This is a genomic window from Secundilactobacillus kimchicus JCM 15530 (genome assembly GCF_001433995.1).
GTDB classification, from domain to species: domain Bacteria; phylum Bacillota; class Bacilli; order Lactobacillales; family Lactobacillaceae; genus Secundilactobacillus; species Secundilactobacillus kimchicus.
In genome coordinates this window covers 57,672-114,153 of sequence record NZ_AZCX01000006.1, presented here as the reverse complement: position 1 = coordinate 114,153, position 56,482 = coordinate 57,672, and the positions used below count along the sequence as shown (strand labels likewise).

General features: G+C 48.3%; 57 protein-coding genes and 2 pseudogenes. 27 read left to right on the top strand and 32 right to left on the bottom strand.

The genetic code is table 11. The annotated features are described in order from the left end of the window. Positions 1–674: 674 nt before the first annotated feature. Together FC96_RS08945 and FC96_RS08940 are read right to left on the bottom strand one after the other, a co-directional pair. Positions 675–1,523, bottom strand: a complete 849-nt coding sequence (locus FC96_RS08945; protein WP_056942742.1) for an aldo/keto reductase — start codon at positions 1,521–1,523, stop codon at positions 675–677. Between the two features lie 78 nt (positions 1,524–1,601). Continuing rightward, on the bottom strand, positions 1,602–1,841 hold the full coding sequence (locus FC96_RS08940) for a hypothetical protein (protein WP_056942741.1): 240 nt from the start codon (positions 1,839–1,841) through the stop codon (positions 1,602–1,604). 226 nt (positions 1,842–2,067) lie between these two features. Between FC96_RS08940 and FC96_RS08935 the strand changes: the two genes are divergently transcribed. From FC96_RS08935 to FC96_RS08925, 3 genes are all read left to right on the top strand, one after another. After that, positions 2,068–3,072 (top strand): aldose epimerase family protein, encoded by a 1,005-nt coding sequence (locus FC96_RS08935; protein ID WP_056942740.1) that lies wholly within the window; start codon positions 2,068–2,070, stop codon positions 3,070–3,072. A 293-nt stretch (positions 3,073–3,365) separates the two neighbouring features. Beyond that, the gene (gene rlmD / locus FC96_RS08930; protein ID WP_056942739.1) at positions 3,366–4,790 is read left to right on the top strand and encodes a 23S rRNA (uracil(1939)-C(5))-methyltransferase RlmD; all 1,425 of its coding nucleotides are present in this window, start codon (positions 3,366–3,368) and stop codon (positions 4,788–4,790) included. A 49-nt stretch (positions 4,791–4,839) separates the two neighbouring features. Further along, positions 4,840–5,262, top strand: coding sequence for a DUF2628 domain-containing protein (locus tag FC96_RS08925; RefSeq protein ID WP_056942738.1), 423 nt, complete (start codon positions 4,840–4,842; stop codon positions 5,260–5,262). A gap of 87 nt (positions 5,263–5,349) precedes the next feature. Here the strand turns inward: FC96_RS08925 and glpK are convergent, their stop codons facing one another. Both glpK and FC96_RS08915 read right to left on the bottom strand, forming a co-directional pair. Continuing rightward, on the bottom strand, positions 5,350–6,858 hold the full coding sequence (gene glpK / locus FC96_RS08920; protein WP_054661183.1) for a glycerol kinase GlpK: 1,509 nt from the start codon (positions 6,856–6,858) through the stop codon (positions 5,350–5,352). A gap of 380 nt (positions 6,859–7,238) precedes the next feature. Beyond that, the gene (locus tag FC96_RS08915; RefSeq protein ID WP_055679607.1) at positions 7,239–7,493 is read right to left on the bottom strand and encodes a hypothetical protein; all 255 of its coding nucleotides are present in this window, start codon (positions 7,491–7,493) and stop codon (positions 7,239–7,241) included. A 165-nt stretch (positions 7,494–7,658) separates the two neighbouring features. Between FC96_RS08915 and FC96_RS08910 the strand changes: the two genes are divergently transcribed. After that, a complete protein-coding gene (locus tag FC96_RS08910) occupies positions 7,659–8,411 on the top strand; it encodes a gamma-glutamyl-gamma-aminobutyrate hydrolase family protein (protein WP_054661182.1) in 753 nt (250 codons plus the stop codon). Between the two features lie 45 nt (positions 8,412–8,456). Here the strand turns inward: FC96_RS08910 and FC96_RS08905 are convergent, their stop codons facing one another. Continuing rightward, positions 8,457–9,329: an alpha/beta hydrolase fold domain-containing protein gene (locus tag FC96_RS08905; protein WP_056942737.1), complete on the bottom strand. Its 873-nt coding sequence runs from the start codon at positions 9,327–9,329 to the stop codon at positions 8,457–8,459. Positions 9,330–9,332: 3 nt separating this feature from the next. Then, the gene (locus FC96_RS08900) at positions 9,333–9,983 is read right to left on the bottom strand and encodes an NAD(P)H-binding protein (RefSeq protein WP_054661179.1); all 651 of its coding nucleotides are present in this window, start codon (positions 9,981–9,983) and stop codon (positions 9,333–9,335) included. A 149-nt stretch (positions 9,984–10,132) separates the two neighbouring features. Between FC96_RS08900 and FC96_RS08895 the strand changes: the two genes are divergently transcribed. The 3 genes from FC96_RS08895 to FC96_RS08885 all read left to right on the top strand — a co-directional run bounded on the left by FC96_RS08895 (position 10,133) and on the right by FC96_RS08885 (position 12,813). Next, entirely contained in the window at positions 10,133–10,933 is an 801-nt protein-coding gene (locus FC96_RS08895) for a tyrosine-protein phosphatase (protein ID WP_054661178.1), read from the top strand. Positions 10,934–10,994: 61 nt separating this feature from the next. Beyond that, entirely contained in the window at positions 10,995–11,927 is a 933-nt protein-coding gene (locus tag FC96_RS08890) for an alpha/beta hydrolase (RefSeq protein ID WP_056942736.1), read from the top strand. A 463-nt stretch (positions 11,928–12,390) separates the two neighbouring features. After that, on the top strand, positions 12,391–12,813 hold the full coding sequence (locus tag FC96_RS08885; RefSeq protein ID WP_054661177.1) for a helix-turn-helix domain-containing protein: 423 nt from the start codon (positions 12,391–12,393) through the stop codon (positions 12,811–12,813). A gap of 65 nt (positions 12,814–12,878) precedes the next feature. On the opposite strand, the gene purB is transcribed toward FC96_RS08885, so the two are convergent. Next, the gene (gene purB / locus FC96_RS08880; RefSeq protein WP_054661176.1) at positions 12,879–14,180 is read right to left on the bottom strand and encodes an adenylosuccinate lyase; all 1,302 of its coding nucleotides are present in this window, start codon (positions 14,178–14,180) and stop codon (positions 12,879–12,881) included. 281 nt (positions 14,181–14,461) lie between these two features. Here purB and FC96_RS08875 point away from each other — a divergent pair, with 281 nt between their 5' ends. From FC96_RS08875 to FC96_RS08865, 3 genes are all read left to right on the top strand, one after another. Beyond that, on the top strand, positions 14,462–15,772 hold the full coding sequence (locus FC96_RS08875) for an adenylosuccinate synthase (protein ID WP_056942735.1): 1,311 nt from the start codon (positions 14,462–14,464) through the stop codon (positions 15,770–15,772). A 14-nt stretch (positions 15,773–15,786) separates the two neighbouring features. Beyond that, complete coding sequence (locus FC96_RS08870; RefSeq protein ID WP_056942746.1) at positions 15,787–16,773, top strand: GMP reductase; 987 nt, start codon at positions 15,787–15,789, stop codon at positions 16,771–16,773. Positions 16,774–16,853: 80 nt separating this feature from the next. Continuing rightward, on the top strand, positions 16,854–17,348 hold the full coding sequence (locus tag FC96_RS08865) for a hypothetical protein (RefSeq protein WP_056942734.1): 495 nt from the start codon (positions 16,854–16,856) through the stop codon (positions 17,346–17,348). Here the strand turns inward: FC96_RS08865 and nhaC are convergent. Then, on the bottom strand, positions 17,326–18,732 hold the full coding sequence (gene nhaC, locus FC96_RS08860) for a Na+/H+ antiporter NhaC (protein WP_056942733.1): 1,407 nt from the start codon (positions 18,730–18,732) through the stop codon (positions 17,326–17,328). The genes FC96_RS08865 and nhaC overlap by 23 nt on opposite strands. 351 nt (positions 18,733–19,083) lie before the next feature. Here nhaC and FC96_RS08855 point away from each other — a divergent pair, with 351 nt between their 5' ends. After that, entirely contained in the window at positions 19,084–19,473 is a 390-nt protein-coding gene (locus FC96_RS08855) for a hypothetical protein (protein ID WP_056942732.1), read from the top strand. Positions 19,474–19,525: 52 nt separating this feature from the next. Here FC96_RS08855 and FC96_RS08850 read toward each other — a convergent pair whose 3' ends face one another. From FC96_RS08850 to FC96_RS08840, 3 genes are all read right to left on the bottom strand, one after another. Next, positions 19,526–20,467 carry an ADP-ribosyltransferase gene (locus FC96_RS08850; RefSeq protein WP_054661172.1) on the bottom strand — a complete coding sequence of 314 codons (942 nt, stop codon included), beginning with the start codon at positions 20,465–20,467 and terminating at the stop codon, positions 19,526–19,528. Between the two features lie 344 nt (positions 20,468–20,811). Continuing rightward, positions 20,812–23,484 carry an FtsX-like permease family protein gene (locus FC96_RS08845; protein ID WP_056942731.1) on the bottom strand — a complete coding sequence of 891 codons (2,673 nt, stop codon included), beginning with the start codon at positions 23,482–23,484 and terminating at the stop codon, positions 20,812–20,814. A gap of 10 nt (positions 23,485–23,494) precedes the next feature. Next, the gene (locus FC96_RS08840; protein ID WP_054661171.1) at positions 23,495–24,196 is read right to left on the bottom strand and encodes an ABC transporter ATP-binding protein; all 702 of its coding nucleotides are present in this window, start codon (positions 24,194–24,196) and stop codon (positions 23,495–23,497) included. A gap of 206 nt (positions 24,197–24,402) precedes the next feature. Between FC96_RS08840 and FC96_RS08835 the strand changes: the two genes are divergently transcribed. Together FC96_RS08835 and FC96_RS13175 are read left to right on the top strand one after the other, a co-directional pair. Beyond that, complete coding sequence (locus FC96_RS08835) at positions 24,403–25,002, top strand: TetR/AcrR family transcriptional regulator (protein ID WP_056942730.1); 600 nt, start codon at positions 24,403–24,405, stop codon at positions 25,000–25,002. Position 25,003: 1 nt separating this feature from the next. Continuing rightward, a pseudogene (locus tag FC96_RS13175) lies at positions 25,004–25,301 on the top strand (amidase); the annotation flags it as partial. A 257-nt stretch (positions 25,302–25,558) separates the two neighbouring features. Here the strand turns inward: FC96_RS13175 and FC96_RS12775 are convergent. From FC96_RS12775 to FC96_RS08820, 3 genes are all read right to left on the bottom strand, one after another. After that, positions 25,559–25,933 carry an MFS transporter gene (locus FC96_RS12775; protein WP_082593515.1) on the bottom strand — a complete coding sequence of 125 codons (375 nt, stop codon included), beginning with the start codon at positions 25,931–25,933 and terminating at the stop codon, positions 25,559–25,561. Positions 25,934–26,167: 234 nt separating this feature from the next. After that, on the bottom strand, positions 26,168–26,548 hold the full coding sequence (locus FC96_RS08825; RefSeq protein ID WP_055679606.1) for a carboxymuconolactone decarboxylase family protein: 381 nt from the start codon (positions 26,546–26,548) through the stop codon (positions 26,168–26,170). A gap of 58 nt (positions 26,549–26,606) precedes the next feature. Next, a complete protein-coding gene (locus tag FC96_RS08820) occupies positions 26,607–27,002 on the bottom strand; it encodes a MerR family transcriptional regulator (RefSeq protein WP_054661167.1) in 396 nt (131 codons plus the stop codon). A gap of 421 nt (positions 27,003–27,423) precedes the next feature. On the opposite strand from FC96_RS08820, the gene FC96_RS08815 reads away from it, so the two are divergent. The 3 genes from FC96_RS08815 (at position 27,424) to FC96_RS08805 (ending at position 30,604) form a co-directional block, all read left to right on the top strand. After that, positions 27,424–28,893: an amidase gene (locus FC96_RS08815; RefSeq protein ID WP_056942728.1), complete on the top strand. Its 1,470-nt coding sequence runs from the start codon at positions 27,424–27,426 to the stop codon at positions 28,891–28,893. A gap of 176 nt (positions 28,894–29,069) precedes the next feature. Further along, positions 29,070–29,924, top strand: coding sequence for a transporter substrate-binding domain-containing protein (locus FC96_RS08810; protein WP_056942727.1), 855 nt, complete (start codon positions 29,070–29,072; stop codon positions 29,922–29,924). 11 nt (positions 29,925–29,935) lie between these two features. Next, complete coding sequence (locus tag FC96_RS08805; RefSeq protein ID WP_082593512.1) at positions 29,936–30,604, top strand: amino acid ABC transporter permease; 669 nt, start codon at positions 29,936–29,938, stop codon at positions 30,602–30,604. Between the two features lie 51 nt (positions 30,605–30,655). Here FC96_RS08805 and FC96_RS08800 read toward each other — a convergent pair whose 3' ends face one another. From FC96_RS08800 to FC96_RS08790, 3 genes are all read right to left on the bottom strand, one after another. Further along, positions 30,656–31,813 carry a glycerate kinase family protein gene (locus tag FC96_RS08800; RefSeq protein ID WP_054661166.1) on the bottom strand — a complete coding sequence of 386 codons (1,158 nt, stop codon included), beginning with the start codon at positions 31,811–31,813 and terminating at the stop codon, positions 30,656–30,658. Positions 31,814–32,035: 222 nt separating this feature from the next. Beyond that, positions 32,036–33,337, bottom strand: coding sequence for a GntP family permease (locus tag FC96_RS08795; RefSeq protein WP_056942726.1), 1,302 nt, complete (start codon positions 33,335–33,337; stop codon positions 32,036–32,038). Between the two features lie 182 nt (positions 33,338–33,519). Continuing rightward, on the bottom strand, positions 33,520–34,383 hold the full coding sequence (locus tag FC96_RS08790; protein WP_164478856.1) for an aldo/keto reductase: 864 nt from the start codon (positions 34,381–34,383) through the stop codon (positions 33,520–33,522). 249 nt (positions 34,384–34,632) lie between these two features. Here FC96_RS08790 and FC96_RS08785 point away from each other — a divergent pair, with 249 nt between their 5' ends. Next, a complete protein-coding gene (locus FC96_RS08785) occupies positions 34,633–35,322 on the top strand; it encodes a hypothetical protein (RefSeq protein WP_056942724.1) in 690 nt (229 codons plus the stop codon). A 140-nt stretch (positions 35,323–35,462) separates the two neighbouring features. On the opposite strand, the gene FC96_RS08780 is transcribed toward FC96_RS08785, so the two are convergent. Further along, positions 35,463–36,611, bottom strand: a complete 1,149-nt coding sequence (locus tag FC96_RS08780) for an ArgE/DapE family deacylase (protein ID WP_056942723.1) — start codon at positions 36,609–36,611, stop codon at positions 35,463–35,465. 133 nt (positions 36,612–36,744) lie between these two features. Between FC96_RS08780 and FC96_RS08775 the strand changes: the two genes are divergently transcribed. The 3 genes from FC96_RS08775 to FC96_RS08765 all read left to right on the top strand — a co-directional run bounded on the left by FC96_RS08775 (position 36,745) and on the right by FC96_RS08765 (position 39,448). Beyond that, positions 36,745–37,257, top strand: coding sequence for a YbhB/YbcL family Raf kinase inhibitor-like protein (locus FC96_RS08775; RefSeq protein WP_054661164.1), 513 nt, complete (start codon positions 36,745–36,747; stop codon positions 37,255–37,257). 22 nt (positions 37,258–37,279) lie between these two features. Then, positions 37,280–37,777 (top strand): universal stress protein, encoded by a 498-nt coding sequence (locus FC96_RS08770; protein ID WP_370866724.1) that lies wholly within the window; start codon positions 37,280–37,282, stop codon positions 37,775–37,777. A 69-nt stretch (positions 37,778–37,846) separates the two neighbouring features. Next, positions 37,847–39,448: an APC family permease gene (locus tag FC96_RS08765; protein ID WP_056942722.1), complete on the top strand. Its 1,602-nt coding sequence runs from the start codon at positions 37,847–37,849 to the stop codon at positions 39,446–39,448. Between the two features lie 42 nt (positions 39,449–39,490). Here FC96_RS08765 and FC96_RS08760 read toward each other — a convergent pair whose 3' ends face one another. The 9 genes and pseudogenes from FC96_RS08760 to FC96_RS08720 all read right to left on the bottom strand — a co-directional run bounded on the left by FC96_RS08760 (position 39,491) and on the right by FC96_RS08720 (position 46,969). Continuing rightward, entirely contained in the window at positions 39,491–40,234 is a 744-nt protein-coding gene (locus FC96_RS08760) for a glycerophosphodiester phosphodiesterase family protein (protein ID WP_054661163.1), read from the bottom strand. 16 nt (positions 40,235–40,250) lie between these two features. Continuing rightward, entirely contained in the window at positions 40,251–40,694 is a 444-nt protein-coding gene (locus FC96_RS08755) for a universal stress protein (RefSeq protein ID WP_055679604.1), read from the bottom strand. A gap of 248 nt (positions 40,695–40,942) precedes the next feature. Further along, positions 40,943–42,364 (bottom strand): PH domain-containing protein, encoded by a 1,422-nt coding sequence (locus tag FC96_RS08750; RefSeq protein WP_056942721.1) that lies wholly within the window; start codon positions 42,362–42,364, stop codon positions 40,943–40,945. Continuing rightward, the gene (locus tag FC96_RS08745; protein WP_054661161.1) at positions 42,357–42,830 is read right to left on the bottom strand and encodes a PH domain-containing protein; all 474 of its coding nucleotides are present in this window, start codon (positions 42,828–42,830) and stop codon (positions 42,357–42,359) included. The genes FC96_RS08750 and FC96_RS08745 overlap by 8 nt, the downstream gene beginning before the upstream one ends. A 112-nt stretch (positions 42,831–42,942) precedes the next feature. Further along, entirely contained in the window at positions 42,943–43,788 is an 846-nt protein-coding gene (locus FC96_RS08740; protein ID WP_056942720.1) for a transporter substrate-binding domain-containing protein, read from the bottom strand. Between the two features lie 12 nt (positions 43,789–43,800). After that, positions 43,801–44,541, bottom strand: a complete 741-nt coding sequence (locus FC96_RS08735) for an amino acid ABC transporter ATP-binding protein (RefSeq protein ID WP_056942719.1) — start codon at positions 44,539–44,541, stop codon at positions 43,801–43,803. Beyond that, a complete protein-coding gene (locus tag FC96_RS08730; RefSeq protein ID WP_056942718.1) occupies positions 44,534–45,223 on the bottom strand; it encodes an amino acid ABC transporter permease in 690 nt (229 codons plus the stop codon). Before FC96_RS08730 ends, FC96_RS08735 begins: the two co-directional genes overlap by 8 nt. Beyond that, positions 45,204–45,866: an amino acid ABC transporter permease gene (locus FC96_RS08725; protein WP_056942717.1), complete on the bottom strand. Its 663-nt coding sequence runs from the start codon at positions 45,864–45,866 to the stop codon at positions 45,204–45,206. The genes FC96_RS08730 and FC96_RS08725 overlap by 20 nt, the downstream gene beginning before the upstream one ends. Positions 45,867–46,258: 392 nt before the next feature. Then, positions 46,259–46,969: pseudogene (locus FC96_RS08720) on the bottom strand (B3/B4 domain-containing protein). Between the two features lie 101 nt (positions 46,970–47,070). Between FC96_RS08720 and FC96_RS12925 the strand changes: the two are divergent. Continuing rightward, positions 47,071–47,238 carry a hypothetical protein gene (locus tag FC96_RS12925; RefSeq protein WP_156403203.1) on the top strand — a complete coding sequence of 56 codons (168 nt, stop codon included), beginning with the start codon at positions 47,071–47,073 and terminating at the stop codon, positions 47,236–47,238. Here the strand turns inward: FC96_RS12925 and FC96_RS08715 are convergent. Beyond that, positions 47,222–48,406 (bottom strand): MFS transporter, encoded by a 1,185-nt coding sequence (locus tag FC96_RS08715; protein WP_054661159.1) that lies wholly within the window; start codon positions 48,404–48,406, stop codon positions 47,222–47,224. The two genes, FC96_RS12925 and FC96_RS08715, sit on opposite strands and share 17 nt — an antisense overlap. Positions 48,407–48,556: 150 nt before the next feature. Between FC96_RS08715 and FC96_RS08710 the strand changes: the two genes are divergently transcribed. Together FC96_RS08710 and FC96_RS08705 are read left to right on the top strand one after the other, a co-directional pair. Continuing rightward, positions 48,557–49,171, top strand: a complete 615-nt coding sequence (locus FC96_RS08710; RefSeq protein WP_056942716.1) for a hypothetical protein — start codon at positions 48,557–48,559, stop codon at positions 49,169–49,171. A 30-nt stretch (positions 49,172–49,201) separates the two neighbouring features. Next, positions 49,202–49,549, top strand: a complete 348-nt coding sequence (locus FC96_RS08705) for a DsrE family protein (RefSeq protein ID WP_054661157.1) — start codon at positions 49,202–49,204, stop codon at positions 49,547–49,549. Between the two features lie 61 nt (positions 49,550–49,610). Here the strand turns inward: FC96_RS08705 and FC96_RS08700 are convergent, their stop codons facing one another. Beyond that, positions 49,611–50,054 carry a MerR family transcriptional regulator gene (locus FC96_RS08700; protein WP_056942715.1) on the bottom strand — a complete coding sequence of 148 codons (444 nt, stop codon included), beginning with the start codon at positions 50,052–50,054 and terminating at the stop codon, positions 49,611–49,613. 105 nt (positions 50,055–50,159) lie between these two features. Between FC96_RS08700 and FC96_RS08695 the strand changes: the two genes are divergently transcribed. Continuing rightward, positions 50,160–51,191: an NAD-dependent epimerase/dehydratase family protein gene (locus tag FC96_RS08695; protein ID WP_056942714.1), complete on the top strand. Its 1,032-nt coding sequence runs from the start codon at positions 50,160–50,162 to the stop codon at positions 51,189–51,191. A 327-nt stretch (positions 51,192–51,518) separates the two neighbouring features. Beyond that, positions 51,519–52,139 (top strand): LysM peptidoglycan-binding domain-containing protein, encoded by a 621-nt coding sequence (locus FC96_RS08690; RefSeq protein WP_156403202.1) that lies wholly within the window; start codon positions 51,519–51,521, stop codon positions 52,137–52,139. Between the two features lie 103 nt (positions 52,140–52,242). On the opposite strand, the gene FC96_RS08685 is transcribed toward FC96_RS08690, so the two are convergent. Both FC96_RS08685 and brnQ read right to left on the bottom strand, forming a co-directional pair. Beyond that, positions 52,243–52,740, bottom strand: coding sequence for a GNAT family N-acetyltransferase (locus tag FC96_RS08685; RefSeq protein ID WP_082593505.1), 498 nt, complete (start codon positions 52,738–52,740; stop codon positions 52,243–52,245). An 83-nt stretch (positions 52,741–52,823) separates the two neighbouring features. Continuing rightward, complete coding sequence (brnQ, locus tag FC96_RS08680; RefSeq protein WP_056942712.1) at positions 52,824–54,161, bottom strand: branched-chain amino acid transport system II carrier protein; 1,338 nt, start codon at positions 54,159–54,161, stop codon at positions 52,824–52,826. 148 nt (positions 54,162–54,309) lie between these two features. On the opposite strand from brnQ, the gene FC96_RS08675 reads away from it, so the two are divergent. Together FC96_RS08675 and FC96_RS08670 are read left to right on the top strand one after the other, a co-directional pair. Then, the gene (locus tag FC96_RS08675; protein ID WP_056942711.1) at positions 54,310–55,167 is read left to right on the top strand and encodes an SDR family oxidoreductase; all 858 of its coding nucleotides are present in this window, start codon (positions 54,310–54,312) and stop codon (positions 55,165–55,167) included. A 15-nt stretch (positions 55,168–55,182) separates the two neighbouring features. Then, complete coding sequence (locus tag FC96_RS08670) at positions 55,183–55,620, top strand: Rrf2 family transcriptional regulator (protein ID WP_054661155.1); 438 nt, start codon at positions 55,183–55,185, stop codon at positions 55,618–55,620. A 94-nt stretch (positions 55,621–55,714) separates the two neighbouring features. Here the strand turns inward: FC96_RS08670 and FC96_RS08665 are convergent, their stop codons facing one another. Continuing rightward, positions 55,715–56,395: a type 1 glutamine amidotransferase gene (locus tag FC96_RS08665; RefSeq protein WP_056942710.1), complete on the bottom strand. Its 681-nt coding sequence runs from the start codon at positions 56,393–56,395 to the stop codon at positions 55,715–55,717. Positions 56,396–56,482 lie beyond the last annotated feature (87 nt).

Here is a 56,482-nt window from a genome sequence, read left to right as displayed (position 1 = left end):
CATTACATAGTGTTTGTGACCCCACCCAACCAGTTATCGGCTAAAATTTCGGTTTCTCATGACTTGTGGGCCGATTTGACAATGAATTGGATGGCGCTTGGTGTGCTGTGACAACGCAAGGGACGGCCGCAGAAAGTAGCTCAACTGATTGTCAAACCACTGGCTGAATCTCGGCACCAGTAACAGCATCAGCCAAACGAAAGTGCCAAGCAGTTTCTTCATTCCACAACCTAAATCGTCATTCCATTAAAAAGTCGGACACCACCGTCAAGCCCGGGGGTCGGTTGATGGCTCAGTACCGAAATTATTGTTAGTCGGTGGGGTTTCCGACTTACAATAAGGCTCGCATTTGAGACCGGCTTTGACGGGCTCAAATCGATGCCCGGTACGTTCCAGCCAATCAACCGACCCGCGGGCGAAGCATCCCCACTACCCTGAACCACTATCTTAATCCCACTAAAGAACAGCGATTTAAACCCACTCAATGTAAGGCCTGCCAGGCACATAAGGCTCATATTTGAGACCGGCTTTGACGAGCTCAAATCGATGCCCGGTACGTTCCAGCTAATCAACCGACCCGCGAACGAAGCGTCGCTACTACCCTGAACCACTATCCTGGACCAGTAAAAAAACCACCCAAATACTGGGTGGTTTCAATTGGGACATGATTTGAGTTAGAACGTCGTTTGGTCTGGGTCAGTGGCTAAGCCTGCTGCACCGTGATGATCATCAATGGTTTTCATGTCTTCGGGTGAAATCTCAAAGTCGAAGATTTCTGTGTTAGCTTTGATGTAATCGGTGTGAACCGACTTTGGTAGCGGTAAGAAACCGTGTTGTAGGTGCCAACGCAAGACCAGCTGTGGGACCGACTTGCCATACTTTTCAGCAATGGCTTTCAGGTCTTCAAGTTGGAAAATCTTCCCCGTACCAAGCGGGCTGTAGGCTTCCGATAAAATATCGTGGTTATCGTTGTATTCAACAACAGCCGGTTGTAAGTCGGATGGGTTCAAGAAGATTTGGTTGACCATCGGCTTCACCTTGGCGGTCTTTAGTAGCTCATCCAGGTGTTCTGGACGGAAGTTCGAGACCCCGATCGCCTTAGCTTGACCGTTATTGTAGAATTCTTCCATGGCCCGCCATGAGTCAGCGTTAGCTTCAGCCCAGTTGTCACGAAAATCCACGGGGTTCGGCCAGTGAATCAAGTATAGGTCAACGTATTCTAGTCCTAAGCGAGACAGCGAGTCCGCAAACGCCTTCTTGGTTGCTTCGTATCCGTGATCGGCATTCCATAACTTGGTGGTCACAAATAAGTCTTCACGCTTCACACCAGAATCATGGATGGCTTTGCCGACGCTTTCCTCGTTGCCGTATGCAGCGGCCGTATCGATGTGTCGATAACCCGCCTTCAAGGCATCCAAGACGGCTTGATAAGCGACGTCGCCAGACGGTGTTTGCCAAGTCCCAAAGCCGACAACCGGAATCTTAACACCGTTACTTAATGTGTAGGTATCAGTTAAAGCCATAATAAATTGTGCCTCCTCTATTCGTGTTGCTATTAGTGTACCCATTATTGGAGGCGTTGCCAAATATCTGGTTCGAGATTATCCAGTGACAGGTACCAACCAGTCATCCTGCAACAGCTGATGCGTGCCGCGGGTCACCGGCACCCAAATTTTTTCCTTCGCAATGTCTTTTAGAATGCGCCAGAATGATTTGTCGGCGCGCTGTTTTTTATCAGCTTTAATGGTAATGAGTTGATTGTCTTCGGTTTTAGCTGTTAATTCTTCAGCTGAAACTTTGACAAGTTGAACCGCAATAGCTTCCTTTTCGTCTAGTAACATGTGAATCATCCTTTCTCTTGTTACTTAACTACAACGCCAATCTTACACATAAAATGTTGCGAAATTGTTGTTAAAGTGTGAATATTTTCTTGAGAAAGTATAAAATCCCGCAACCTCTTTTAAATTCAGGTATGATTTACTCAGAGAATGTCGTTTTTAAGGTTAATTTCAGAAAAAGTAGCGTATAATTATCAGTAATTAAGCGTTTTCATAGGAGGCTTTTTGAATGCAAATTACATCGGATGTTTTCGGGACTTATCGGGGACAAGACGTTAAACGGTACACCTTGACCAACGAAGCTGGCAATTATATTAGCGTCATGACCCTCGGCGCCACTTGGACCAGCTTCGTGGCTGATGGCCGACCACTACTCGTGCATTTTGACACCTTAGCAGAGTATGTCAACACGCCATTCTACCTGTGCAAGGCCGTTGGCCGGGTCGCTGGCCGGATTGGTGGCGCCAAAGCCAATATCAACGGTAAGACGGTCACCCTTGATGCAAATGAAAATGGCAACACGCTTCACGGTGGGCCTCACGGATTTTCATTTTTAAACTGGGATGCTGATCAGCAAGACTTAGGCCTGGCCGCTAGTGTCACATTTACCCGTCACATTAGCGAAGCCGAAGATCACTTTCCGGGAGACCTCGACGCCAAAATCACCTACACGTTTGATGAAGAAAATAACGTTACGGTCTCCTTTGAAGCGTCATCAACCGCTGACACACTGTTTAACCCAACTAACCACGCGTACTTTAACCTAACGGAAGGCCAGTTCGATCTCAGCCATCAAACACTTCAAATTAATGGCAACGACCGGCTTGTGCTGGACGAACAAACGAAGTTGCCAACTGGTGAACTAGCCGGAGTAGCCGGCACCGGCTACGATTTCCGGACGGCCAATACCGTGACCGAGGCCCTCGCCAAGATCAAGACCGAAAACGGTCACCCCGAGATTGACGACGCCTTCAAGGTGACGCCAAGCAACGCAACCCCGATTGCGGTACTAGGCGATACCGAAAGCCAGCGCCGCGTTGGGATTTACTCTGACCGCAACGCATTAGTGGTTTTCACCGCCAACGTGGACGAAGACGACGGACCGTTCAACGCTCTGGCAACTGAAGCGCAAACCTTGCCAGATGCCATCCACCACGATGGATTTGGCGACACGGTACTACCTGCCGGAAAGCTCCAACATTACAGCATCCGTTATCAATACTACGAAGACTAACATCGCTTTCCAGCAAAACAACTGGAGGCCGGCTTGAACTGTTGTCAAGTCGACCTCCAGTTTTATTGTGATGGACTGTTTGAAAAAAATTTTCTTCGCTGTTATCTAGCCGAAACGTGTTACACAAGGCAGACCGCGGCCATGTAAGAGCATCAGGTAAAAACTCTAAACCCAGAGTTTCTACCTGATGCTCTTACATTCTGCAGTCTAACCGCCCTGTTCCACACTCTTGTCAAAACGTGTTACAATATCTTTCAGCACTAAAAACGTCACCACTTATTAGTAGGAGAATCATGAAACCAACTCAAAAACATCGACAAACAAACACCAACCGGCGACCTCAAGCCGACGTTCAAGTGGAAATTGGCCAACGGTTCCCACTGACCATCAAACGACTTGGCATTAACGGCGAAGGCATCGGTTATTTTAAGCGAAAACTCGTCTTCGTCCCCGGCGCATTACCCGGCGAAGTGGTCGTCGCCACTGTTACCAAAATTAAGCCTCGTTTCTTAGAAGCCACGGTGCACCGAATCAAAAAGCACAGCCCTAACCGCGTCGTTCCCCGGGACAGTTATGCTGGCACGGTCGGTGGCTTCGAACTCGAACACTTAGCCTACCCGATGCAACTTGAATACAAGCGAGACGTCGTCGTTCAATCGCTGGAAAAGTACAAGCCAAAGGGTTACCGGAACTTTGTTCTTAAACCAACGATCGGCATGAACCACCCTTACGAATACCGCAACAAGGCTCAATTCCAAGTTCGCAAGGTGAACGGTCGCGTTGAAGCTGGCCTTTATAAAGCGGGCAGTCACGATTTAGTTGACCTGGAAACCTGTTCGGTACAAATGCCAGAAACGATGACCGTCATGCGATCAGTGGTGGCGATTTTGCAAGACTTAGATATTTCAATCTACGACGAAGCCACCAATACCGGCCTTGTTAAAACGGTTGTTGTCCGGGTCGCAGCCGGGACCGGAGAAGTCCAGCTTGTCTTCATTACGACCCAGGCCGACTTCCCTAAAATGGGCGAAATTTTAAACCGACTAGCCGCTGACTGTCCAAGCGTGGTCTCGGTCATGCAAAACATCAATGCTGATCAGACCTCACTGGTATGGGGCGAAAAAACACAGTTACTGGCGGGTAAACCTCAGATTCGTGAGGTCTTAAACGACTTACAGTTTAACCTATCCGCCCGGGCCTTTCTCCAACTTAATCCGTTCCAAACGGTCAAGCTGTACGATGAAGCGCTAAACGCCCTTGAACTTGGGCAGGATGAAAACGTGGTCGACGCGTACGCGGGAGTCGGGACCATTGGCCTTTCCATCGCTCATGCCGCCAAAGAAGTCCGGGGAATGGACGTTATTGACGACGCCGTGGTCGACGCAAATGAAAACGCCCGTCTCAACGGCATTCATAATGCGCACTACGAAACTGGAAAAGCCGAAAACGTCATTCCCAAGTGGCTTGACGCCGGCTTCACCTTCGACGCTTTGATCGTTGATCCACCGCGAACCGGCCTTGATGACGGTTTAATCAACACCATTTTGACGCACACCCCTAAAAAATTCGTATACATCTCATGTAACCCGTCAACGTTGGCCCGGGATCTGGTCAAATTGACCGATAAGTACCACGTCGACTACATTCAATCGGTTGATATGATGCCGCAAACGGCCCGCTGTGAAGCCGTTGTTAAATTCACTAAGATTGACGCATAGGGTACAATGAACTTATCCTACTGATAGTACGCGCGAAAGAAGGGCAGTTATGCAAAACCCATTTGGCAACAACGATGATAATCAAGGTGGTCCTGGCGGGCTGCCGTTACCACCAAACTACGCAACGGTGGTCGATCCCACCACGGGCGAGATGCGCCTTGGAAAGGTTGGCTTCTCGTTTACTGCGCTTATTTTTACATTTCTAGTACCCGTTTTTCGAAACGATTGGTACAACTTCCTATGTATGATCGGCTTGCAAGCCGGCGTTTTTATGGGCGTCTACTCGCTCCCAAATCTAACGCCGGATAACCTGGCGCGCATCTGGGCCATCGCCGATACGCTCTTCCAGATTCTCTGGGGGTTCATCTACAATATGATGTACTTCAAGCACTTGTTCAACCGCGGGTTCCAGCCAACGGATCAACGCTCACGGGAGATTTTGGTGAATGGACATTATTTGAAGGAAAACTAAAAGAAGCCTTAGTGAAGGCTTCTTTTTTGTGAAAAAATTTTGCTTGTTGAGACTCTTTCTGCTACCTAGTCGAAATGTGCATCATCGCTATACCTTAAACCCCTGCGTCGCCTTCACTGCCACCTGCCAACCGTGGTACAAAGCCTGGCGGCGTTCATCCGGCATGTTGGGCTCAAACCGCCTGCCGGGCGTTCGAATGGCTTTAATTTCATCCAAGTCTTTCCAATAACCGACGGCGAGACCCGCGCAGAAAGCGGCGCCTAACGCCGTTGTCTCTTCTTCGCTCGACCGAACAATCGGCACGTCTAAGATGTCTGCCTGGAATTGCATCAAATACCGGTTTCGTGACGCACCACCATCCGCTAGCACTTCCTTAATTGGCATTCCCGAATCTCGCCGCATCGTTTCGACGATGTCTTTTGTCTGATACGCAATGGATTGGAGCGTGGCCTTAACAAAGTCACTCCGATTAGTCCCCCGCGTGAGGCCAAACACCGCGCCGCGCGCATCCGGGTCCCAGTATGGCGCCCCTAAGCCGTTAAAGGCGGGGACGACGTAAACCTCGTCATCATTAGTGGATTGCATGGCTACCTCACGAGACTGCGGTACGGAGTCAATAATTCGCATACTGTCATGGAGCCAATTCAGCGCCGTTCCAGCAACAAAAATTGACCCTTCTAACGCGTATTTAAGGTGGCCTTGAAAGTCGTATGCAATGGTAGTCAGTAGCTTATTATCAGAGATTTGAGGCGTTTCACCCGTATTCATCATCATGAAGGCGCCATCGCCATAAGTGTTCTTGACGTCGCCAGGTTCAAAGGCCATCTGGCCAATCAAGGCTGCCTGTTGGTCCCCGACTAAGCCGCAAATTGGAACGGAAACCCCGTAGAATTGATAGTTCTTGGTTGTCCCGTACACTTCTGAACAGGAGTGAATCTCCGGTAGCATCCGCCGCGGAATATTCATTAATTTCAAGATGTCATCATCCCAATTCAGGGTGTGGATGTTAAACATCATCGTCCGACTAGCATTGGTGTGATCCGTAATGTGTAGCTGTCCGTCAGAGAGCTTCCAGACCAGCCAACTATCAATCGTCCCCATGAGGAGGTCGCCCTTTTCCGCCCGTTCCTGAGCACCGGTCACGTGGTCCAATAACCAGCGAACCTTAGTTGCCGAAAAGTAGGAGTCAATCACAAGGCCGGTCTTCTCGTGAATCATGTCCTCATAGCCGTCTGCCACCATCTTCTTGGCAATCGGCGCGGTCTGGCGCGACTGCCACCCGATGGCATGGTAAATGGGCTGACCCGTGACCTTATCCCAAATAACAGTGGTTTCCCGTTGACTTGAAATGCCAATGCCATCAATTTGCTCAGGGTGAACGCCAGCGTCAATCAGCGCCGTAGCAATCACCGACTGAACGGAATTCCAGATTTCATTGGCATCCTGCTCAACCCACCCGGTGTGCGGGTAATACTGTGGAAATTCACGCTGACTTTCAATGGCCTTGCGCCCGCTGTGGTCAAATAACATTGCACGCGTCGTGGAAGTTCCCTGGTCGATTGCGAGTATGTAATGCTCCGGCTCCTTCATTGCCATGCTAATTCCTCCCAAGATGATAATAGCCGCCGCAAAAGCGGAAGCGGTTTCAAAAATCTAATGCCATCATAGCATGAATTGACTGTGAGGCGTAGTTTGAGGGGTTATTTTAGGAAAGTTTAGAATTTGAGAGTGTGGAACAGCGCGGTTAACTCCCGGAGTATAAGGGCGATAGCCGGAAGCTCCCGGGCCTGAAGGTTTTGGCTATCGTGCTTATACAGGAGGAAGTTGCGCTGTGGAGCACGTTTAGAGTCCCCACCAACGCCCTCAACCACAGCCCACCGTCAACCCACCAAAAAGCCCAGCCTCAAGAACTCACCGTTCCGCCAGCTAGGCTCATACCGCACCACCACTATCATACCGGGCGGGACGTCAGTTAGTTAGTTTCGTTTAATAACCACTCGAATGTCCGCTGCGGTCGTCGCATTGGTCGGGTGCAACTCTTCCTTGTAATCAAAGTTGGCTTCTTGGAAATAGTGCTTCATTTCGCTGTTCACCGTTTCAAGTGATCGGCGGTCACCATCTTGTTGGGTGACAAGGATTGTGTATTCGCTGGCATCTTCATCGACGTCTTCAAACGTATAGATCAAATCAACTGTATTGAGTATCTCTTGAATGAGTTGTCTTTCAGTCATTGCCATTATTCGTTACCTCTTTTATTATTTAGTTACATACCCAATTTACCCTTTTTTAACGCATTTGTTAACCGCCGTGGCGGGTGCAACACGCGCTAATTGCTTTTTTGCCGGGAATGGGCTATGATTCACTCATTATATTTTAATCGTTAGGGGGGCCTGCATTTGCGACCAAGAATTGCCTTACCAGCCGATACGCTGGCTGAAGCTACCAACATTATTAATGAACGAAATGCCGCTTTCGCCCCACGACCGGCCATTGAAGCAGTCGTTAAGGCCGGCGGGGTTCCTGTCATTTTCCCAAGCGTCGATCCAGTTGACGTTCCAGACTACATGGACCTATTTGACGGTGTCGCCTTTTTAGGTGGTTCTGACGTTGACCCCACCTTTTATGGTGAGGAACCGTACGAAAAGCTAGGTGTTACTTATCGGAAACGCGATTTATTCGAAATTGAATTATTAAAACAAGCCGTTGCTAGTGGTAAAGCAATCCTTGGTATCTGCCGTGGCATGCAACTGATCAACGTTGGATTGGGCGGGACCTTATATCAGGATCTCTCACAAGACCCTCATGCGACGTTAAAACACGATCAGCTGGCACCCGGCAACATGCCATCGCACCACATTTCTGTGGCTGATGACAGCAAGATTATTAGTATCGTGGGCGAACGGCCCTATGTGAACTCACGGCATCACGAGGCCGTTAAAGACGTTGCACCAAATCTACGCGTTGTTGCCCGGGCGGATGACCAAGTTGTCGAAGCCGTGGAATCGATCGGTAGCGATCAAATCATCGGGGTCCAATGGCATCCGGAAAACATGTATAAGCACCATGCCGACTCCAAGGCCATTTTCGCCGATTTTATCGAACGAAGTGCCCGGGTCGCAGAATCGAGTCGCAGTGTCCGACAACCTTAACTGAACTCATTGCCCGCATGACCACCGAGTCGTGCGGGCTTTTACTTACTCAAACAACGCTTGAAGATAGCTAAAGGTTCGCTTGCTCTCCGGCAAATTCAGCCATAACAGATAATCGTGCATCATGTTTTTGAGTGCAAAAACCTCAACGGTCGTTCCCTCGGCCTCGCGAAGCTCAGCAAATAACTGATCGTAATCAGGCACTAGCAGCTCGGTCGTCCCGTAAAACAGCCCAATCCGGCCCAACTGCTGAAGGTCACCAAAAACCGGGCTGACCCACGGATGGTCGAGTGGCAGCTGGCCCGCATACTCTGCAGCGACGTGTTGCATCACCGTCAGTGGTAGCTCCGGATCGTTAACTTCGCGACGCGCAAGCTCAGTATCAGACATCTCCAGATCCGCCCACGGCGACACGAGAACGGTCCCGACCGGCAGTGGCTGTTGCCGATCACGGAGTTGCTGCAAAATGACCAGCGCCAATCCGCCGCCCGCCGAATCGCCCAAAAAAGCGAAGCGATCAGTTGGAAATTGGGCCACCAGCTGATCATAGGCTACCAGTGTCTCGGGGACTGTCGTTTCGACGGTGAATTCCGGCGAAAGCGGAAAATCAATGTAGGTCACCTTGAGCTGAAGCTGATCCGCCAGATACACCATCCAGTCCCGATGGCTGTCAAAGCCGCGAACCCGGTAAGCACCGCCGTGAAACAGCACCACGTGACGGTCCGTTTCCGTTTTAGGAACCAGTGTCACCAAGCGACTATTTGTCAGTTGCTGGACCGACACCCGACTTGAGTCTGGAAATTTATCTGGCGCCAGTTCGTCACCCTGACGACTCGGCCGGGCAAAGCTCGCCGCCACTGATGACTTGAGATGGTCTCTTTTGGCCTTGTGCAAAAGCCAGTCACCACGTAAACTCATTCGCTACACTTCCTTGTCGCGGGCTGTAAACCGCCCATGCTCATGTTCGGGACTTTCGATTTCATCTAGAATGGCGACGGCCATATTACCCGTTGTCAGGTGAGACCGTCCGTCTGCGTCAAACAGCACACTGTCAGTTCCTAAGACATAGCCAGTGGCGTCGCCAGGCACAAACTCCCGGGACGGACTAGCGGCAACCCAGCTGACGTTATCAATCATTTGTAAGAAATCCAATTCGTGTGTCTGATTCAATGGCGTGCCAATCCAACTCTCGTGATCTGGCATTGCAAGCAAATGATCGATCAACTTACGGCCATCCGGCATTTTTAGGCTGGCAGCACCAATGATCACCACTAGCCGAGTGCTACTTTCTCGCAGTCGCGCCACGAGTTGAGTAACTAAGTCCAAATGTAAATAAGGCTTAGGAAAGCCCTGCGGCAAGCCAAAGGCATCCACTACAACGTCGAACGCCGTCAGATCGTCACGGGTTAGGTCAAAGGCGTCTTTTTCCAACGTATTGGCGTCTTCTCCCAGCACCGCTTGAGCCTTTTGCGCTGACCGGACAATGGCCGTTGCTTGATGGCCGCGACTCATGGCTTCCGCGTAAATCTTGGCCCCCGTCTTTCCGTTACCACCGATAATCCCAATTTTCATGTGATCTCCTCCGATCATTTTCGTCTTATCATCAGTATACAGCGCTTGAAACCGGAACCAAAGTCGGACGTCTCAAAACAACAAACTGACATTTGTGACAAACTAGGTTAAAATGAGACAGATACTAACAATTCAGGGGGAAACGACAAATGGAACTAGCGAATCAACGGCTTATCGACGTCACCGGCGGTGTTAACTTTCGCGAACTAGGCGGTTATCCGACTGCTTCTGGCCAAACGGTCAAATGGCACCGGGTGATTCGAACCGCTTCCTTAGCGGCCTTAACCGATGCTGACCAGGCCCACTTGGTTAACTACGGTATCCGTTTAGACGTCGATTTCCGTTCCAACACTGAAGTTGCTGCGGCGCCAGACCGAATTCCGGCTCAGATTACGTACCGTCACCTGCCTGTTTTCAAGGAAGACGAAACCGATAATTCCAAGAGCAACGAACAAATTCGAGACGAACTCGGAATGACCGAACAAACCGGACGCGATGAGATGTTAAAGGTCTACCGGCACATGGTCATGGATGGCCAATCCCAGGCCGCCTATCAAGCCTTTTTCGCCGCCCTTTTAACCACTGGTGAGACCGATGAGGGCTTGCTCTTCCACTGCACGGCCGGAAAAGACCGAACTGGAATGGGGGCCGCCCTCTTTTTAGGAGCGCTAGGGGTCGATCAGGCCACCATCAAACAAGACTATCTCATGACTAATCAATTAACGAAAAGTCAGGTTCAAGCCCGCCTTAATGAAGCGCGTCAAGCCGGGTTAAACGCGGAGATGTTAGACTCCTTGCGGTCGCTGATCACCGTCTCTGGTGACTACTTCGATACTGGTCTTGCCACTATTCGTGAAAACTACGGCGACCTGCAAACTTACCTGAACCAAGCCTTAGCGGTGAGTGACCACGACCTTGCTGACCTGAAGGCCCTCTATCTCGACAATTAACTTCCAAACGATTGCCTTTTTAGGCGGTCGTTTTTTAACACCAGAAAGGACTGACTTACTGTTGAAAAAATCCACGTGGACCCTTGGTGTCCCGCTTGCAGCTGTTGCGGCAGGCACTATCTATCTGAGTAACAAATTGTTCAACATCGCCTTCAAACGTGTCAGCCAGGTCCCGGAAACCTCAGCTGAAAAACAACAATACGCGCAGCAATACTACGATTACGTCGACTGGTTTCGCGCCATTCCTAAGCAAACCTGGTACTTACATCAAGGTGATGCAACTAAACAAATGGTCGCAAGCTACATTCCCAATCCAAAAACGACAACGCAAACTGTCATCATTTCGCATGGCTACAAAGGCAACCGGGAGACCATGGCGAACTTTGCGAAAATGTTTTACGACATGGGCTTCAACGTCTTGCTGCCAGACGACCGGGGCCATGGTGACTCAGCCGGCGAATACATCAGTTTTGGCTGGCTCGACCGGCTAGATTATCTGGACTGGATCGACCAGGTCATTCACGAGGTTGGCGACAGCGCCAAGATTTTATTGTTCGGCGTCAGCATGGGCGGTGCTACGGTTGAAATGCTGTCTGGCGAACACTTACCCACCCAAGTGAAAGCCATTATTGCCGACTGTGGGTATTCCAGTATCAAACAAGAACTCGTGTACTTACTTGATAAGCAGTACCACTTGCCGGAATACCCGATCGAGCCCCTCGTCTCAACCATTAACCGAACCCGGCTTGGTTACTACTTAGGCGATGTTTCTTCAACGGAACAACTCGCTAAAAATACCCGGCCCATTCTTTTTATTCACGGTAGTCAAGACACCTATGTCCCGGTCTCAATGGCTTACGAAAACTACCGGGCAACCAAGGCGCCCAAGCAACTTTGGATCGTCAAAGACGCCACTCATGCTGAGAGTTTTTGGGCGCATCCTCAAAAGTACCAGCAACGAGTCAACCATTTTTTGAAAACGTACTTTTACTAAAAGTTTACAAAACCGTTCATTTTTCTTCATACTTTCATCACAAGTTTTCGGTATATTTAAATCATAGCAAAGGAACTTCTTGCTATACTCCCCCTAAGACAAGTTGCACTTCCTTTTCATGATTGTTAACTTCCTCCCCCTCAGGAAAACAATCAAACCGACAACTTAATCTCCCCCCTAAAGACGAAGTTGTCCCCTCAGTGGTTTCCAAACAATTGGTTTGGGCCACACCTATAGAACACTTCCAAACGCAAAAAAGGCCAAAGCATTCGTGCTCTGGCCTTTTTTGTCAGCTGTAGCGGGCGGGAGTTGCCCAGTACCGATTTACTTTCAATCCCCGCCATATCGCGGTTTGCAACTACTAGTTGCTCCGTGTCAAGTCCCGGAGCGGCAACATGTTCTGGTGTGCAACCGGCGTTGTTGCTACACTTAATTCATCAATTAGTTAGGAGCCTTGGACCCTATGAAAAACAATTTATTTCCAGCAAATTTAAGCCGTATTCGGAAAGAAAGAAACCTTTCTCAAGAAGCATTAGCCCAGCAACTATCGATTTCACGTCAATCCATCTCAAAATGGGAAACTGGTGACTCAGAACCCGATATGAGCAATCTGCAACAACTCGCTAAAATTTTAGATGTTGGTTTAGACGAACTTGTTTTAGGGATAGTTCCCAAAACGACACATCCGTTCTCGGACACAATTGCCAAGTTCACTACCCCGGACGAATCAGATAAAGATTGGCACGAGAACCACCGGTGGCGTCAATGGCAATATTCGCAAGTCAATAACGGTTGGGAATGGTTGGCCAGGTATTATTGGGTACTATTTGGTCTAGTGGGCATGGTTGCTTGGTTTTTATTCCGGTTCTTCGGCAAAACAATGTAATTAAAATAGAGCTGGCCAGCTTTAATCGGTAGACCCCGATTAAAGCTGACCAGCTCTATTACTTTTTATTCCTCCGTCAAACCAACCCGCTTGAAGACCTCATCCACTCGTCGTAAGTGGTAGTGATAGTCAAACGCGTCATCGACCTCCGCCTGCGTCAAATGACCCATAATCGTTTCGTTCTGCTCAACGAGCGGTTTGAATTGAACGCCTTCATCCCAAGCCTGAGCCGTTAAGGGTTGGACTAAATCGTAAGCGGTTTCCCTGGTTAACCCAGCATCAATCAGCTTCAACATGACCCGCTGGCTGTAAATGAGGCCGTAGGTTCGGCTCATGTTGGCTTTCATTCGGTCCGGGAACACCGTTAACCGTTCAACGATGCTGGCAAACCGACGCAGCATATAGTCCAACAGGGCGGTCGTGTCTGGTAGAATAATCCGCTCGGCCGATGAATGAGAAATATCGCGTTCGTGCCATAACGTCACATCTTCGTACGCTGTCTGAACATGGCCTCGAAGCACCCGAGCTAACCCGGTAATGTTTTCGGATCCGATTGGGTTTCGTTTGTGCGGCATCGCAGACGAACCCTTCTGTCCCTTGTTAAAGCGTTCTTCAACTTCGTGAATCTCAGAGCGTTGCAACCCCCGGATTTCGGTCGCAAATTCTTCCAAGCTCGTCCCAATCAGGGCAAGGGTCGCGATATAGTCAGCGTGTAAATCGCGCGGCAGGACTTGACTCGTAATTTCTTGTGCTCGCAGTCCCAGCTTTTGGCAGACAAACTCTTCGACAAAGATTGGCACATTGGCAAACGTGCCCACCGCACCGCTAATCTTGCCCGCTTCAACTTCCGCGGCTGCCCGGTCAAACCGGTCAATGTTGCGCTTCATTTCTGAATACCAACGGGCTAGCTTTAGCCCAAAGGTCGTTGGTTCCGCCTGAACGCCATGGGTGCGGCCAATCATGACGGTGTCTTTATAGGTTAACGCTTGGTTTTTAATCACGGCTTGTAAGTGCAAGAGGTCCTCACGCAATATGGCGTTGGCCTGCTTCAAGCGATATCCCTGGGCCGTATCCACAACGTCCGTGCTGGTCATCCCATAGTGAATCCACTTGCGTTCCTCACCAAGCGATTCTGATACATCCCGGGTAAAGGCCACAACATCATGGTGGGTGACCGCTTCAATTTCAGCAATTCGGTCGGCATCAAACGTTGCCTTAGCCTTAATCGCGGCGACATCTTCTTCGGGAATCTCACCCAGTTTGGCCCAGGCTTCATCCACGGCAATTTCAACTTCTAACCAAGATTGATACTGGTTGTGTAGTGACCACACTTGGGCCATTTCTGGTCGGGTATATCGTTCAAGCATTGAAATCCTCATTTCTTTCAGTAAAATACGAACATTAATTTCAGTTGAGTGTCACAGCTGTTTCATTATTAGAATAGCATATTAACTTGCCATCTGCACGTCAAATATCAATTACTGTTACTTACCGACATAGTTCATCGCTATTATAGGTAAACACGAACGTTGTTTTGAGTCACAGCACTTTTTTTCGGTTTTCTCTTGCATTTGATATCCGAACTTGGTAAACTAATTCTTGCTGGGTTGTTCGTGATTCGGCAATTTTATTTGGATGAGGTGTTTACATGACATCAATTGTTGTTGTTGGAAGTCAATGGGGAGACGAAGGAAAGGGTAAGATTACCGATTTTCTTAGTCATGATGCAGACGTTGTTGCCCGCTATCAAGGCGGCGACAACGCCGGCCACACCATCGTCTTTAAAGGTGAAACCTACAAATTACACTTGATTCCATCCGGGATTTTTTATTCGGACAAACTCAGTGTCATTGGCAACGGCGTCGTTTTGAACCCGAAGTCGTTAGTTGAAGAACTCGACTATCTGCACGAACGCAACGTGCCAACCGACAACCTACGGATTTCCAACCGGGCACACGTGATTTTGCCCTACCATATTTTAATCGATCAATTACAAGAAAAAGCTAAAGAAAACAAGATTGGGACCACCAACAAAGGAATTGGTCCCGCCTACATGGATAAAGCTGAACGAATCGGCATTCGGATGGCTGATTTGTTAGATAAGGCCGTTTTTGAGGAAAAGTTACGCGAAAACCTCGCCGAAAAAAACCGGCTAATTTCAAAAATGTACGATCACGCCCCACTGGCGTTCGATGACATCTTTGAGGCCTACTATAACTATGGTCAGACGTTGAAGCGCTACGTCACCGATACCTCCGTAGTGATTAACGACGCGTTAGATGCTCACAAACACGTGTTATTCGAAGGGGCCCAGGGCGTCATGTTAGACATCGACCACGGCACCTACCCGTTTGTTACATCTTCGAATCCAGTAGCTGGTGGGGTCACTATCGGTTCTGGGGTTGGTCCCAGCCGCATCAATGAAGTGATTGGGGTCTGCAAAGCCTACACATCACGGGTTGGTGACGGCCCATTCCCAACAGAACTCAATAACGAAACTGGCGACTACATCCGCGAAGCCGGCCATGAATACGGCACCGTCACGAAGCGGCCACGTCGGATCGGCTGGTTCGACAGTGTTGTGATGCGACACGCCAAACGCGTTTCGGGACTTACCCACCTTTCCTTGAACTTACTGGACGTATTAACGGGGTTGAAAACCCTAAAAATCGCCACCGCTTATGAATTGAACGGTGAAACGATTTACCACTATCCTGCAAGCATTTCCGAGATTAACGCTTGCAAGCCAGTTTACGAAGAGATGCCCGGCTGGGACGAAGATATCACCGGGATCAAGAAGTTTGAAGACCTGCCAATTAACGCTCAAAATTACGTCAACCGCCTCTCCGAATTAGTCGGCGTTGACATTGCCACCTTCTCGGTCGGTCCCGACCGCGATCAAACCAACGTTTTAATTGACGCTTGGCAGGATACTGACGCAACGACTATCAACGCTTAAGGAGCGACCACATGATGATTCCAGCAGAAGTCTTTGATTACGAAGACATTCAATTAGTGCCGAACAAGTGTATTATCGACAGCCGGTCAGAAGCTGACACCACCGTAAAATTTGGCCCAAGGACCTTTAAGATTCCCGTGGTACCCGCTAACATGGAGACTGTGATTAACGATGAACTGGCCGTTTGGCTCGCTCAAAACGACTATTTTTACGTCATGCACCGGTTTCACCCAGAAACCCGGCAAGCCTTTATCCAAAAGATGCACGCGCAAGGCTTGTTCGCCTCAATCAGTGTTGGGGTTAAAGGTGACGAACACGACTTTGTTGACGAACTTGCAGCCGCTGGTGACGTGCCTGAATACGTGACCATCGACATTGCTCACGGCCACTCGGATTCTGTCATTCGAATGATTAAGCACTTAAAAGAAGCGTTACCAGACAGCTTTGTCATTGCGGGCAACGTCGGCACACCCGAAGCGGTTCGTGAGCTAGAAAACGCTGGTGCCGACGCTACCAAGGTTGGCATCGGCCCCGGTAAGGCTTGCATTACTAAGCTAAAAACCGGTTTTGGTACGGGTGGCTGGCAACTCGCCGCTCTTCGCCTCTGCGCCAAAGCCGCTCAAAAACCAATCATTGCGGACGGCGGGATTCGTTATAACGGTGACATTGCTAAATCCGTCCGTTTTGGCGCCACAATGGTCATGGTTGGATCACTCTTGGCCGGTCACGAACAGTCACCGGGCAATAAGATTACGATTGACGGCAAGGTATACAAACAATATTGGGGCTCCGCCTCTGAGAAGCAAAAAGGCGCTTACCGCAATGTCGAAGGTAAACAGATGTTGGTGCCTTACCGTGGTGAAATCAGTGACACGCTAATGGAAATCCACGAAGACCTCCAGTCTTCCATCTCCTACGCTGGCGGTCGCAAGCTCGCCGATATCAAATATGTTGACTACGTGATCGTTAAAAACTCGGTCATGAATGGTGATAGTTACTAAAAATCACAAGTATTTAAAAACCTCCCAGGTTAAATTTTGCGTTACGATTAACTCAAAATTTACCTTGAGAGGTCTTTATTATGACAACTTTTTACATTCAACGCTTAAATACAGGCCCTCACCGGCAGGCGATCATTGACCTGATGGCCACCGGGAAACTCGTTCAAGGGTTCAGCTATCCTGGGATGACCCTTGACGATTATGATCAGTTTCATGACGCATGGCACCAGCAACTCAAGTGGGATCTGACTGACGATGAAATTCACCGGCATTTTTTGACGTTACAGCTTCTAAAAGCGTATCAACCTGGGGATGTTTTAGTGTTGCCTAAGGTGCCAGACAGCAATCACTTCCGGCTAGTCACCGTCAGCGCCCCGTACTATTTCTCAGAGACGCCAGCCTTTCAAGACTCCAACGAGTTTCGGTCTGTAGTCCCCGTGGATCCGGCAACGATACAGGACTTTGCGATTGCCGACTACCCAATCATCCGAGCAGGCTTCAAAACCCACCGTCGAAACGTCAACCGCATCAAAGACGCCACGTTACTCGACGCTATTGCTGCACTGACGCACTAGGCGCTGGCGTTAGCTTTTTTAACCCAATACCAGTGTACCCGCTGAGGATAGAAAATACCGGCGACAGTAAACTGAAGAAACAAAACGGCAAAAAGGTCAACGTGGGAACCCCCAGTGTCGACGCCGCGAAGGACCCCGCAACGCCCCACGGAATCAGGTAGTTAATGACGGTCCCGCCATCTTCAAGCACCCGGCTTAGCGCAAGGTTGTCTAACCCATGATCATTGAACGGTTGCTTAAAGGCTTTGCCGGGCAAAATGGTTGAGAGGTACTGCTCACCAACAAATAAGTTCACCGAGATTCCCGCTAGGACGCCAGCTGTTACTAACGCCCCGTTGCGATGCAAGTGCTTAATCAAAGGTGCCATCGCAATTTCGATGAGGTTAAACTTCATCAAGAGGCCACCCAGTGCCAACGTTAAAATAATCAGCGAGACCGTTCCCATCATGGAACTGATCCCACCCCGACTTAACAGTGCATCGACCGATTGATTGCCGGTGTGCGACACAAAACCCGACTCCATCATTGCCACTAGATCGGGAATCTTCGTTGTTGGGGCCTGAATAAAAATCATCACAACGGCAATCGCAATGTTGAGTAGCAGGGTCGCTATCGCTGGAATTTTGAAAATAGCGCAAGCAAACATCACGACAATCGGCACTGCTGCCCACCAGCTAATCGTAAAGTGGGCCTGTAAAACGTTCATCGTAACGCCAACTTTGGCCAGCGACCCATTCGCGTTATCTTGGCCCAAGATAGTGTACAAAATGAGCGAAAGCACGAACGCCGGCACCGATGACCACATCAGGTTTCGAATGTGTTTGAACAAATCAGCCCCCGCAATGGCTGAAGCCAAGTTGGTTGAATCCGACAGTGGTGACATTTTATCACCAAAAATGGCGCCCGAGATAACAGCACCCGCTACTAAGGCTGGGTTGAGGTTTAACGTGGTTCCCATCCCAAAGAGCGCAATCCCAACAGTGGAAATGGTGGTAAACGCACTCCCAATCGAAGTCCCGATTAGCGCACAGACCAGAAAAACAGACGGCACAAACCAGCGAACGCTTAATAGCTTGAATCCGGCCATCATCAGTGACGGAATAATGCCGGCCGCTATCCAGACACTAATGAGGACCCCAATCAAGATGAAGATGAAGAGTGGCACAATTCCGGTCGTGACCCCTTCGGTAATGCCGGCGTGAATATCATCCCAGCTAAACCGGCGGCATTTTGCCCACAAAATAACGCCCGCAATTACCAATAAGACGGGAATTTGGGGACTCACCCCATACCCGATGACCCCAACCCCCATAATCACTAACATGAGACCCAATACCAGGATTGACTCACTGAACTTAACGTGTTGAATCGGTCCTTTTTTCATTTCAAATCGCTCCCCTAACAAAAAATCGTCCCTGCTACACTCATGTGCAACAGGGACGATTAGACGTAAAACCGCGGTACCACCCAGCTTAAGACCTATTTAGGGCCTTCGCTCACTAGATGATATCGGTTCTAGTCGTTGTCCGATCGGTGATGGTCAGTAGTTCGAAAGCATTACCCTGATCGGTTCGCAGCACCCACCGACTTCCTGACACCCAGATAACGTTCTACTTCGGTTGACCATCAATTTGTGGGTTTATCGTATCATTTGCGGTAATCATCGTCAACTGTCACGGTTGCTTTTCGCCGCCAAATCGGTAAACTAGGTTTAACAACAAAAAGGACTGATGACATGACGCAGCATCGCAAATGGCAGTTAATTTCAATCTTGGCCTACGTGGCCTTCATTGTCTTAGCCATCGTATTCAAATTTCTAGACCCCGCTAAAATTGGGCTGTCATGGACAATTTTTTGGGTGGTTTTTGGCGCCGGTATCGCCTACTATTTCTACTTTAAAAACGTCTCCTACCAAGAAGTGATCTATTACGCTCGGGCGCTCCACCTGGATCAAGCGGCCCTAGAAGCGCTGGTTCCGGACCGCAAAAAAACGGCCGAGGTGCCCAACCCCGAGCGGCCCAACATGTTTAGTCCGCTGGCTCAAGTCCCGATAGGCGTGCTGAACACCCTAACGGACGAACTCGCTAAGCAGGCTAAGGCGGCAGGAATTGCGAAATTTGACTAGTAAGCCTATCCAATAAAAGCACTGGCAATCGTCAGTGCTTTTATTGGATACGCTACTGCTTTAACGCCAAGGTGACCAGCCAAAACAGCCGGGTTATCTGACGTTTTTGGTGCTTAAGATGGTGGTTGTGCAAGACGCCGAACCACTGTGTCGTTCGGGCCCTGACCTTCTGAAGCTTCGTCACAACCATCGGGGTGCCCGCGTCCATCAAGAATTCTTTTTCCCCTTGATTATCTGAAATCGAATCAATATAGGCCCCATGGTAGCCGGCTGGCACGTTGATTCTCAACAATACCTTACCCGCAAAGAAATGGGCAATCCCTGGTGACACGCTCGTCGATGAAAAAGCTGGGTCCTGATAAGTCGCACCCACACTGACTTTTTGATTGGAAAGTGCGTGCTTCAATCCGCCCCAGGTCGTCCCGCGATACACCGTTATCGGGTGCCGCAACCTGAACTTGTACAGGCTGTCCTGTAGGTCTTGAACCATGTTCATGGTCGCAACATCCGCCCGCGTTCTTGGGTTTCGAAGCGCCGTATTCATATCCTCATAGCCTTCAGACGTATAGTCCGTCACGGCCTGACGTTGGTCAAACGTCAATTCTTTGGCCCAACGGCGGCCGTCACGTGCTAACTGGTTGACCGCCGCCTTCCCTAGCGGATGACCCGTACTTTGATAGGTGACGTCCGCTGGTCGCTCGGCAACCAGAACCTGATCACTATGAGGTAATTTGAACTGCATGCTACTTGGCGACGACTGGGTCACGGTCAACATAGTGTTGGCTGGTACCGTTACCGTTTGGCTAAACTGCGGTAGCCCATCAACCATTGGGTGCGCCAAGAAGGCCTGCTTGGTGATTGTCCCAGTCTTCGTTTTCACGACCATGTTAGTCGTGTGATCGACTAACGCCACAACCGTCGTTTTTGTCTTTGCCTGCGCTGACACTCGGTTTCCCATAACACTCGCACTACCGGATGCAAACAACGCAGCCAATAGCACAAGCCCCCTACTAATTTTACTATCCAACATCATAGTCACCCCGTAATTGCTCATGATATTACAAAGTTATTGTAACGCTATGATGGACCAAAAAAGCAAAGTCAGATAAACTCGGTACAGCCATGGAATTTTGTATGATAGCCCCGTAAAAAATATCAAAGCCGATTATTTCAGCGTCACCCATGGCAGTGCTTGGCACGCATCAGGCAGGTCATTACCTTGAATTGTTCCCTATTCTCCTGCAACCATGACAAACTTCACTGTTCCCAATTACTCAAAAAAAGACGCCAGTGTCTTCTGACACCAACGTCCTTTTCCTACAATTTTTAAGTTTACGATTAATCAACCGATTTCAAAGCCTCTAGCATATCAATCTGACTAATTTTGCGCGCCATCATCGCCATGACAAGAATAGAGAATAGCAATGTTAGACCGCCCGATATGCCAATATTAGTCCAACGTAGCGTCATATCCACCATGGCCGTTGCTGGCGGTAATGTCTGCATAATGTATTGATGAAGCCACGCGCCACCCACATATCCGGTCAAAATGCCGATTAACGTCAGAAACAGCGTTTCTCGATAAACATACATAATCACTTCAAAGGGGTAGAATCCTAAAACTTTGATGGTTGACAGCTCCCGAATCCGTTCTGACACGTTAATATTTGTTAGTGTGAACAGCACGACAAAGGCTAGTGCTGACGCAGCAATCGTAATAATTAGAACTAAATTATTTAGTCCGTGTAAAATATTATTAATCATGGTTTTAACGTCATCGGATTGAATTGTTGTCAGGGCCGCCTTTTGCTGGTTTAGTTGACTTGAAACCCGATCACTATTACTTGATGATCGATCTTTCAGTCTCAACATCACAGCGTTTGTCGCATATGCCTCTCCAAATGCCTTTCGATAATAAGTCGAACTCATATACAGATTGTGACCCGCGTACATTTTTGAAATCCCCGCAATCTTAACTCTGGTTTTATCCCCAGTGACATTCTCAATCGTCAAATAATCGCCTTGGTGGACTCCTGTTAATTTAGCTAATTTTTCAGTTACAATTGCACCATTATTCCCCAGCCTTAATTTGGCTTTAGTAGTTGGGTTCTGTAACGTGACGTAAGTTCCAAACTGAGCTGTGTTTTGCGGCACAATCATTGAAATAGATTGATTGGTATCCGTCCCCTTGGGTCTGGTCGTCATTGATTCATAATACACGTTCGTTTTTGATTTAACGCCATCCAGATGATCAACCACCTTTTTGTAATCTGAAATTGACTGACTAGATGCTTGACTATTATAGACACCAATGAGGTCGTAATGAACAATATTTTGGTATTGAGATGAAACTAGCCCCGTCAATGAATCACGAATTCCAAAACCAGTCACTAATAGGGCCGTACATCCTAAGACACCGATAATTGTCATAAACATTCGGGACTTATAACGCGCCAAATTTCGAACGGTTACCTTGTAATTAAATGAAAAGTGATTCCAAATAAAGGGAAGCCGCTCCAATAAGACCTTTGTCCCCTTCTTCGGCGGTTTGGGCAACATCAATGTAGCAGGGACCTCCCGTAACGAACGCGCAGCAACAACAAGTGCTGGTAACGTCGCTACGAGTATCGAAATAACAACTGATATCGTAATCCATAAGGTCGATGGCGACGTCTCAAAATTCGGAATAATAACGTTAGCGGCGTATGCTTCAAAAATTTTGGTTGGTAAAAACGACGTCCCAAAAATCGAGCCAATTATCGAGCCAATAAGCCCCGCTAAGACGCCATACAACAAAAAGACTTTCATTGCGTCATATTTTGTATACCCAAGTGCTCGCAAGGTTCCAAGCTCAATTCTCTTTTGTTCTGCCATCCGAGACATTGTGGTCAACGTGACCAAAATAGCCACCGCAAAGAAAATAATTGGGAATGAATTAGATAGTGAATCAATTCGATCTGCATCTTCTCCAAATTGGTTATATCCCGCTACAAAGTCATTGCGACTTTGAATTTGGTAGACGACACCACTTCCAGAGGTTAGTTGTCTCTTCGCAGTTGAAATCGTCGTTGCCTCAGTTGCTAATTTTTGCTGTTCAGCTGCTAGCTTTCTTTGCGTTTGCTTAAGTTTAGTGCGCTGCTGCCCAGTACCATTACTAGTTTTTAGTTCAGCTAACTCTCCCTTCAAAGTAGTCATTTGATAAGTTAACCGACTCTGAGCAGTTTTAATCTGGCGACTTTGCACATTTAACCGATTAAGCGTTTTGGTTGTTGCTGACTTAGCCATTGTATTCAGTTTGCTCTGTGCTTGATCAACGTTTTTTTGAACTTGGCTCTCAAACTTTTCTGAGTAGGCGGGTCCTGACGTGTTATCATACGTAATCTCTGCTAAAGTTGGTGTCGCTGATGAGAAAACGTCCTTGTTCACTACGGCAAACGTTGCAATCTGTCCCGTCCCAGCAGTAGTTGAACCCAGCTTGTTTTTTTGTAAATTCACACTAGAATTAACAAATCCAACCACTGTAAAACGAGTGTTTTGGAGGCCAGTTACTGAACTTTTACCGTTATTGTCAACAACCTTAAAAGTATCACCAATCTTGTAATGATGTCTCTCAGAGTTTGAAAGGGCAATTTCGTTATTCTTCTCGGGAAGTCGCCCCTTAACGACAGCATTTGTTGATAACTTTTTCGTCTTGGCCTGAAGCCGAATTGCATCGTGCCCCCCCTTGATCACAGCATCCCTGTATGTCGTAAATTCAACTGTTTTGACATGGCCTAAATTTCGAATAGCTTCTTGATCAGCGTGGCTAATACCCGTATTACTTGTCACCTGTGCATCGGCGAGATGCTGTTGCGCATAATAGTTGTTGGCTGATTGGCGCATATCAAATCCCGTAACCTTTAATCCAACGAGAACGAATGTTCCTAACGCCAGCAAAATAATAATTGATATAAATCGACCTATGGAAAACTTAAATTCACGGTTGATATTGTGATTTAATATTGACTTCATTCTGCCTCACCTACCATTCTATTTGGTCAACAGGTGTCGGCTGCTCGTTTTGGTAATCGGCTCGGACCCGCCCATCGCCAATCTCAATCACGTGATCAGCCATCGGTTTGATCATGCCATTATGAGTCACAATGATGACGTTTTTATTATTATCATGACAGAAGTCTTCCAATAGTTTTAAAACACTTTTACCTGTTTTATAATCCAGCGCTCCTGTTGGCTCATCACATAGGAGTAATTCTGGATTTTTGGCAACGGCCCGCGCTATTGCTACCCGTTGCTGTTCACCGCCTGATAACTGAGCAGGAAAGTTGCTCTCCCGACTACCCAACCCAACGTCTTGCAAAGTTTTCTGGGCATCTAATGCCGTTGGCGCAATTTGCGAAGCTAGTTCAACATTTTCTAGTGCCGTTAAGTTAGGAACTAAGTTGTAAAACTGAAAGACAAACCCAACCGAATGCCGCCTATAAGTCGTTAGCTGACGATTGTTATAGACCGCAATATTTTTACCATTGACCACGATTTCACCCTTTGTTGGTGTATCCATGCCACCTAAAATATTCAGCAGCGTGGATTTACCAGCTCCAGACGCCCCCACAATAATTGTTAATTCACCTTGTTTAATGTCAAAATTAATATCATCGTTGGCTCGAACTTCCGTTTCACCCGAACCATATATTTTAGAACAATGTTTGACCTCAATGTATCCCATTTAAAACCCTCCTACTGCTTTAAAACAAACAATATTATCCGATTGTGTTGATGCAACGGCCCACATCAGCCGCCTCTCGGTACCTTATTGGGGGTTATTTTAGCATGCCACTGATCAGTCGTGAACCATCATTTTTTTGCAATTTGTTGGGCTTTTAATATGAGTACGGTACACTACAAATAACCGAATTATTAGGAGATCTAAATATGAAAGCACTGGCCCTAGAAACCGAAATTAGAATTAAGAAGGCGTTCATTGATTCAATTAACGACCATGGACTCAATCGGTTAACTGTCACCACGCTCATAAAGCGTGCGCAAATCAACCGAAGTACTTTTTATAGCCATTATCTTGATAAATATGATTTAACCGAAAAGTTAGAAAAGAAGCTGTTAGATGATTTCGCCGCTCTGATGGAACATCGGTTAGAAGATTCGATGACCATTAATTTGGATAAAAAAATGGCCGTAACAGCTCCAATTATTCAAAAGTGCGTCAACTACGTGTACCAGAATTTTGCCCTCATCCGGGCTTTAATGGGCCCTAACGGTGATCCGTCATTCGAACCACGTGCTAAGAAAATCGTTACTGTCGCCATTGAACAGGCACTGGTTCACTTAAAAGGAAACGCTGATATGACACCCAAATTACCCGCTGCTTTTGCCAAAGAGCTTATTGTAAGTCAAATATTCGATATTCTTAAGATATGGTTAGCCGAACCAACACCGCAACAGCCGGATGAGCTTGCTGATATTATTCAAGTTACCAGGTATCTCAGCCCGTTCGATATACTGAACCTTCAATAGGACTAACCTTCTAGCTGCTGCTTTACAACGGACAAGATTCTTAGTTGTGGGCCAAACAAATGCCCCGGAATTTGGGTTTAAAAACATCACCGACCTGGATTTGGATGGCTCCACCTGGAATCCTTGAAACTGGACTATTCCCCTGGTGGCTCACCGAATCCCAGCGTCATTTGTAGGGTTAATCGTCCCCAAGCCAACTCGGGGACGCGTGCCAGCGGGGCGGCATCAACTTCGCACTGAGTCGGTCAATGTGGGACATGACCACCTTGTTAGACACTCTCCAGACGGTTCAACCAGCAACTCGGCACAGCCGGAAATTTTGTATGATAGTCCCGTACGGATGCCCGATAATGGTTCAACGCAAGAGCCGCGAATTGTAATCTGACGGTTCGACTAACGTTAGGTTGTTGGTTTAGCGGCAATCTTGCTGCAATTAGAACGGTTTAAATCGGTTGTATTTGAATGAAGCGGTACTGAATTAACACGCGATTATACTTGGTTGGTCGTCACTGGTTGGCGGCCTTTTTGTATATTTCTATCCATCTTCATTGGCATACTATTCGTTACTAATTCTTGACAACGGCAGCGCGCCCAAAAACGAGAGAATCCCCGCAGTTGCCATTGCTGCAACGAAACCATGCGTCAATTGTGTCGGATTAGCCATCCCCCCAAGCCAGTAGAAAGCCATGACGGAAACAGGAACGCCGACCGCACCACCGAGTAAGCGGAATAGGTTGTATAACCCCGACGCTGATCCGACGGCCGTTCTCGGTACTAAGCCAACAACTGCTTTTTGCATAGCTGGCCCGCCAATCGACAAGCCAATTCCTGCAATCATGAGTGGTAAAACAAACCAGAGATACGATTGATGTGCAAATACCGCTAAGGCGAGGTAGCCGACACCTTGAAATACAACCCCACAAACCGCAATTAGCCGTTCGACACGTCGCCAGTTCGATTCTTAACTTCATGCTGATTTGGCTCAACGAACACCCCGACATGTCGGCGGCTAGTGCAGCTACATTGATGATGCGCTTTATCAATGTTCCCACGACTCAATTACTACAACGAGACTAGCTGCCATGGGGTTTACCGTCAGAATATCAAAAAGTTTCCTGTCCGGCTGGCCACACATACGCTGGCCAGTTTGACAGGAAACTTTGTTTTAAGCTGTGCGATTTACAAATACCGATTTGGCGGTACTTATGGCATTCAAAACTTTTGGAAACCCAATGTAGGGGATACATTGAATGAACGTCTCGATGATTTCTTCCTGTGTCAGACCAACATTTAGCGCACCATTAATGTGAACGTCAAGCTGAGGTGCCGTGTCGCCTTGAATCAATAGTGATGTAATTGTGATCATCTCGCGATGTTTCAAATCTAGCACCGGGCGTGTGTAGATATCACCGAACGCGAATTCTAAAATATATTTGCCAACATCCGGTGCAATCGTCTCAAGTGAGTGCATCACACTATCTGCCGCGCTGCCATCAACTTGTGCAAGTGCCGCTTTACCAATTTGTAGCCTTGTATGTTCAGACATAAGATCAACTTCCTTCTCATAGGATAGTTGAATTTTAATTGCTGGAGCTAACTCCAGGTCAAGCGTTTTTATTGCCACAATTCAGATTCTGTTTCATCTCTGCGTATGTTGCCACCTTGTCATCAAGGAAAGCGAGATGTGAATCAATTTCGGCACGTTGCGTCTCTAACAGTTGCCGCTGCATTTTTAACAGCTCTACCCGCTCATCAATGGTTTCGTTTCCTCGATGTCGAAGCTCGGAATACTGTTTGATGGTGCGCAGCGGCATCCCTGTTGCCTTAATTCGCTTGATAAATTCACACCAGCGACGATCAGTTTCCGTGTATTGACGCCTGCCATTTTTGTCACGTTGTGGCTCAAGTAATCCTTCTTTTTCGTAATACCGTAATGTATCAATGGTTAGTCCAGTCTGTTCACCAAATTCGCCAATAAAGTACGCCGTTTTGTTTTCCATAATCCGACTCCTTTACATTTGATGTTCACATTATAGACCATAGATTGGCATTATTGATCATTACGTTACGAGTTTTCTTTTCCATTTCCCGAGATACCCGGTCACATAGAGCCGATCAAGTAAGTGCGCAACGTCACATAAATGGTCGTTTCTCCATATTTACATCCGAATGATTGGATCCAAATTGGCACGTCCTAACTTATCCTCTCCGGATTTCGGGTCCAGAGTCATCACCTTGCATCGTAAAAAGAGGGTCGGAGCAGCAAAATTCATCGCCGGCTTTTTTCCATTACCACCAAGAGGCGCCCGCCGTTTGACGCCATCTCATCATCCTCAACTTGCCCCGGTCGTCACGTTTCAATTGCATTTCCCGCCAATGTCTTTTAAGCTGAACGTAAATTAACCAGAAGGTGATCAGACAATGGCTTATGATGCAACGTCGCTAGCAAAACTGGTTCAAGAAAAGCAGGCCTCACCAACCGAATTGATTGCGGCAACGATCAAAAAAATCGATGCCCAAAATCCGGCGCTTAACGCAGTCGTCCACCGACGGGACGCCAAAGTGTTCGCTGAGGCGCTACAACCACTCACAAACGGCCCCTTTGCCGGAGTCCCACTACTGTTAAAGATTCTGGGGCAAGCCCTTGCTGGCGAGCCCGATACTGCGGGTTCGCCATTGTTAAAAGACGCGGTGGCTACCCAGACTGATAACTTCGTCGCCGCTTTACAACGGGCCGGATTCTTGATTGTGGGCCAAACTAACGCCCCAGAGTTTGGGTTTAAAAACATCACCGACCCGGACTTGTACGGCCCGACCCGAAATGCCTGGAACCGGGACTATTCCCCTGGTGGCTCTTCTGGTGGCGCCGCAAGTGCTGTGGCTGCTGATTTAGTCCCACTAGCAGCGGGGAATGACGGCGGTGGTTCCATCCGAATCCCAGCGTCATTTTCAGGGTTAATCGGCCTCAAGCCAACCCGGGGACGCGTGCCAGTCGGCCCGACTGCGTGGCGTGGCTGGCAAGGGGCGTCCATCAACTTCGCACTGACTCGGTCAATGCGGGACACCGCCACTTTGTTAGATGCGCTCCAGACGGTTCAACCGGCGGCACCGTTCCAAACACCACTGAATCCGACCAGCTTTTCTACCGAGCTGCACCGGCCCATCACCAAACCACTCAAAATTGGCTACACCACCGCTTCGCCGGTTGGCACCCCGGTTTCTGATGATGCCGTTAACGCCGTCATGGCTGCGGTCGTTTTTTTGGAAGCTCAGGGCTTTCAGGTGACTGAAGCAGCGCCAAAGACGGACGGGACGGCTTTGATGAAGGCGTACTACCTAATGAACGGTGGGGAAACGGCGGCCATGTTTGCCGACCTTGAGCAGGCCCTCGGTCGAGCGGTCACCAAGGATGATATGCAGCTGACGACTTGGACCATTTACCAAGCGGGGCGGCTCGTTACCGCAGCCGATTCAAGCCGCTCGTTAGCCGTCTGGGATGCCGCTAGCTATCAAGCCGACCAATTCTATGACAACTATGACCTATTCTTATCACCGACAACGGCTTTTACAGCACCAACCGTTGACCAGGAGCTCATCACGCCAGAAACAATGGCGAAAATGGCCCACGTGACGGACCTAAACAAGCAGGAACGGCTTGATCTCATCTGGGAATTTTTCGAGCGCAGCTTAACCCTGTCGCCGTTTACCCAACAAGCCAACCTCACGGGCCAACCCGCTATTAGCTTGCCAACCTACGTCGCCGACAACGGGCTACCACTCGGAATTGAGTTTACTGCTCGAAAGGGTCACGAGGCGCAGTTACTTCAGATTGGACAATTATTCGAAGACCACCATCAACTGAAATTTTTGCACCCCACTGAACAACTCTAATTCACAATCTCTCAGTTAAAGTCCACCTATTTATCACAAACGGTCATCCTTGTTTAACGCTTGGGTGACCGTTTTTTATGCTGGTTACAAAATGAATTGAGCAAACTTTGTCAAGTCTTGATAAAGCGCTTTCACAAAGTTACAATGAAGCTATTCTATGTAAGGAGGATTTACTTATGCGCAAGCGCAGTTTAGGTTGGTTCAAGGTATTTGGGTTATTAGCTGTTGTCACGCTCGTTCTCGTTGGTTGCGGGAACAAGAGCGCGTCAGATTCTAAGGGGGCCAAGCAGCCACTTGTTGTGGCCACGTCGGGGACACTTTACCCGACAAGCTACCACGACGATAAAAATCAGAAGTTAACCGGATTCGACGTGGAAATTGTCAAGGCGGTCGCCAAAAAGTTGGACCGCAAAGTCACGTTTAAGGAACTCAATGTTGACGGGCAATTAACCGCCGTCAAAACGGGTAAGGCTGACATGGCCGCTAATGATTTTAGTGTGTCACCCCAACGGGAAAAACAATTTAGTCTGTCGACACCGTACAAGCATTCGTTCAACAGCATGGTTGTCCGTAAGTCGGATGATTCCGGCATCCATTCGTGGGCCGATATCAAGGGAAAGAAGGCTGCTGGCGAAGCCGGAACCGGTTATCAACGGCTTGCAAAACAACTCGGTGCTAAGTTGGTTAACTATGATAACGTATCTAACGATGTGTACCTGAAGGACGTTAAAACCGGCAAGACCGACCTGATTATGAACGACTACTACTTACAAAAATTGGCGTTAGCTGCCGTTCCAAACAATGGGTTGAAGATACTGAGCAACATGTACTTTAACACCAACGAAGACGGCAAAGGCGTCGGCATCGTCATGAAAAAGGGCAACACAAAACTCCAAAAACAAGTGAACAACGCTCTCGCTGAACTGAAAAAGGACGGCACGCTAAAGAAAATTTCCGAAAAGTTCTATCAGGCGGACGTCACAAAAAAGCCGAGCGTTCATATCTCAAGAACTTTTGACGTCAAAAATTAGCGGGTGATGACGTGAGCTTTCTGCATTTTTTGTCCATCCCAGGATTCTTCGATGCACCGTTAGCCGTTCGCTCGATTCCCCAAATTTTGACGGGCTTTCCGATGTCGTTGTTGCTGACTGTCATCAGTTTCATTGCAGCGACTATTATCGGCTTTTTCCTAACGCTCGCACAACTGAGCAAGCGGGCGTGGCTTCATTATCCGGCACGGGTTTACATTTCCTTCATGCGCGGGGTCCCAATGTTAGTCGTCCTGTTCATCATCTACTTCGGCTTCGGGGCTGATGCTCTGCCAGCAGCTGTCATGTCGTTTACGGTGATTTGCAGCGCCTTTATTTCTGAGATTTTCCGATCCGCATTCGCCGCAGTTGATAGTGGCCAATGGGAGGCCGCCTACTCGGTTGGATTACCCTATCGAAAAGTGGTCAGCAAGGTCATTTTCCCGCAGGCCTTTCGTATCTCAATTCCACCACTCGGCAACATCTTATTGGACCTATTCAAAAGCACGTCACTAGCCGCTATGATCACGGTCTCTGAGATGTTCATGCAGGCTAAAATCATTGCTGGTGCCAATCTGGATTACATGACAATTTACATCACCATGGCCGTTATTTACTGGTTCTTCTGTTGGCTCATGACGGTGGCCCAGACCGGGTTAGAAAAACGGTTGTCGTTAACTTAATAGAAAAGGCCGGCGCTAGACGCTGACCACTAGTCGCCTTAACCTCTCAGGTTAACGGCGACTTTTTAATTCGATAGATTGATATAATCGGGCAACGTTTTCCGCCGTCTGGCGCAGATTCTCAGGCCCGTTTTCAATTGCGGTCTTAAGATCGCTCACACCGGGCACGATACTAAAAATGGCATCGATGGCATCCGGCCGATAAAGGGCGGCCACCCCGTCGCCAACGTTTCCCGCTAGCACAACAACCGGCGCATTGGGGGCCACCTCCTTAGTCGCTTGTGCCACACCGAAGGGCGTTTTGCCAAACTGGGTCTGAAAGTCGATTCCCCCTTCACCGGTGAATACGAGGTCAACACCCTTGGCCTTTTCACGGAGTCCCGTATACTCAAGAACGATTTCCACCCCTTTTTCCATCGTCGCGTTGGTAAAAGCCAACAATCCGGCACCCAGACCACCAGCCGCCCCGGCACCTGACCGGTCCGCCAATGATTGGCCGAGGTCGCGGTGGATGACCGCCGCATAGTGGCGAAGATTTCGGTCCAGGATCTTGACCATTTCCGGTGTTGCCCCCTTTTGCGGTCCAAACACCGCCGAAGCGCCATCCGGCCCCACAAGCGGGTTAGTCACATCCGAGGCAATTAAGAGCTCAACCGTCTTCAGCCGAGCATCAACCGTGCTAGTGTCTATTCGATCCAAATCCGCTAACCCGCCGCCACCAACTGAAATTGATTGCCCGCTTTTGGTCAGTAACGACACCCCAAGTGCCTGCGCCATCCCGGCACCACCATCGTTGGTCGCACTACCGCCGATGCCTAGAATAATCCGCTTAACTCCCTGATCCAACGCGGCCAAAATAAGTTCTCCCGTGCCAAAGGTCGTGGTCACTAGCGGGTTATGGGTGGTCTCGTCGACATATTGCAACCCACTGGCGGCCGCCATTTCAATCACCGCCGTTTGACCATCACCCAGTAAGCCATACTGAGCTTGAACCGGGGTTCTCAGCGGGCCGCTAACCGTTACTGTTATGAACTGGCCAGCCGTTGCATCAACCAGCGATTGAACGGTACCTTCGCCACCATCCGCCATTGGGACGGTGACCAAATCGGCCGTCGGAAAAATGGGTTGTATGCCGGCTGCAATGGCCGTTGCCGCTTCCTTGGCGGTCATCCCGCCTTTGAATGAATCCGGGGCAATTAGAATTTTCATTAGACTGTCTCCTTTTGAGGTGGTCTTCAAGGCAGACTTTCACGATGTCAGCCAGGGGGCCACAGAATTCAAACTTAAGATTCTCTCGTCGCTGTTATCTAGTCGAAACGTGTTGCACAAGACTGATTGCTACTGTGTAAGGGACTTTAGCCAAAAATCCAAACCCAGGATTTTCCGCTAAAGTCCCTTACACTCCGCAATCAACCCGTCTTGTTCCACACTCTACATAAACCCCCACATCGCCGTCGCCACGACCACTGTCGTTAGTCCCACCAATGCTTCGTACATAATACCTTTTGACCGTTCGCCAATGGTCATGTGCATGGCATTAGCCGTCACGTGAAAGTAATTACCATGAGGGAGCTGGTCAATCACGATACCGCCCGTGTGGACCATTGCAGCTGCTGCTAAGGGAGCGACGCCGAATCCTAAGATTGCTTTACCAAACGAACCGGTAGCTAAAATAACACCGGTTGACGTCGAAGCAGCGGCGGCCGCCATCAGGATCCCTGAAATGGGGGCCAAAAACGTTCCAGATACGTGGGCGCCTTTAATCAGTGCAATCACTTGTTGCGGCAAACTCGAACTTGTGATTAAACCACCGATAGCACCCGCTCCAATCAAAATTAACACAACATCCGTCATCCGGTCCATACCAGCTTTGGCATATGCTTTCAACTGCCGCCCACGCCCCATCGCTAACGCGCCCACTACGGCCGCAATGGGCAACACATACAAGGCATCCAGATTCAACGTCGTGAGACTCTTAATATGCAACAACGACCCAATTGGGTTTAAAAGCAACAGCACAATGGCCACTAACGGCGTCACCAGGGAACGTCCTAGGCTTGGCAGGTCACTAACTTCGGCCTTTTCGGTTGCCAAGTTTGCGAGGTCTTCATTGAGAACTTTTGACCCTTTATTCTTTAGCAGGGTAGCCAAAATCACCGCTACTGCCAAGCCAAATAACGCAGGAATAAAGTCGGCAATCATTAGTTGACTTAATTCAACACCGAAACCCTTCGCCGCAGCAATGGTATTGGGATTAGGCGAAATGATATTTCCCGCCTTACCACCTCCGGAAAGCGCCACTAACAATGCTAGCTTGGAAATGTGCATCCGTTGCCCCGCTTCTAAGGCGATTGGTGCAACAATCAGGACGGCGACTGGAATGAAAACGCCAACTGCGGTGATGACCATTGTCGCTAAGGCTAGCGCGAATATTGCCAATCGATCACCTAGTTTCATCACAATCGCTCGGGCCAATGTTTCGGCCGAACCAGACTCCATCATCACACCGGCTAGCATACCGGCCGCCAACACCCGCAAAATAGTGCCAACGACGCTTTGTGACCCCGCAATCAGAATATTAATGGTCTGCAGTAAATTAGCACCGCCAATCAAGGCCCCAATAATAGCCCCCAATAATAATGAATAGACCGGGTTCAACTTCCACAAAATCAACAAAATAGCGAGACCTAACCCAATCAAGGCTGCCCACCACGAGACAACAACAGTTTCCATCGCTTAACGCTCCCTGCTAAAACGCAAGTTGTATCCGCTGTCATTTTATCGTAGTTAAGATGGGTATACAATGTGTTTTTTATAGATATTACATATTAATGACGTTATAGTGTGGTATATTCAAAAGCAAAAACCGCCCGATTAATATCAGACGGCTTTCTTTGAACGTTATTCAATCCGTTTTATTGGCGACTCCCATACGTTTGCGACTTCTTGAGCCAGGCCACGTCTTGAGGATCTGGCCCCACCCGCTTATTCTGGTCTAAGCTAGCAATCGCTTGCATTTCAGATTCATCAAGGCCAAATGCAAAAATATCGCGATTTTCTTTAACCCGGTTTTCGTGAATGGATTTTGGAATCACGACTTCCTCACGCTGAACATGCCAGCGCAGAATGACCTGAGCCGGTGAAACATCGTGAGCCGTTGCGATTTTTTTAATCACGGGATCGGCCAAGGCGTTGTTCTTACCACCGCCCAGTGGGCTCCAAGCCTCGTGAACAATGCCCTGTTCTTCCAAAAAGGCATGCAGCGCGGTTTGCTGGAAGTAAGGATGCGTCTCAATCTGATCCACCTGAGGTTTGACGGTCGTTTGACTCATTAAATCTTCAAGGTGATTTTGCTCAAAGTTAGAGACCCCAATATTTTTAAGCTGACCGTCGTGATAGAGATCTTCCATTGCTCGCCAACTCTCGATGTAACCTGGGGCTGGCCAGTGGATTAAGAATAAGTCAAGGCTGGTTAATCCCAGTCGATCGAGGGTTTCTTGAACAGCCCGCTTCGTTTCGTCATAACCCCGGACGTTGTTCCACAACTTAGACGTCACAAAGATGTCTTCTCTGGGCACATCACTTTCACGGATGGCGTCTCCCACCCACTGTTCGTTGCCATAGTAAGCCGCTGTGTCAATATGACGATACCCGGCCGACAGGGCCCACTGGATGGCATTTTTAGTGTCACTGGCGTTATCTACTTGAAAAACGCCTAGCCCTAATTGGGGGATGGTGTGGCCGTTAGCCAACGGAATTTCTGGAATATCATTATGCACAAAAAACGCTCCCTTCAGATAGTCACTTCACGTTTATTGTATCGGTCAAATACCGCCGCCGCAAGTCATGATACCCGGCTGTCTCAATCTTAGTCAAAAGCCGATTTACCAGCGATTTTAGCTAGCTAGTTCCCTGAAAAATTTTACTTTTTGATTAAAAAAGGTTAAAATCGTTAAGCAGCTGGGGAAAACTGTATCTGGTAGTTTTATGACTTTGTTCGCCGGTTCTTGATACTGGAGGTTTTTTATGTGAATAATCAGGAACCTAAATCGCGGATGCAACGCTATGATTTCAACACCGGAGACAACAAGGGACCGAAGCGCCCCCGCAAGTCACCACGCTTGCGGCAAATTATCATTGGCTTCATCGTGGCCCTCATTTTAGTTGTCGGCGTTGGTGTTTGGCTTGCAAACCGATCGACTTCGGTCGAAAATAGCAGTCCAGAATCTTCTGAGACTGTGTCAGACAGTAGTAATGATGAAAGCGATAGTCAAGATTCAAGCGATAACGACGACTCATCTGATGATACAGATACCACCGAGACAGGCGATGTTACCGATAATGGTGCGGCTCCTACTCAGGGGCGCGCCTCAACGCCAACTCCCCCTCAAAATCGGGGGTCAAATCGAGAATCAAACGCAACCACAAAGAACGGTGGACAAAGCACTTCAAGATCCGGTAGCCGCAATCAAAACGCGCAATCCGGCACCAGTAACAGTACTAATGATTCTTCTACCCAGCCATCCCAAGATACCGGAAGCAACGATAGTTCAACGTCAGGTGGGATTGATTTTAGTTCACCCCACACCTTTAGCTCCGTTGAAGATGCCCGCAGTTGGGCGTCAGCCACGCGTAGTGATTGGCTCAAGCAAGGGTATACCAATTACACGATTACACAGGATCCACAAGGTAACTACGTTTTAGCGTTTACCAAGTAATCACCGAGGATTGACGCAAAGAGCATCAATCCTCGGTCCCGTAAACCATTTTTAATATCGTAATGGTAAATAACCCAGCCATTTGTTGTTTACTAACCCAACCCCACAGAATTCGTTTGAATTCTGTGGGGTTTTTTAGATTATTTCTCAAAAAATTCTTCAATAACCGCTTCATAAAACCGAACCGCCGCCAAATACTGGTCAACCGTCACATACTCGTTGACCTCATGACCGGTGCCGGAGCCCGGACCGATAACCGCAATTGGAAACTGGCCCGCATGGCGAAACTCCGAGCCATCATTTGCCCCTCCAGAACCCACTGGCGTGACGACGTGGCCTAATGCACGTCGTCCCACCTTTTGGATGAGTTTGATAAATGGCGCGTCATAACGGCCCGTCATCACATCTTCGGGGTACGAAAACTGCAAGGTTAAGTGCATCCCCGCACGTTGATTCAGTCGATTCACCAAATCCTGTAAATCTGCCATGACCACGGGCGTCGGGTAGACTGGCGTTGTCCGCACGTTGGCTGATAAGCTTGCTAATTCGGGCACTGAGTTAATCTGTTCGCCGCCTGAAATGAGGTTCACGCTGTGTGTCACCTGGCCGAGGACGGCATCCGCTTGACGGTAGCCGGCCATCAATTCGTTGGCGGCCACGTAATAGGTCATCAACTGGTCAATGGCATTATTACCACGACTCGGGATCGCACTGTGCGCCGCCTTTCCGGTCGCCGTAACAGTGTAATCAATAACCCCCTTAGCCGCAAAGGCCACCTGGGTTAAGCCGGTTGGCTCGCCAATCACTAGTGCGTCTAAGCCGTCCGCAGCCCCCAACTTGGTGAGTTGGGCCGCGCCAAATTCGCCGGTTTCTTCGCCGACGGTTGCTAGTAGCCGAATGCCGCCAGTTGGTTGTCTGCCAGCCGCTAATCGGTTCAGTAGTGCAACGGTCATGGCCGCTAACCCACTCTTCATATCGCTAGCGCCCCGCCCATACAAACGACCCGCACGGAGACTTGGCGTAAACGGCGGGGTCTGCCATCGCGCTGCATCCCCTGCTGCAACGACATCCATGTGACCTGAAAAGCCAAGTTGCGGGCCCTCAGTCTGATCCCCAATGGTGACCACCAGATTATCACGGCCCGGAGCATATGGAACACGGGTCAAATGGGCGGCTGAATACCGGGTAAACTGGGCCGCAAGATAGTCGGCGACCGCGGCCTCCCCGCCATTTTCACTCGGAATCGCAATTAAATCTTTTAAGACTTGAACCTGTTCTTCGGGCGTCATCTAGCCACGTCCCTTCTCACTTTTCTCCAGCATACCCTGCCGGGCGAGCAAAATGCAAATTAGACCACACTTAGGTTTCAGCGTGAAAATGGAGTATACTTATATAGTAGCTACAAATCAGGAGGAAAATATCATGAAGATTAGTGTTCCAGTTAAAAGCGGTCACTTGCCAGACGTGTACGGGAAGTTCGCCCCTGAAAGTGAAAAGCATAACGGTGCGCCGGTTCGATCATTTCCAATTACCATCGAAGACGCCCCCGAAGAGACGGTGACTTACGCTGTCACCGTACTTGATCACGATGCTATTCCAGTAGGCGGTTTCACCTGGATTCACTGGGTCGTTGCTAACATTGATGGCAGTTTAACGGAAATTCCAGACAATGCGAGTCAAAGCGGCGACATCGCCATGACGTTGGGTAAAAATTCAACGGCAGGGTCACTTGTCGGTAACGCTGATCCTCAAACCAACCAACACTACGTTGGACCACAGCCACCTGATCGCGATCACCGTTACACCGTGACCGTTTATGCGATTGATGAAAAGCTACCACTGTTCGATGGCTTTTGGCTGAACCAAATGATGGATGCCATGCACGACCACATTTTGGCAAAAGCCAGCACCATCGTTATGAGCCGCGCCGAATAAGCCTACGCAAGGAGATTTTACTATGATGAACTACCAATCCGTATTAGTCCCGCTCGACACGTCACAGCTTGCTGAATTGGCCCTAGCCAAAGCCGTCGCCGTGGCCGAGCGTAACAACGCCCACCTCGATTTGTTGAGTGTCATTGATACCCATCAGTCTAATTACTATGGCGGCCTAATGAGTGGCGACCTCGTCAACAAGTTGGTGGATGATGCAACTCAGTACTTGGCTGAACTCAGCGACCAAGTCAAGCAAACATCCCAGTTAACCAACATCGAAACCCACATTCGGTTTGGCAACCCCAAGAGCGTCATCGGCATCGAGTTTCCTCATGATCACCAAACGGACCTCATCATGATGGGAGCAACCGGGATGAACGCCTGGGAACGGGCGCTAACGGGATCTGTCACTGATTTTGTGACCAAGAACTCACCTGCCGACGTATTAGTTGTCCGGACTGATTTAGACAATGAACCCACTGAAAAAGCCCTCACCAGTCCGTATCGAACCAGCGAATAATCAGCGTTCTTGGTTGCACCACCCGCAAAGGTGCGGTAAACTTTTGCAAATCACCCTTGGGGGAAACTCATGAAGAACGATACCACTAAAAAAATTAGTTTATTTCCACTTGTCATGCTCGCCCTCGGGTCGCTTATCGGCTCCGGGTGGCTTTTTGGCTCATGGGAAGCAACGCGCATTGCAGGACCCGCAGCCATCATTTCTTGGATCATTGGTGGTGTGATTATCGGAGCCATTGCGTATAACTACGTCGAAATTGGCGCCATGTTTCCTGAATCCGGTGGCATGAGTAAGTATGCTCAGTACTCTCACGGGTCCCTACTAGGCTTCATTGCCGCCTGGGCCAACTGGGTCTCACTCATTACCCTGATTCCCATCGAGGCCGTTGCGGCTGTCCAGTACATGAGTACCTGGCCGTGGGCGTGGGCTAACTGGACCCACCAGTTTCTAGCTGATGGCAAAGTCACCACGAGTGGCCTGATGGTCGTCTTTCTCTTCATCATCGTTTTTACCTTGATTAACTTCTGGTCAGTTAAGATTCTGACGCACTTTACCAGCCTAATCTCCGTCTTCAAAATTGGCGTTCCGCTACTGACGGTGGTGATGCTGACCCTTTCAGGCTTTCATCCCCAAAATTACGGGTCCAATTGGCAGACATTCATGCCGTACGGCTCTGCGCCCATTTTCACTGCCACAACGGTGGCCGGCATTATTTTTTCGTTTGATGCCTTTCAAACCGTCATCAACATGGGCGGCGAAATTGAAAATCCCAAGCAAAACATTGGCCGGGGGATCACTATCTCCCTTCTCATTTCAGGGATCATCTACGTGGTTTTACAGAGCACCTTTATTACGTCGATGCCAACCAGCATGCTCGCAAAGTACGGATGGCATGGCATTACCTTTAATTCGCCGTTCGCCGACCTCGCCATTTTGATGGGCATCTCCTGGTTGTCTGTCCTCTTATACATGGACGCCTTCGTTTCACCGTTTGGGACTGGGGTTTCGTTTATTGCCAACGCCGCCCGGGCACTATATGCGATGGAAAGTAACCATCACGTGCCCGCCTTTATCGGCAAAATCAACGTCAAATACGGGATTCCACGGCTGGCAATGGTCGTCAATACCGTCTTAAGCATGGTGATGGTCAGCGTGTTTCGGGACTGGGCAACCCTGGCTGCCGTGTTATCAACGGCGACCCTGATTGCCTATCTGACCGGTCCTGTGACCGCTGTGTCACTGCGAAAAATGGCACCACAGTTGACTCGGCCCATTCGTTTGAAACACCTCAACTTTATGGCCCCATTTTCATTTGTGTTAGCCTCACTAGCCGTTTACTGGGCCATGTGGCCGACCACAATTGAGGTCATTTTCGTCATCTTACTCGGTCTGCCCTTCTACTTTTACTACGAATGGCAAACTGGATTTGTTGCCACTAGGAAGGCCTTTTTTGCCAGCCTCTGGATGATTGGCTACCTGATATTCATCTCCATCATGTCCTACATTGGTGCGAGCCAGTTCAATGGTCAAAATTGGGTGAGCTATCCCTGGGATTTTGTGGTTATCATCGGCGTTTCGTTAGCCTTTTACTACTGGGGAATTCGCAGTTACCTCGTCACCCAAGATTTTTACCAAGCAGCGGCATTGAATCAGTCGGCCAATCCAAATTAAGCTCAAAAAAAACTGTCATGACACTGACAGCTTTTTTTGAGCTTAATTTAAATACCGCGATGGAAAATCCTGACTGATATCGGTAAAAACCCCGTCAGCGCCCCAGTTAAATAGCTGGTTGGCCTTGCTGAGCGAATTGACCGTCCAAACATTCACAGCTAATCCGGCCGCTTTTAACGCTCGAACCCGGTCCTTTGTCAGTCCCCCAACTTCAGGATGGACCGCGCTTGCTCCCGCTTTTTGGGCAATGGCAATCCAGTCTTGCGCCAACTGTTCCTTTTTGAATAGAACCGCCGTTTTAATGGCGGGTTGAACAGCCGAAAACCGGGTCAACATCTCCGGACTGAAACTGGAGACCAAGATCTGAGACGCTGGATTAACACCGGCCAGGGCCGCACTAAACTGCCTAATCAACTGATCGCGACGAACGGGATCACCAGCTAAGTGGGCCTTTAACTCGAAGTTCACGTTTAACTGGTCAGCGTTGATAACTTGAATCACTTGAGCTAGCGTTGGCAACGGCTCACCAATAAAGGCATCGGAAAACCACGACCCAGCGTCAACTTTCGCCAGCTCATCATGGGTCAGCTCATGAACTGACCCGGAATGGTCGGTGGTACGGTCCAAGTCTGCGTCGTGCAAGATCACAATGTCCCCGTCTTGAGTCAGGTCAAGATCCGTTTCAAGCCATTTAACCCCGTGCTTTTTGAGTTCCCGGTACGCCGCCAGGGTATTTTCCGGAGCAAGGCGGGAAAGCCCGCGATGCGCAAAAATTTGTTTTGTCAAAATTGACCTTTCTTGGTTATCGAACCACTAAAACGGATATTGGTGCGTACTTTGCCATATAAGCAGCTTGCGACCCAAAGCGCTTGCGAATCCCGGTTTTGGACAACGACCCAACCACTAATAGATCAGGGTTAACGGCCGGGATCACACTTTTGACAATTGTCTCTCCCGGATCGCCTTCCCCGATAATTGTGTTGACCTTCTTGATACCAAATTGTTCGGCCAGTTTCCGGTATTCTAAAATGTGTTTTTCCAAGTCTTCCCGTTGACCATGAATAAAGTCCTTATTGAGGGCTTGGTACACATTCATCTCGTCAGACTCCAGAATCGACGTAATGGTAAGCTCTGCATCGTCTTGCTTCGCCCGGTTCATCGCATACCTAAACGCTAATTGAGCATCGTCGGAATCATCGACCCCCACCAAAATATGCTTAAAGTGCTTCGGATCCATTTCTGCCATAACACCAATCTCCTTCTCGTGGTTCGTCATCGTTGGTACCGTCTATCATTGGACAACCAGCCACGTTCTTTATGCTAATTGTACCAATATTGGATTGTGATGCCAATCACACCACTTAAAAATAAACGTTAACCGGTGGCTAACCCATTGTTTAATTTAATGCCAACACTATTATAGAATAATGTTTAAACATTTAAAACAAAATCTTTGGTTACCCGAACATTTTCAAAAATACTCAGTTGGTCAGACTAGGCTCGATACCACTCATAATACTGTCGTGCGACCTTCACCGGTAGATAACGGACGGTGACCTTTTTTTCAGCATCACCACTTCGCACGCTCACCGCTAGATGAGCGAGGCCGACCCGTTTCATCCAAATTGATTGCTGAATTGTCGCCGCTTGAATTCGCTTCTTAGGCACCAGGGTCAACGTTCGGGAAAATAGCGACCCTTCTTGGGCCACCAGGTAGTCAGCAACCAATCCGATTCCCGTGTGCTGACCGGCGTAACGACCGAGGAAAAGGGCAATCACCGGCAGTAGCAATGACCACCCAGCGGTGGCTCGGGCAACAATCACCCACCCCACTACGGGAATCATGGCCACGGCCACGGCATTTCGAATCATCCGCCACTGGCCCAACCAAGGAATCGCCGTGATCACAGGCTGGCTTGTCGGTAACCATGGCAAAAATTGGGGCATGACGGTCCATACCTGGTCAGTCCGAAGAACTGGCATCACCACCATCTCCGATTCTTCATCGTCACTTAACGTGGAAGCGAGCACCGTTTGAACTGTCGCCAATTGAAACAATTGGCGTAACACCGATTGTTTGACCACAATGGCTTGCACCCGATCCAAGTCGGAAGTCACCGTTCGCCGTTGGAAAAGGCCTCTTCGTGTTACGATCTGATTTCGTTGTCTGGTCACTGTAAACCCATAATAGCGAAGGACAATTTGAACGTACGATAGAATAGTGCCCACGATTAATACGCCCAAAATAAAGGTGACTAACATCAACCATTCAGCATGTTGAACCGAACTAATGGCCCGTGAAAGCCATTCCCGTGGGATCACATCGGAAAATTTACTGTAGGCATAAATTAATCCTAAAATGATTGGCGCAATCCCTAATGACGTTAAAGCGTACACATTAAGGTCCCTGGCGTTAATCTTGTACGCCGTCCCTTCGCTGGTTTCAACGGAAACCGGTGAAACCGACGCGACTTCAGATATGGCTGATCCAGCGTGCTGTCGTCGAAGAAGCTCCTGATAGACGGCGACCTTGACCATAGGCAGTTGGGCATCTCCGTCATCGCCGGATTTGCCGGCCGTTTCGATAATCACTGCTTCTAGTCCAAAGGGGATCATGTAAAACCAGCGCTTTGTCTGAACGGTCTGGATCCGATCATAAGGAATATGAAGTTGCTTGCGAAAAATCAATCCTGAATTAATGGTCAGCGCTTGATCACCGATTTCAAACGTAAAGAGCCAATACCGGGCCAAGCTGGTGACTATCGCGATTGCAACGAGCAAACTTAATAATTGAGGCGCCGGAATTTCCCTGATAAAGTGAACGTTCACGACCACGACAAAAATGACCGTCCAATTGATCAGCGAACCCAAAAAATAATTCACGAGAATCAGTGGGTGTAATCGCTGCTTAGGCATCCTCAACATCCTTTCTCGCCGCTAGGGTCATAATTCGAACCTTGAGCGTCTCGGCGGTTTCGGGCAATACCGCTTCAATCTCGTAACGATCAGCGGCCGTTTCAATAATGACGGTTTTTAATTTGAACCACTGGAGAATTGGCCCTGCCGAAAGCGTAACATTTTGAATCCGGGTAATTGGAATGGCAGTTTCGTGATGGAAAAAGAACCCCGATTCAATTTCCACATCATTTTCATTAATGGCGTAGCGCCAAAACCGGTACCGGTATGGCACAATACTCAGTTCAACCACCACGTCTAGTACCACCAGCACACCGGCTACAGCAGCCAGCCAAAATGGCCAGGACCAAAAGTGGTTCGCTAAGATCAGCAACCCAATAATAACGATGCCAATCAGGAGAGAGCCGAAGGCACTCATCCGCCAAACCGATTTAATTTCAGATGGTAACTGGTGCGATGTTTGCATAATAAAATCCTACCTTCATACTGGAATACCACCATCGTAGCGCATATTTTGTCCGTTGAAAACAAGGGGACCAAAAAAGGGCGACGGATAATTCGTCACCCTTTGAATCCCATTACTTATCTAAAATAATATCACTTGGCTTAACTTCACTACCAAAGTACGGCTTTAGTTGTGAATCATAGTCTTTTTCAAAGAAACCTTTGCTCGTCAACGTTTTAATCTCATTATTCGTCCAGTTCAAGAGTGATTTGTTCCCCTTCTTCACAGCCGGCGCAATATAGGATTTAGGCCCAATACTCTTAATTCCTACGGTGTATTTAGGATTATTTTTGACCCACGCGTACAAGTAGGAGTTGTCATCTGCTAAACCGGCGGCCCGATTGTTCTTCAAGGCGTTAAACTGCTGCGTTTTTGAGTCAAACTTCAACAAATTAACCTTGGGCTGATCCTGGGTAAAGTAGGTTTCAGCAGTCGTTCCCTTTGTAACAATCAAGTTTTTATTCTGCAATTGCTTAACGTTATTGATCACTTGGTTCTTTGGCGAAACAACCCCGACTGAAACCTTCATGTATGGTGACGCAAAATCAACGACCTGTTTCCGTTCGTCCGTCACCGTAAAGTTGGCTAACACTAGATCCACTTTATTGGCATTTAATGCATCTACTCGATTATTAGCATTCACTTGAACAAACTTTATTTTTACTTTAAGATCCTTTGCTATTTGCCTAGCCAGTGTCAGATCATATCCAACCCGTTGACCAGCTTTATTCACCCAACCATAGGGCGGTAAATCACCAAAAACAGCAATTCGAATAGTTCCTCGTTTTTGAATCTTAGCCACGGTACTTTCGTTATTATCACTAGAATTTGACGATTTATTTCCACAGCCAGTCAGAACTAACCCTAAAACTACAACAATAGCAAATCCAGAAACTACTTTTTGCCAACTTTTTTTCATTTTAAATACCCCCTAAAAATCCATACTCTCTAAGAATTCTTTTGCTCGATCGGTCTGTGGGTTCTCAAAAAACTGAGTGCCTGCTGTTGTTTCCAGCAACTCACCATTTTCTAGGAACAGTACACGATCAGCGATTCGCTTTGCAAAGTTCATCTCATGAGTCACAACAATCATTGTCATTTTATCCTGTTTCGCCAACCTGCTAATGATATTAAGGACCCCCCGTACCATTTCGGGGTCGAGACTGGCTGTCACTTCGTCAAACAGCATTAGTTCCGGTTTTAGGGCAAGGGCCCGAATAATGGCGATTCGCTGCTTTTGACCACCCGATAATTGACGGGGGTACACGTTAGCATACTCCGATAACCCCACAACCTCTAAAAGCCGTTTTGCTTCCGCTTGTGCAATATCCCGCGGCTGTTTTTGAACCTTGGTTGGACCCAGCAAGATATTTTCCATTACTGTCAAATTGGGAAATAAATCATAACTCTGAAACACCATCCCGATTTGTTGTCGAAGCTTTCGCCAACCTTTTTCGTCAGGCTGAATCTCCTGTCCCTTAAATTTAAGAACACCGGATTGGTACGGTTCCAACCCATTCAACGTTCGAATCAACGTGCTTTTCCCAGATCCCGAAGGACCTAATAACACAACAACTTCACCTTCATCAATTGAAAATGTAATATCATGAAGGACATGTTGTTTTTGATAGTACTTTTCAAGGTTCGATACGCTATAAATCTGCTTAGTCATTGACCCGCTCCAATCTGCGACGATTCATTCGAGTTGCCCACCATGACAGTGGATAGTCGATGACGAAATACATCACGAAAATAAATCCATAAATCCAAAACACACTATTTGGATACTGCTTACTGTTCGCTTCCACAATTGTCTGCCCCACATTGATCACATCGGCAACGCTTATTAGTAATAGCAGCGACGTCGTCTTGATCACTCGAGTCATCAGATTAATTGTGGCCGGAATCTCAAGACTCACCGCTTGGGGAATTAAAATATACCGATATAACTGCCAACGATTCAGGCCGATGGCCAATCCTGATTCGAGTTGGTGTTTAGGCACTGAAATCAAAGCGCCGCGAACAATATCACTCATTTCAGCCGCTGTCCATAACGCAAAAACAAGCATGGCCACTTCATTGGCGGGGAGGTTTACCCCAGCCGTTTTAGGCAAAATATAGTAGAACAAAAATAACAGGACCACGGTAGGAACAATTCTAAAGAACTCAAGATATAACCGTAAAACTAACCGAAGAACCCGATTTTTAAGCGTCCTTAAAACACCCAAAATCAGTCCCAAAGCTAGCCCACAAATCAACGCCACAAAGGCGATTGCTATCGTCGTTTCCAAACCGCCAATTAAGCGTGCGAAGTTTTGCCCTTCAAACAGCACTTCAATTCCCGAATGTGCCATAGCGGACCCTCCTCTCGACTAGCGTTAAAACAATCGACAACGGAATTAAGATAATTGCGTACCCAACAACTAGGACTAACAAATACTCGTTAGTGTGATAATACATCCCAATGAGATCCAGTGCCGTATTTGTTAGTTCTGGAATGGCAATGACTGTAAAAACAGACGTTTCTTTGATTAAAAAAATGATGTTTGCAGCCAGCGCAGGAATACTCTGCGATAGCCCTTGTGGAAATATCACAAACCGAGCTAGTTGCCACTTTGATAGTCCAATCGCCTTTCCTGATTCGATTTGAGAATGGCTAACGCCATCAAAACCACCGGTAAATCCCTCAGACATATATGATCCGCCAAGAAAAATTAATCCCACAATTCCGCATAGCTCAGCACTCAATTTAATGCCAATGATTGAAAAAGCGTAGTACAAGAAAAATAGTTGCACCAATAACGGCGTGTTTCGAGATACTTCAACATACACGGTTGCTATTTGTGATAACCCAGGCACCCGAAAATACCGCAACAGACTACACCCAATCCCGACCACAATAGAACCCGTAATACCCAATAACGATAACCATAGCGTTAACTTAAACCCCTTTTGAAATACGGGTAGGCTCTGTTGAATGATCTGCCAACTGCTCATTAAAAATTTGCCTCCTTCACCTATATTCATCTATCAACCACACAAAAACGCCCCTCTCGATTCAAAACCGAAAGGGGCGTTTTCACGCGTTACCACCCTCAATATGCACGGCGATCACCCGACCATGCCTTACCAACTCAACTTAAGTCTGGGAGGATAACGACTCCTGACGATCCGAAAGCCCCGTGACCTTCGAATAGGCTATAAGCTCATCTTCACTGGCAGTAGCTGGCCCCTTCCCATCTTACCGGAGCTCTCTAAACAGCCGCTAACCAGTTACTCTTCTTAATTATTGCCAAAAATGAAAATTAAATGATAGAATGTGTTGAAATTAATTATAGAATGGTGATTTCTTAACGTCAAGGTCTTTAATAACAAAAGATTCATGACACTTAAACCTGCACTTCCGGGTTATCCCGGGTTAAAATTGCAATTCGCCCCTTAACATGCAGTTCCTGTTCAAATAGGTCTTGCATCGCGCGAACGGCTTTTTGAACTTGAGCGTGTTGGTCGGCATAAGCGGCCTCCACAACCAACGCCGTCCGTTGCGTGTCTTCAACCAGCATCGTTCTCTGGGCTTCCCGCCAATTCCAGCACCGTACATTAGCCCCCGCTTGATCGTAGTAAATAACTTCCCCAGGCAAGCCCGGTTCGTCTTCATCCGCACCAAGTGGTCGAAAGTCCTCGCCGCCAGTTGCAACGCCAAGTCTCAGGTCACCCGCAACTTTTGCCAAGTCCTCACCGCCAACTGGCACGCCGTACGTTAACGAAATATAGTTGTACAAATCAACGATTGGGTTGATCGGACCGAATTACCGTCCCTGACTCACTCGCTTCAGCATCGCTTCAATCGAAGAACGAGCGCCCTTTTTAGTCTTGAAGGCTTGATAAGCTTTGCGCCAACTGGCGACTACTGGGTTATCCCGGAATGGGTCAACCGTGATAAACTGCCCAGCCGCCTGAGTGGCTTCATCTAATAACGCTTAATAGTGGGAGATCCGCTCTTTTTTAACATGGTTATCAAGACCGTCTAAAACCAAAACGCCGAGTTGGGCATCGGGAAATAAATCAAACAACGCTGGGTCGATCTTTAATTTTTGCATGTGTCATTCTCCTTTTCCGGCTCTCGATTCATCGCCTCAACTACCCGTTTGGGTACCCCCGTTCATGCTATACTGAAGCCAGTCAAAGGAGGTCTTTATCAATGGTCATCGCTAGTCGGCTTTTCTTCATTGTTTTCATTCTCATTGCGTGGCTGCTTATCAGCTTACTTCGGCGAGACCGCCTGCAAATCATCATTAGCGGCCTCTTAGTGGCATTAGTCATCATCCTAGCGTTTATCGCCATTATTTTGTTCATTGGTCGACTGTAGGCGTTCCGTGTTGCGCAATCGCTTTATTGAGTAACACGACGAGTCCCAGCGAAATGGCGGCATATCCGGCAGCACCAAAACTAATGTGACTCAAGCCAACTTTGCCAACCAGACTCGACGCCGTTGCAGATCCCAGTGAAATCCCAAAATTAAAGAAAATCGAATTCAGCGACGAGGCCAGAACCAACGACTGCGGATAGTCGCGTTCCGCAATGTTCAAAAAGTGAATCTGAATCGGCGAGTTAATAATCGTCACAATTAGCGTCAGAATTAAAAAGATTCCGAGACCGAAAATTTTAGAGCCCAGTGCCACCGGTAACAATAGTAACAGCACAATATCCGCGATGTAAAAGACTGGCATTTTTGCTAAACCGTTTCGCTCGGCCAACGTGCCGGATAACCGATTACTGATAATACTCATGATACCAAGTGACACCAATAAGAAATTAAGCGTCTGGTTGTCAAAGCCCAGACCAGTTGTTAATAGCGGTCGAATGTATGTATAGTAAGCATACATCGTAGCCGCGGTGAACAGCACGACACCAATTGCCAAATAGATCCGGCGATCCGCTAACAGGGACAGCTGCCCCCGAATGCCACTTTGAACCTGCGCGACGTTTTTCGGTAGTAACCAGATTAACAGAACGAAAATAATGGCCGTAATCACCGAAATACCAAAGAAGGTATACCGCCAACCATAGGCGGTACTCACAGCAGTCCCAATTGGAACTCCGAACACGGAGGCAATGCTAAACCCCGCAAACACCCATGAAATCAAGCTTGCTCGCTTGTTTCGTGGGGCGACCGTATTGGCAAACGTCATCACTAGGGAAATAATCGATCCGGCAACTGCGGCCGTCAGCATTCGGGCTACGACCATAAACCCGAAGCTCGTCGCAAAACCACTGAGAGTATTGCCAATGAAAAAGACCACGATCAGAACTAATAACGTCTTGTATCGGCTATACCGACTGGTCAAAATCGTCACGAACGGGGTACTGATTGCGTAGACCGTCGCAAATATTGTAACCAGGTACCCGACCGTTGCAATCGGGGTGTGAAAACTGGCCGCTAAATCATTTAACACACCAACGACAATAAACTCGTTGCAGCCCAACATGAAGGCGACCAATACAAAAATTATGGATTGTAACTTAAACTTACTCATGGTCAGCTCCCTTAACTATTATCTTCTTATATTATAGTACCTCAAATCTTACGGCCTCGGAACTGTCAATCTGGACAATTTTCTATGGCCCTCACCACCGGCGTCTATGGTATGCTTATCGGTAATTAACAATTGGGGGAGTTGGAGACAGTGAAAAAACAACTATTATTTGGTTTGGCGATAGTCTTAACCATCCTAACGGGGACCGTTTCAGCCCATGCGACTTCGGCAACTAAGGGCTATAAAATGCAAGCGGGCGACCTCTTAGTCGCTCACGGCGCCAACGCCAATAGCTTAGGCGGTGTCGGTGGAATGTTTGGCCACGTTGCCATCGCAACAACGGCTAACTACGTGATCGAAATGCCGGGTGAAAACTACGGCTACAGCTTAAAACAAAACGCTCACGTCACGCCGAAGAAGACGTTATTTGCGCGCCACGCGTCGCCAGTCGCCGGCAGCTGGGTCGATGTCTATCGGCTTCCTAAAGCGAAGCAAAAGGCAGCCAAGCAAGCGGCCCTATACGCTTATCGGGATATGTACAAGAAAAATAATCCAAATTATGCCATCTTGCCGGCTGGCACCCTGTACCAGTCGAATCCCAGCTACTGTTCCAAGTTCATTTACCTCGCATTTTACAACCTCTTTGGGACCCGAGCCGTTAAACAGTTTAATACGGCACTGCACTTTGTGTCGCCGTACGGCTTAAATTCAACGTTTACGACCGCATACAAACCACAGTTTCTGAGCAAAATTACCGCAGTGTAATCAAATCACCATCCGAAAGGACCTGTCTCAATGGAAACAAAAATTCTGCTGCACGTTGATCAACTCGACCGGATTGGCGAAATGACCAGTAACCTCACCAACCTTTTAAACTATCGAGCAAACCACCCCGACGACCATCTAGCCGTTATTGTGGTACTCAACGGTGACGCGATTATGGCCACTCTCACGCCAAGTTTCCGGGAGCAAGTCGCCACGTTTTTACAGGCACCAGACGTAGCCTTTCACGCCTGCCACAACTCGCTTAATAGTCATGGCATCAATCCCAATCAGCTCCAAAGTGGCGTCGAAGTCGTTGAAGCCGGCGTCGTCGACCTCGCTATTCAACAGGACCGTGGGTTTCGATATATTAAGCCTTAATTATCAAATGATCATCCAAAACGGCCATGTGCCGCTGTTTTGGATGATCCTTTTTTGTAAGCTAACGCTTAACTTGAAACGGTTTTTTCAACCCAGCTCGCGCTTTTTCCTGATTGACGTAAGCCACTTCTTTTTGAACAAATGTATGGGCATCCGGCGCTTGATAATTTTCTAACTTTAAATCAATCTCGGCAAGACTTTCTTGTAAAACTGCCTGCTGGCGTAAAATCGTTTCTCGATGGTCTTTTAACATCGCAATTCGATCGTCAATCGTGGTATCCCCAGCCATGACGGCTGAAATATAGTCGCGGATGTGTTCGATGCTCATCCCGGTATCTTTAAGACAGCACACCGTGTACAGCATTTTTAAATCTGAATCGGTAAACGCCCGATGGCCTGATTTATTCTTACTCACAAACGGCAGCAATCCGCGTTTATCGTAGTATCTAATTGTTGAAATCGACAGGTTAAACTTTTCGGCAACGTCACCAATCGCATACGTCATTTTAAAAACTCCTTTTAGCCTTGACCTAAACCATGGTTTAGGTTTTATGCTGACTATAATCAATTTTAAAGAATAATTCAACCCTAACATTGGAGGTCTTTTAGAATGACAACTGAAAAAGTGCTGATCACAGGCGGGACGGGTTTCCTTGGTTCCCAGTTAGTATTAGCCGCACTCCGGCAAGGCTATCATGTGCGGACCACTGTCCGCTCTAAAACAAGTGAGGAGGCGCTGCTTAAAACACTGGCTGAACAAGGCTATCCCACCACTTCTCAACTGGAATTTGCCCAGACTGATTTGCTGGCAGATGATGGCTGGGATACTGCCATGGCCGATATTGACTACGTCTTGAGTGTAGCTTCTCCCGTATTCTTCGGCAAAGTGACCGACGAATCAGCGGTCATTGAACCGGCCGTTGCTGGTATTACTAGGATTTTAACGGCTGCTGACAAAGCGGGGGTCAAACGCGTCGTCATGACCGCTAACTTCGGTGGTGTTGGGTTTAGTCAATTTGACTCAACCAGACCGACGACGGAGGCCGACTGGACGGACCCCGAACAACCGGGCTTATCCGTCTACGAAAAGTCAAAAACGATTGCTGAACGGCGCGCTTGGGACTATATGCATACTCACGACACCAATATGACGTTTACGGCCATTAACCCCGTCGCTATTTTTGGCCCTTCCTTGAACCAGCATGTGTCAGGCAGCTTTGACCTGCTAAAAGCAATCATGAATGGCCAGACAAAACGGCTGGTGAACATTGAGTTAAACGTCGTCGATGTTCGCGATGTTGTCGACCTTCATTTACGGGCAATGACGGCTCCTCAGGCGGCCAATCAGCGTTTTATCGCTAGTGCAGACGGTCAGATTAGCTTTAGCGAAATTGCCACGTTGGTTCGAACTGCTCACCCAGAACTTGCTGAAACCATTACAAAGAAAAAAATGCCCGATTGGCTCGTTCGACTGGCCGCTCATTTTAGTGCACAAGCTAAATCGGGGCAACTTCTAATGACCATTAACCGCAACGTTAGTAACGAAAAAGCCAAACGACTATTGGGGTGGCGCCCCATTGTTTCTCAAGAACAAGCGCTACTGGCCGCTGCTGACACGCTAATTAAGGCCCATTTAGTCTAGTGGCCTTCCAACATAATTAAGAAAACCTAAATTACCGTCTATTTCTAATGTCAAAATTGCCGATTCCGGTAATAAACTTAATATCAACTCCCGATCGTTTATCAGACTTTACCCGATGAGACGGGTCTCAAAGTCGAATTCGAATGGGTCAAAAAGATTACAAATGTTACAAAAACTAGTCTTTTCGGAAACTTTTGCCTTTACTTCTTAAAACTAGTGATACGTCAAAGTAACACTAACCAGTTAGACTCGTGTTTGTTGATGACAAGATATCAACACATTGATGAGCTTCATAACTACCGAGTTTTAACTATAGGAGTGTATATTTTGAAGAAATTTGTTACTACGATTCTCGCTACTACCGCCGCAGCATTTGGCTTGTTCCTTGCCGGCACCACTGATGCAAGCGCCGCAACTACTTACACCGTTAAGTCAGGTGACTCTGTATGGGGTATCTCACAGGAATTCAACTCAACAATCAACGCCATCGAATCAGCTAACAACATCCAAGGTCACTTGATCTTGCCTGGCCAACAGTTGACGATTCCTGATGGTACCACAACTAAGGCTGCTACGACTGCCGGGACTTACAGTGCACCAGCCCAAACCAGCCAAGCAACGACCAACTACAACACTTACAGCAACACCGCGAACACAGCGAACAACACCGCTTCAAACACGACTTCTTCATCAGCCGCTACTTACACTGGTAGCAACATGAAGAGCTACGTATTGAGCCAAATGGCTTCACGGACTGGTGTTTCTGCTTCCACTTGGAACAACATCATCCAACGTGAATCTAACTGGCAAGCAGGCGTTCGTAACAGTTCAAGCGGCGCTTATGGCTTGTTCCAAAACATGCACATCTCTGGCGGTTCAGTTCAACAACAAGTTGACGCAGCCGTATCACTTTACCACTCACAAGGGATGGGTGCCTGGGCACTTTAATTTAACGCGATTGCAACACCCAAAAAGGTTTGAGGAAAATTTCCTCAAACCTTTTTTTGCGCGATCATTTCGAATTGATTCAAAGACTGCGGTACGACGCTCGTTAATCTCTAAACCGGCGGCCCAAAATATCTAAACTCCGCTTTTGGCCGTCCATCAATGCCACATCGGGCAAATGACCCCAAACCTTGAAGCCATTCTTCTTAAACAGGCCCTGACTGGCCACGTTGTGACTGAAGACAAAAGAGACAATCGTATTCAAGTCAAGGGCCGGTAGTTGCCCAAACACATAGTCCAAGGCTTGTTGGCCCAGGCCTTGGTGGTGAAAGGCGCTGCTGATATAAATGCTGATTTCTGCTGTATGTTGATAAGCTGGACGGCCATAAAAGGACTCAAGGCTAACCCAACCGGCAATTTGGTCATCAACCATCATTTTCCAAATGGGCCGGGACTGCTTGTCAAATTCGTCGAACCACGCCTGCTTATCCGAAACTGACACAGGTTCAAGATCAGCCGTCGCTAACCGCGTCGGGATCGTTTCGTTATAAATTGCCACAATTTGGGGTAAATCTTGTTGTTCCGCGTATTCAAAGTCTACCAAACTCGCCCACTCCACTTCATCACTTAAATTCAGTTTAATTTACCACGCCAACTGAGCGAACGCAATGTGCCACGACCGTGTGATTAGCTGGCCTTTGACCGCAAAAATTGCGTTAATCCAACGCCGATAATCAATCCAGCTACAGCGGGCAACGTCCAGCCCAGCCCAACGCTAAAGCCTGGTAGCAATGCACCACCATTTAGAACCGTTTGAACCCAGCCGTGATGTAGCGAAGCTGGTAAGGCATTTAACCCATCCAAAAGCGCCGGGAAGATAGTGAATACCGTCACCATTCGGTACACCCACTTCGCATTCCCCAGCAGTGGCGTCAGCAAGGACACTAAAATCAGCGTAATCGCCAACGGGTAAATAAACATTAAAATCGGCGTTGAAATCGTCAACAGTTGTGCCAAGCCCACGTTAGCGAACAGCAATGGCACAACGCTTGCTAATCCAATCAATAGCTGATAAGGAACCTTGGGAAAGAGTTCTTTAAACGTATCGCCAAAAGCCGTGATTAACCCAATAGCCGTTTTTAGGCAGGCCACGATGACAATAACGGCCAGTAACCCGTTCCCTAGTTCACCGAAGTAGGCGTTGGCGACATTAGCCAGCACCGGTCCTCCGTTACTAGCCCGCGAAAAGGCCCCTAGTGCATTACGGCCAAGTAACGCCAGCAGCCCGTAAATAACAGCCATCAAGAACACGGCTAAACCGCCAGCTCGAATGGTATCACGGGCAATCTGCGTGGGTTGAGTGACCCCGAGACCCTTGATTGCGTTCACGACAATAATGCCAAAGGCCAGGGCCGCTAACGCATCCATTGTCGAATATCCGGCGGTGAAACCAGCAGCTAATGGAGCTGCAGCATACTGTTGGACGGGTGCTTGACCGTGGCCCAATGGTTTAATTAGGACCATCAATAGCAGACCGGCCAACAAAATCAAAAATGCAGGCGTTAGGAATTTACCAACGTAGACCATGATTTTCGACGGTTTGCGAGCAAACCACCAGGCCACCCCGAAGAAGAGCACCGAATAAACCAGCAAGCCCCAATGCTGTTGGTTTGAAGCAACAAACGGCGTTAGCCCCACCGCATAGGAAATCGACGCCAGTCTCGGTAAGGCAAAAAGCGGGCCGATGCACAGGTACAGCAAAACCGTAAAGGCGTAGGCGTACCAATGACCCACGCGCTGCGACAGGTTAAATACGCCGTCGGTCTTAGTCATCCCAATGGCGGTCACTCCCAGTAGTGGCAGTCCAACCCCCGAGATTAAAAAGCCAATGAGGGCTGCCCAATAATTGGTCCCGGCTTCTTGACCCACAAAAACCGGGAAAATCAAGTTCCCAGCCCCAAAAAACAGGCCAAATAACATCATGCCAACGAATAGGAGTTCGCGGCGATTAAGTTTACGATTCATTTTTCCCATCCAATCATTATGTCGTTTCTTTAAGTGTACCAAGGAATCTCAGCTGACTCATGATAAGCTCATGATAATCTAGCTTGACAATCCTGTTATTTTTAAAGTAACATGTGTTTGAAATAAAAAATGATGGGAGTTTTTAATGATGAAATACGCTGTTACTGGATCGACCGGTCGGTTTGGCCGGACCGTTATTAAGACGTTGCTCGAAACCGTCCCCGCAAGTGACATTATCGCCCTTGCCCGCGACACCGAAAAGGCCGCTGACCTGTTGCCAGACGGCATCGAGATTCGCCCTGGCGAGTACGAAGACGCCCCTCGCTTGAGTGATTCGCTGCAAGGGGTCAACCGACTCTTGCTGATTTCATCTCAGCCCGGCGCGCCCATGTCGCGGCCAGAACAACATCAAAACGTAATTGATGCGGCTAAGGACGCTGGCGTTGCGTTCATCGCCTATACGAGCTTCCCCCACGCTGACACCTCAACGGCCGCATTAGCTGCTGATCACCAGGCAACCGAAAAAGCGCTTCGCAACAGCGGCTTGGCCTTTAGTTTTCTGCGCAACAACTGGTACCTCGAAAACGACTTTAACGTCATTGAAGCCGGCGCAAACGGCCAACCCGTGATTTACTCTGCCGGTCAAGGTCGCGTCGGCTGGACGCCTGAAAGTGACTACGCTCAAGCTGCGGCTAAGGTGCTCACAATGGATGATCCTAAAGCAGTCTACGAATTTGCGGGTGCCCCAGCCACTTATGCTGACCTTGCTAAAGCGGTTAGCGAAGCAACGGGTAAGACCTTCCCTGTCGCCAACGTGAGTGACGACGATTATACTGCTAGTCTTAAACAAGCAGGATTTGATACCAACACTGCGCTCTTGTTCACCAGCTTCCAACAACTGATTCGGGACGGAAACTTGGATGAAAAATCCGATGATCTGCAAACTGTTCTAGGGCGGCCCCTCCTGAGCTTAAAGGATGCCGTTACCCGCCTCATCAAAAAATAACGACTAGGTGACACGATGAAAAGTTCTCACAAATTAAGCGATGCCGTGCATATTTTGACCTACATCGAACTCCTCCCCAATGACGACCTCTCAAGCGCTGCAATTGCTCGGAGCGTTGAGTCTAACCCCAGCTTAATTCGGCGGCTAATGTCGCAACTCACCCAGGCGGGGTTACTGACCACTCAGGCGGGAAAGGCCACACCAAAATTAAGCCGACCGGCAGCGACAATTTCACTTCGGGATGTCTTACACGCTATTGACCCGGCCCCACAGTTATTGTCAATTGATGACAAAACAAACCCTCAGTGCCTGGTTGGCGGTAACATTCAACAGACTCTCAACGACGTGTATGAGGAAGTCCAAACGGCGGCGGAGGCCAAAATGGCAAGCATTTCGCTCCAAAGCATTATCGATGAACTACTGGTCCATGCGGCAAATAAACCAACAGATTAGCTGTTTGTACGACGGCTTTTAACGCAACTAACAAAAAAAGCGACGGGCTGATAATTCGAGCCCGCCGCTTTTTTAACACTAACTATTTTCTGGTTCATGGTTGCCTTGACCCTTCACAAATATAATCTAACAACCGATACGTCACTGCTTCATTGGCTGTGGGCACCGGTCGATGCAAGATATCAGCCGGCGATTGGTCTAGCACCGACCCAGTCACGTAAGCCGCATCGTTAGCGACCATTTCACGCACGTTATCCGCTAGCGGTTCAATATGGAATTGAAGGCCAACCACCCGATGGTCCATCACGAATCCTTGGGGTCGAACGTGCTCGCTTGAAAAAAGTAAGGTGGCCGCAGCTGGCACTTCAAACATTTCTTCGTGCCAGTGCAGGGCCATCACCGTTTCGGGTAACCCGGAAATTACGTCGGATTGCCGATAAACGGGCGCCCAGCCCACTTCCTTGGCAGGCGCCTTAGTGACGGCATATCCCAACGTTTTCGCAATTTGCTGAGCGCCGAAGCAAGCCCCAAATATTGGCGTATGCCGTTCAAGTAAGGTGGCGATCAAGGTCCGTTCCGCCGTAATCCAAGGCAACGAATCATTAGGACTCATCGGTCCGCCCAGAATGACCAGCAAGTCCACGTCAGACGCTTGCGGGAGCTGGCCGCTATAGTATGGATGGTAAATGGTCATGTCGTACCCGTGTGCTTGAGACCATTTTTGAATCATGCCCGGCCCCTCATTGGGTGTGTGTTGCAACACGCTAATTCGCATTTGAATCGCCTCCGTGGGTTCATTTTAGCATCTCATCTTAGAAACACAAATGGGGCTAGCGCTGTCCCCCGTGGTAGGTTACACTGG

What these genes read in the sequence shown, in the direction of transcription:
- FC96_RS08925 (WP_056942738.1), top strand. Translation starts at nt 4,840, where the DNA reads ATGCAAAACCCATTTGGCAACAACGATGATAATCAAGGTGGTCCTGGC.
- nhaC (WP_056942733.1), bottom strand. Translation starts at nt 18,732, where the DNA reads ATGAAAAAAGGACCGATTCAACACGTTAAGTTCAGTGAGTCAATCCTG.
- brnQ (WP_056942712.1), bottom strand. Translation starts at nt 54,161, where the DNA reads ATGAATCGTAAACTTAATCGCCGCGAACTCCTATTCGTTGGCATGATG.
- FC96_RS08695 (WP_056942714.1), top strand. Translation starts at nt 50,160, where the DNA reads ATGACAACTGAAAAAGTGCTGATCACAGGCGGGACGGGTTTCCTTGGT.
- FC96_RS08775 (WP_054661164.1), top strand. Translation starts at nt 36,745, where the DNA reads ATGAAGATTAGTGTTCCAGTTAAAAGCGGTCACTTGCCAGACGTGTAC.
- FC96_RS08900 (WP_054661179.1), bottom strand. Translation starts at nt 9,983, where the DNA reads ATGAAAATTGGGATTATCGGTGGTAACGGAAAGACGGGGGCCAAGATT.
- FC96_RS08820 (WP_054661167.1), bottom strand. Translation starts at nt 27,002, where the DNA reads ATGGAAAACAAAACGGCGTACTTTATTGGCGAATTTGGTGAACAGACT.
- FC96_RS08945 (WP_056942742.1), bottom strand. Translation starts at nt 1,523, where the DNA reads ATGGCTTTAACTGATACCTACACATTAAGTAACGGTGTTAAGATTCCG.
- FC96_RS08725 (WP_056942717.1), bottom strand. Translation starts at nt 45,866, where the DNA reads ATGAGCAGTTGGCAGATCATTCAACAGAGCCTACCCGTATTTCAAAAG.
- FC96_RS08705 (WP_054661157.1), top strand. Translation starts at nt 49,202, where the DNA reads ATGGAAACAAAAATTCTGCTGCACGTTGATCAACTCGACCGGATTGGC.
- rlmD (WP_056942739.1), top strand. Translation starts at nt 3,366, where the DNA reads ATGAAACCAACTCAAAAACATCGACAAACAAACACCAACCGGCGACCT.
- FC96_RS08835 (WP_056942730.1), top strand. Translation starts at nt 24,403, where the DNA reads ATGAAAGCACTGGCCCTAGAAACCGAAATTAGAATTAAGAAGGCGTTC.
- FC96_RS08885 (WP_054661177.1), top strand. Translation starts at nt 12,391, where the DNA reads ATGAAAAACAATTTATTTCCAGCAAATTTAAGCCGTATTCGGAAAGAA.
- FC96_RS08715 (WP_054661159.1), bottom strand. Translation starts at nt 48,406, where the DNA reads ATGAGTAAGTTTAAGTTACAATCCATAATTTTTGTATTGGTCGCCTTC.
- FC96_RS08840 (WP_054661171.1), bottom strand. Translation starts at nt 24,196, where the DNA reads ATGGGATACATTGAGGTCAAACATTGTTCTAAAATATATGGTTCGGGT.
- FC96_RS08825 (WP_055679606.1), bottom strand. Translation starts at nt 26,548, where the DNA reads ATGTCTGAACATACAAGGCTACAAATTGGTAAAGCGGCACTTGCACAA.
- FC96_RS08905 (WP_056942737.1), bottom strand. Translation starts at nt 9,329, where the DNA reads ATGAGTTTACGTGGTGACTGGCTTTTGCACAAGGCCAAAAGAGACCAT.
- FC96_RS08780 (WP_056942723.1), bottom strand. Translation starts at nt 36,611, where the DNA reads ATGACGCCCGAAGAACAGGTTCAAGTCTTAAAAGATTTAATTGCGATT.
- FC96_RS08915 (WP_055679607.1), bottom strand. Translation starts at nt 7,493, where the DNA reads ATGACTGAAAGACAACTCATTCAAGAGATACTCAATACAGTTGATTTG.
- FC96_RS08815 (WP_056942728.1), top strand. Translation starts at nt 27,424, where the DNA reads ATGGCTTATGATGCAACGTCGCTAGCAAAACTGGTTCAAGAAAAGCAG.
- FC96_RS08935 (WP_056942740.1), top strand. Translation starts at nt 2,068, where the DNA reads ATGCAAATTACATCGGATGTTTTCGGGACTTATCGGGGACAAGACGTT.
- FC96_RS08855 (WP_056942732.1), top strand. Translation starts at nt 19,084, where the DNA reads ATGACGCAGCATCGCAAATGGCAGTTAATTTCAATCTTGGCCTACGTG.
- FC96_RS08795 (WP_056942726.1), bottom strand. Translation starts at nt 33,337, where the DNA reads ATGGAAACTGTTGTTGTCTCGTGGTGGGCAGCCTTGATTGGGTTAGGT.
- FC96_RS08700 (WP_056942715.1), bottom strand. Translation starts at nt 50,054, where the DNA reads ATGACGTATGCGATTGGTGACGTTGCCGAAAAGTTTAACCTGTCGATT.
- FC96_RS08800 (WP_054661166.1), bottom strand. Translation starts at nt 31,813, where the DNA reads ATGAAAATTCTAATTGCCCCGGATTCATTCAAAGGCGGGATGACCGCC.
- FC96_RS08770 (WP_370866724.1), top strand. Translation starts at nt 37,280, where the DNA reads ATGATGAACTACCAATCCGTATTAGTCCCGCTCGACACGTCACAGCTT.
- FC96_RS08735 (WP_056942719.1), bottom strand. Translation starts at nt 44,541, where the DNA reads ATGACTAAGCAGATTTATAGCGTATCGAACCTTGAAAAGTACTATCAA.
- FC96_RS08810 (WP_056942727.1), top strand. Translation starts at nt 29,070, where the DNA reads ATGCGCAAGCGCAGTTTAGGTTGGTTCAAGGTATTTGGGTTATTAGCT.
- FC96_RS08670 (WP_054661155.1), top strand. Translation starts at nt 55,183, where the DNA reads ATGAAAAGTTCTCACAAATTAAGCGATGCCGTGCATATTTTGACCTAC.
- FC96_RS08870 (WP_056942746.1), top strand. Translation starts at nt 15,787, where the DNA reads ATGATTCCAGCAGAAGTCTTTGATTACGAAGACATTCAATTAGTGCCG.
- purB (WP_054661176.1), bottom strand. Translation starts at nt 14,180, where the DNA reads ATGCTTGAACGATATACCCGACCAGAAATGGCCCAAGTGTGGTCACTA.
- FC96_RS08875 (WP_056942735.1), top strand. Translation starts at nt 14,462, where the DNA reads ATGACATCAATTGTTGTTGTTGGAAGTCAATGGGGAGACGAAGGAAAG.
- FC96_RS08740 (WP_056942720.1), bottom strand. Translation starts at nt 43,788, where the DNA reads ATGAAAAAAAGTTGGCAAAAAGTAGTTTCTGGATTTGCTATTGTTGTA.
- FC96_RS08765 (WP_056942722.1), top strand. Translation starts at nt 37,847, where the DNA reads ATGAAGAACGATACCACTAAAAAAATTAGTTTATTTCCACTTGTCATG.
- glpK (WP_054661183.1), bottom strand. Translation starts at nt 6,858, where the DNA reads ATGGCAATGAAGGAGCCGGAGCATTACATACTCGCAATCGACCAGGGA.
- FC96_RS08865 (WP_056942734.1), top strand. Translation starts at nt 16,854, where the DNA reads ATGACAACTTTTTACATTCAACGCTTAAATACAGGCCCTCACCGGCAG.
- FC96_RS08845 (WP_056942731.1), bottom strand. Translation starts at nt 23,484, where the DNA reads ATGAAGTCAATATTAAATCACAATATCAACCGTGAATTTAAGTTTTCC.
- FC96_RS12925 (WP_156403203.1), top strand. Translation starts at nt 47,071, where the DNA reads ATGGTCATCGCTAGTCGGCTTTTCTTCATTGTTTTCATTCTCATTGCG.
- FC96_RS08665 (WP_056942710.1), bottom strand. Translation starts at nt 56,395, where the DNA reads ATGCGAATTAGCGTGTTGCAACACACACCCAATGAGGGGCCGGGCATG.
- FC96_RS08895 (WP_054661178.1), top strand. Translation starts at nt 10,133, where the DNA reads ATGGAACTAGCGAATCAACGGCTTATCGACGTCACCGGCGGTGTTAAC.
- FC96_RS08675 (WP_056942711.1), top strand. Translation starts at nt 54,310, where the DNA reads ATGAAATACGCTGTTACTGGATCGACCGGTCGGTTTGGCCGGACCGTT.
- FC96_RS08940 (WP_056942741.1), bottom strand. Translation starts at nt 1,841, where the DNA reads ATGTTACTAGACGAAAAGGAAGCTATTGCGGTTCAACTTGTCAAAGTT.
- FC96_RS08750 (WP_056942721.1), bottom strand. Translation starts at nt 42,364, where the DNA reads ATGCCTAAGCAGCGATTACACCCACTGATTCTCGTGAATTATTTTTTG.
- FC96_RS08730 (WP_056942718.1), bottom strand. Translation starts at nt 45,223, where the DNA reads ATGGCACATTCGGGAATTGAAGTGCTGTTTGAAGGGCAAAACTTCGCA.
- FC96_RS08755 (WP_055679604.1), bottom strand. Translation starts at nt 40,694, where the DNA reads ATGGCAGAAATGGATCCGAAGCACTTTAAGCATATTTTGGTGGGGGTC.
- FC96_RS08745 (WP_054661161.1), bottom strand. Translation starts at nt 42,830, where the DNA reads ATGCAAACATCGCACCAGTTACCATCTGAAATTAAATCGGTTTGGCGG.